Genomic DNA, 57671 nt, shown 5'->3' with positions numbered 1-57671 from the left:
ATGACCAACACCAATCGCCCCTTCGATAACTTTAGACTCGCTATCTCGAAGCCCGACTACTTTTTCGGACGCCAGGAACTCCTCGCCAACGTCATGCGATCGCCTTTTCAAGTGAGAATCATTCTCGGTGGACGCCGCTTGGGTAAAACTAGCACATTAAATGCCATTCAATGGACGCTATTTAACCAAAATAGCCGTGCTTTTCCCGTTCTCTTTAATTTACAACAAGAGCAACCCGAAAGTCTAGATAACTTCCGATATTTGCTCATTCTCCGACTACAAGAAGCGCTTATCCAAAAGCAAACCCAATCGTCAAACGCTGAGTCTCGATTAGGCTTGAGACGAACCTATCGCCGCTTACTCAGACAGTTTTATGGCGGCGAAATTGGCATATCTGGATTTAAATTAAATGTTACCAATCCCCATCAAGAACGGCGTTTAATTCACGAAGACTTCCGCCAAGATTTATTAAGAATTATTAAACACCTGCAAAAGCACAACCTTGAAGGCATTTGCTTTCTCTTAGATGGCGCATAATTTATTGTTCGCCAAGAGTGGGCAAATGATGCTTGGAGTTATCTGCGGGGATTAAAAGACACTGACACCGCTATCAACCCTTTCTTAGGATTCTGTTTCTCTGGCTATCGTGACTTGAAAGATTATCAGCAACGAGTCGGTTCTCCGCTGTTAAATATTGCTGATGTAGAATGGTTAGGGACATTAACTGAATCCGACACGCGATCGCTGATTGTTCAACGCAGTCAAAATGAAGGTGTTCCCCTCACAGAATCGGGAGTTAATACGATTCTAGATTGGGCTGGATATCATCCCTATCTCACTCAACAACTCATGAATGAAATTTTCGATGATTATCAGATGGGTAAATCCCGTTCGACTGAGAGTTTTATGCTGCATCAACAACGAAAACATGACCGCGATTTTTCCGCTTGGTGGGATGAAGATCAACGATCTTATGGTTTTAGTCAGGTAGAACAAACTGTTTATCGTACCCTCGTTCAACAGCGAGAGGGAACGGCTGAGACAGTAGCAGAACAAGCACAATTGAGTTTTGGACAAGTTGCGGATGCGCTGGAAGTTTTGACGGGAACGGGTGTGATTCGCCAACTAGATGATGAGCGATACAGGATGGGTTCAAAACTCTTTGAGGAATGGGTGGTACGGGAGAGAGGTTAAGAAGGATGAGATTACTTAACAATCCTTAATTATAACATAATTATTCGATAAAGTCAATTAAGGTTTGATCATCAAAAACACTCCCACAGCAATCATGATACAGCCTGCCATCATATTTATTCCTTTTCTGATTCTAGAACTAATCAGTAATCGCGCTTTATCCGCCATGAATGCATAACCAAGTTTAACACCGCCTACAGCTACGGTAGTAATCGCGATAATGATGAGAGTATCAAGATAAGAGATTTGGGACAGATCAATAAAAGCTGGGAAAAACCCCAGATAAAATAAGGTTGCTTTTTGATCGGCTAATGTAATAGATAGTCCTGCGATAAAACTAGACAGACAAGAAGATTCCATAACGGCGGCTGTCTCCACATTATTCAATTTTGCCCGACATAACCCTATTCCCAACCCGATAAGATAAGCGCCACCCAAGTACTTAATCAGGAAAAATAATCCTCCCATTTTTGCTGCCAGCAGTGATAAACCCCAAATAGCGATGATAATGAAGATAATGTCACCGACTACTATTCCTAGAGTGGTGAAAACACCATGAATAAATCCAGATGTAGCGGATCGGGTAGAGACAGTCAATACACTGACACTGGGAATAGAAGCCAGAACAACCATCGCACTGAATAATGCAACAATGGTGCTAAATGTCATACTGCTTTTCATAACAGTTGAATCGTTAATTGTGGGATAGGTTGTAGGTTGGGTTGAGGTACGAAACCCAACAAGGTGAAGGTGCAATGGGAGCATGGATTTGATAAAGGGCACGATAGTATCGTGCCCCTACCTGATCAATTTAATCAGTTACATCTAATTTAAGATGAATGGTACTGAATTAAGGCTGGTGGGCAATGCCCACCCTACGGTACATCAAATGTCTAACAGCGATGTTGGGAGCAACGCACCATAATCTTTGATTTGGTGTGGGAGGATGTCACGATGACTGATTGAGAAACGCCTCGATCGCGTCAGCAGCCAGATGGCTAATCGGTTTCCCTTGACTGGCGGCGGCGTCTTTGAGACGGCTGTACAGATCATCATTGAGGGAAATCCGATGGCGGGTTTTCTTGGTGGGTTTGGGGAATTCATAATTAGCCGAATAGTCTCGAATCGCATCAAATCCCACGCGATCGCAAAAATCACCGAAACTTTCCCCGAGTTCGCGCTGTTGCTTGAATTGCATGAACATGGGTTCGAGGAAGGATTCGAGTTCCTCAATCGGTAGTTTGTCGATATAGGCTTGTGCTAACCTCGTCTGATCCGGTGAACCGCCTAACCAAACCTGATATTTTCCAGGCGCACTGCCCACGAATCCTAATTCTGCCATGTAAGGTCTGGCACATCCATTGGGACATCCTGTCATCCGGATGACAAAATGGTCATCCTTTAATCCCAGCTTGTCCAACAATGTCCGAATCCGCACCGTAATTCCCGGAATTGCCCGTTCTGATTCAGTAATTGCTAACCCACAGGTGGGAAGGGCGGGACAAGCCATGGAATAGCGGACTAAGGGTTCGATTCCCTCTGGGGTAATTTGCACCCCGTGTTGGTTGAGAATCTGTTCAATGGATTGCTGCTGATCCTTTTCAATCTCATAAAGAATGGCATTGTGATTGGGTGTCATCCGCATGGGTAGGTCAAATTGCTTGACAATTTCCCGCAGGGCTGTTTTGAGTCGGAAATTGCCCTCATCTTTAACTCGCCCATTCTCAATGGAAATGCCTAAAAATAACTTACCGTCTCCTTGCTCGTTCCATCCCAGATAGTCTTTGTATTTAAAGGCGGGGAGGGGTTTGTAGGGGGCGATAGGCTTACCGAAGTAGTCTTCAACTTGAGCGCGGAACTTATCAACCCCCCAATCATTGATCAGGTACTTCATTCGCGCATGACGACGATTAACGCGATCGCCATAGTCTCGCTGAGTTGCCACAATCGCTTTGATCAAATCAAAGATATCATCTTTTGCCACATAGCCAATCGGATCAGCCATACGGGCAAAGGTTTCCTCTTTGTTATGGGTGCGCCCTAAACCACCACCCGCGAGAACATTAAATCCTTCCAATTCTCCCTGCTGATTCATCATCACCACTAAGCTGACGTCTTGGGTGTAGAGATCAACGGAGTTATCGCCGGGAACAGTAACACTACACTTAAACTTACGGGGCATATAATGTTCCCCGTAAATCGGTTCTTCTTTATCCGCAAATATCGTACCGTTGCCATTACGCTGACGCGCCGCTTTCACCTCTGGGGCTTCTTCAGCGCTAATTGCCTTTTCCCCATCCAGCCAAATTTCGTAATAAGCGCCCGTCTGAGGGGTTAATAAATCGGCAATTTTATTGGCATACTCCCAGGCATATTGGTACTCTGGACGAGTTTTGAACGGGGCGGGAGGCGCCATGACGTTGCGATTTAAGTCCCCGCAAGCGCCGAGGGTGGAACCGAGATTGCGGACAATCGCGGCAATGGTTGCCTTTAAGTTCTTTTTGAGAATACCGTGAAGCTGAAACCCTTGGCGAGTGGTGACTCGCATCGTATGGTTCCCGTATTCATCGGAGAGTTGATCCAGCGTCAGATAGAGTTGAGGGGGGATAAACCCGCCAGGAGAACGGGTTCGCAGCATGAACTGATAGTCTTTTTCTTGCCCTTTAACCCGGTTATCGCGGTTGTCTTGCTGGTAAGACCCGTGAAATTTCAGAATTTGTACGGCATCACCACTGAAGTGGGTGGTGTCTTCCAGCAACTCACTGGCGACGGGTTCGCGTAAGCAGTTACTGCGTTCTTTTATGCCTTCAAGTTTAGACGTTTTCTGTACGGAGGGATTCTGAGATACAACCATGGATGCTATAAGTCCGAACGGATCAGCTATATTACCGTAACTCTATGGGGATTACGTTGGATACTCTGATCGTAATACCTGGGTTATCGGTGTGGGCGACGACTTTGATATAAATTAAGATTGCTGTCTTTGCTGGCGGTGCCTGTGCGATCGCAAATCAGAGAGCTAGTCTAGCACAGGCTTGTCCGGAAGACCCACTTAAAGTTCAATGTCACGCTCCTGGTATGCTGGCGTTGCACAGCCCACCCTACGGTATATCAAGTTTCTCAATCTCTTTTCTACTCAGTCCGGTTATTTCTGTAATGGTGTCAAGATCAGTCCCTTTTTGTTTGAGTTTTCTGGCTACGTTAATCTTTTCTTGCTGTTTGCCTTTCTCAATTCCCTCCAATCTTCCCTCCTCAATTCCCTCCAATCTTCCCTCTGAACGCGAACCTTCGATCATGCTAACTTCATAGCGCCGATTCTCCATAAATCTCAGGTAGTTGGCTCTTTCGGCGTCACTCAAACTATCGACGAGTAAATTCTCCTTCGCTAAAGCTAGCCCTTGGGCGGTAAATTCTTCTTTGATTTGGCTCTTTTTCAGAAAATATATCCATTCATCTAATGGCATATTCACCACTTCGTTAAAGTTGTTGACTTTAATCACATAATACTCGGGAAAACCTCATATACCTCGTGAATATTAAACAACTTCTGCTGGTTTATTGATAACCCTAACCTGTCTTCTAGATGCAATCCTCGAAAATCTAATATCCCTTTATATATATAATCCTCCCCCTGTCCTAGCGAAAAGTAGACAACATTGACGGAATAGACTTTTTTGATTTTACCGTAAGTTTCTCCTTTTTCCAGAAAGTCGGTAATTAATCGGGATGTGTCATAGAGCATCCGATGAAAATAATCTTGCTCTGTATTATTTTGCACTTCAATCAGAATTAATTCTCCCTGGTCATTTTCCGCCAGAATATCGACTCGGTTGAGCTTGTCATCTTCGGTTTGTTGATTGCTTTCACCCTCGAGGATGGATTGGATCTTAATTTGTTTCCCCAATAACTCACTGAGAAACCCTGCCCAAACACCGTAATTGGCTTTATTTCTCAGTAATTTTTTTATCGCCCAATCAAATCGGATGTGTGTTTGAGACATAAGGGCATTTCCGGGAACGTCTACCTACTCTATTTTGACAGATTTTCGCCCTGATGAGTCAGGATAAGTGGTTCAACTTAATTCAGCCAGTTAGTGGACAAAGGGTATAATGGCAGAGCCTTAGTTATCTAGCCGTGCTACAGTTTCTCTATTTCTTCTCTACTCAGTCCGGTTATTTCTGTGATTATATCAAGCTCAGTCCCTTTTTGTTTTAAGGTTCTGGCTATGTTCATCTTTTCCTGCTGTTTGCCTTGCTCTATGCCTGCCTGAATTCCTTGCTCCATACCTGCCTGAATTCCTTTCTCCATCCCCTCTTCTAACCCTTCTAATCTTCCCTCTGAACGCGAACTTTCTATCAAGCTCACTTCATAGCGCCGATTCTCCATAAATCTCAGGTAGTTCGCTCTTTCTTCTTCACTCAAGCTATCGACCAGTAAATTCTCCTTCGCTAAAGCTAACCCTTGGGCGGTAAATTCCTCTTTGATTTGGCTCTTTTTCAGGAAATATATCCATTCATCTAAAGGCGTCTTCGCTACCTCGTTAAAGTTGTTGACTTTAATCACATAATACTCTGGAAAAATCTCATATACCTCGTGAATATTAAATAGCTTCTGCTGGTTGATTGATAACCCCAACCTGTCTTCTCTGTGCAACCCCCGAAAATCTAATATCCCTTTATAAATATAATCTTCCCCCTGCCCCAGCGAAAAGTAGACGACATTAACTGAATAGACTTTTTTGATTTTACCGTAAGGTTCTCCTTTTTCCAGAAAGTCGGTAATTAATCTCGACGTGCCGTAGAGCATCCGATGAAAATAATCTTGCTCTGTATTGTTTTGCACTTCAATCAGAATTAATTCCCCCTGGTCATTTTCCGCCAGAATATCGACTCGGTTGAGCTTGTCATCCTCGGTTTGTTGATTGCTTTCACCTTCGAGGATGGATTGAATCTTAATTTGTTTCCCCAATAACTCGCTCAAGAACCCGGCTAAAACACCATAATTCGCCTTGTTTCTCAGTAATTTTTTAATCGCCCAATCAAATCGGATGTGTGTTTGAGGCATAAGGGCATCAATGGGAACGTCTACCTACTCTATTGTGACAGATTTTCGCCCTCATGATTCAAGATAAGCTGATCAATTCCTTCTGCGTGTTGACGTTGGAGTAGTTCACCTAAATACCCTTTTCAACTAAGCTGCAATGTAAGTGCGATCGCGTAATCGTTTAAGGATACCTGTTCACCACACTCTATCTTGATGCTAAATCTTAAACAATAGAAATCAAGCGGCATCTTTGAAAATGCCGCTCACTCACAATAAATCTGGGCTTCTTTTGGTTCAGTTGATAAGCTGTTCGGCATTTAAACCTTAATGTCAAAAACTGCCTAATCGAAGTAATGCGTTTAGCGAAGCCATGCCGCAGGCTTTGCATCTTGCTCGCTACCCATTCCCAATTTAAAGGCATGACAGCTTACCCCTACTCCTAAATCCAAATATCGGATGTAGCATCCCCACCGGGATAGCGCATTTCATGGGCGCGGGCAGGTCCGTTAGGTTCTTGACCAAAATCGACGTAAAAGTCTGGATTAATTGAGAGTCCACCTTTTTGGGTATCGCAATAAATTTGAATTAAGTAGGAACCCTTTTGGGCGATATCCGGATAAAACTGATTATCCCAACTGCTAAATAGAGAATTCGTGGCATAGAGACGTTTGCCATCTAAACTTAATTGCAGCATTTGCGGTCCTCCCACCCATTGATGTCCGTTGACAGGGGCAGCTTTACCCAAAACTCCACCACACCAAACTTGTCCAGTTAGCTTCGGTTTAGACGGATTACGGATATCGTATTGGCGAATATCACCGTGCAACCAGTTGGCAAAATAAAGATACTGATCATCCAGGGACAGGAGTATATCACTAATCAACGAAGGTACAGGAAAAGACCATCCTTCGACCTCCACAGGCGGCACATCAACCACCTTACTCACCTGCCACTCGCCCTTTTGTTTCTGCCAATGCCAAATATTACTACTCAGCGCCGCCCCGACATATCCGTGAGTGCTACCGGGATTGTGGTGAAAGCGGACTTCGAGGGGAATTAAACCCTCTTCACCGAGGTCTACCGATTGAATAATATCGTGGGTTTCCCAATTCCAGAAGTTAAGCTGTTGACCATATTTGCCCGCCGCCACATCATTCAAGTCAAACCCTGGATAAAAGGTGTTTGGGGCAGCCCATTCACTGCTGACCATAACATTATGGCGGGGTTGATACCAGAAGTCATAATTGTACTTCATCCCCTCCGCTTTATTTTCCCAGCGTCCGGCAATGTCAAAGTTTTCATCCAATAGCAGAAAACCCCCCGGAGCATTTCCTTCGCCGTCACCCAGCATCGAGATCATTACTTGACTATTTGCCAGACAATGAACGGTATGCGGCGCACTCAGATTGGTTTTGGTTTTGATTTCTTCGGGTTCGATAACCTTGTGCAGTTTGGGGGCTTTGGCTTCAGCCGTATCCACAATATAAATCCGACTGGAACGGATACCAGGGATAACCAGAAAGCGGCGGGATTTGCTACTATCCCCGTGGCAAGAACTGCAAGCATTCCAGCCGAAGTGGTGCAATTCATCCCCGATGTAAGGCATGGGTAGGCGATGAATCACCTGGGAGTACGTCGGGGAGGTGGGGTCTACATCAATCGTGGCTAAGTAGTCGGGTGCTTCAACTCCCGTCCCCGTATAGAGGGCGATGGTATAGAGAACTTTTTCCCGGTCTGCTTTCATTGCCGCTTCAGGGGAAGCGTAACCGGGTCCACAACAAGCATGGCTCATAGGAAAGATTATAAGGATTGATTTTTGATTTTATCCGGTATTGGGCGGCAATTTCCCCAATTAACCCAGATGAAATCGATGGAAATAATTTAAGTTCGTGGCAGGGAGTATCATTTGTTACGTTTTGCAAACCTTCACGTTCAGCAAGGCTCGTTGACTTGTTCACAGGCGCCAATACTCACCCAGGTGCTGGCTCCATCTTGATAGTGTTCTTTTTTCCAGATAGGAGCGTTATGTTTTAAAGTATCAATGGCATATTTACAGGCAGCAAAGGCTTCTGAACGATGGGGACAGCCGACGGCAACTAAGACGCTAATTTCACCAATTTGTAGGCGTCCGATGCGATGGTGAATGACGACGCGCTTAACATCCGCCCACTTCTCTCGAATGTCTTGGGCAATGGTGGCAAAGACGCGCAATGCCATGGGTTCGTAGGCTTGATATTCCAGTGACACAACGGGTTTGCCTTCGGTTTGGTTACGCACAGTGCCACTCATGACGACAACGGCACCATTGGCGGGATCATCGGCGAGGGTATAGACATCGGCGAGGGATAGGGGAGCAAAGGTTATGGCGAAGCTATCATTAGTTTGCGGTTTTTGGGGAGAGGCTATAGACATGGCGACTTTGTGGGTAGATGGAGAATAAGTAGGTGGACACAATAAAAGCTAACGGTGGAAATGATCATTCGTCATTTGTCATACTCGCTTCCCTTGAGAAGCAAGCTACGTCCTTGGTAAGGGTTTGAGGCTTGTTTACAAAACAAGCGTGAGCGTGCCGTTTTCTTTTGTCCGACCTACTTAATTTTCTTTTTAGCGCACAGGTGCAGGGAGATTCCAATATTGCTACGATGCTCTAATTGAACAATTCCCCCCTACCCCCCTCGTTCCTTGTCTACGGTCGCTGAGCGAAGTCGAAGTGATGGTCTACCTGTCTCCCTTGTCTTACCTAAACCCCCATCTTAAAAAACCTACTGGACTGACACAGCTAAAATTGTGGATTAGATTTGACCATTGAATCGGGCGCAAGTCTTTGCGCCCCTACGGTTTCCGGGCGTAATTCTAATCCACCAAATAAGGTGTGCCACGCCACTACCCTTGTGAGGGGGGAAAGGGGAGGGGTCTAACCCCTCAGTTAATGACCAGCAGTATCCTGAGCTGGCAAAGGATTTGCTGAGGGAGAGGTTTCACGCGAAATTACGATGACCAGAGGATGCCTTAAGCGATGCTAAGCGTGATATAACGTTTTGAGGATAGTAGCACTCTGAAGGGCTGTGGTAAGTTTGGGGCAATCAATAATAACGCTGTAAACTAATTTAGCTGATCTCTTGCTGACCTATTGATAATTGTGTTTAACAATGACTAACCTATACGGCATCTCTTCCCATACTTATGCTCTTATGTCCAATCTGTTGTCTAACAGGTCTATTGCAGGGTTTTAATGGAAACCTATCTAAATCATCCCACCTTTGGTTTACTTTTTCGCGTTTGCATGGTTGAAGAGAACCAGGAACTGTTCACCACGCTTTACGCCCAACGTCTATTTTTTTTGGTGACGACAGGCTCGAGTGGTTTGGCGTTTGAACCGATTAGTCGTTCAGATGCTCGCCATTTAGTGGAAAATCGTCTCCGTATTCTCCGTCGTATGGGTGCATCCAAAGATTTTGAGCAGCTTCAGAAAATTCATAAGCAAACGTTCCAATGAGCAGTAGCGGTTGATTTTTGGATGATTCACTCTCTCTCGTGACTCCCTTATTGCTCATCTCAAATTATGACAGGCTCAATTCCAGAACGTATTGCTCAGATTCGCCAACAGCTACCGCCCGACGTGCGGTTAATTGCTGTGACTAAACGAGTATCGGTAGAGGCGATACGCGAAGCCTATCAAGCTGGCGTGCGAGATTTTGGCGAGAGTCAAGTTCAAGAGGCGGCGGCTAAACAGGATGAACTGCAAGATTTGCCTGACATTACCTGGCATTTGATCGGACATCTTCAGAGCAATAAGGCAAAAAAAGCTTTAACTCAATTTCAGTGGATTCATTCCTGTGACAGCCTCAAGTTAGCCCAGCGACTGAATCAATTAGCTTGTGAGTTGGCTGTCACTCCCCAAATCTGTCTGCAAGTCAAAATTATGCCTGATCCCCATAAATACGGTTGGACGATACCGGAATTGCTGGAGGCTCTACCTGAACTGGATCAGTGTAAAGCTTTGCAAATTCAGGGATTAATGACGATTCCACCGTTGGGATTGTCCCCCCAGGAAACTCTGGGTGTCTTTGAGCGGACTCGTGATCTGGCTGATGAAATTGGACGGCAAAATTGGTCGAATTTGGGGATGCAGCAGCTTTCTATGGGAATGTCAGAGGATTATGCCCTTGCCATCCAAGCGGGGGCAACGATGGTACGACTAGGGCGGATTATTTTTGGTGAACGCGGGGATTAAGTCGGCGAGGAATGGAGCGATTAATTAGCATTATGAGTAAGCAACTGCTGTATAGTGCCAAAATAACTCTTATGATATGTATTGTCTTGTAAGTAATCCCTGAGTGTGTTCGCCGCTATGGGCATCGAACTACCCGTTTGACTAAAAGCGGGTGTATACTAAGGGCTTACTTTTGACAAGCTCCGGTGGTAGGAAATGTTAGGCGATCGCGGGGTAAGCTAGCCGTTTGCTTGGGGTTTCGGTCTCAACCCGCAAGAGTTAAGAACCGATACCTCAACGAGGGTCGATTCTAGCGTTTCCCCAACAAACCCTAAAGTTGTGATGGAGAGTAGTTCCAATGAACAATATTTTTAACAAGCTGCGAGATTTTGTGGTCGGTCCCAATGATCCCGAATATGAGTATGAATACGAGGACGTGGATGGTGAGACCTATCAAAATCTATATCAGCAAGAACCACCTATGCCAGCGCCTGCGGAGGAAGAACGTCCTCCTCGACGTCGGGTTCGGGAACGTCCTGTTGTAGGATCGGATTCAGGAATGGGAGCGGTAAACATGAATAATGTGATTGGTATGCCGGGAGCGGTCAACGGGATTTCGGAAGTCGCCGTGATTGAGCCGCGTTCGTTTGAAGAAATGCCCCAGGTGATTCAAGCCCTGCGAGAACGCAAGTCTGTGGTTTTAAATCTAACCATGATGGACCCTGATCAAGCTCAACGAGCTGTGGATTTTGTGGCGGGCGGAACTTATGCGATCGACGGTCATCAAGAGCGCATTGGTGAAAGTATTTTCTTGTTTACACCAAGCTGTGTACAGGTAAGTACTCAATCGGGTGTCATTCACGAAGTTGCTGAACAAACTCGTGGGTCACGTTCAGCGCCTCCTCCCAGTTGGACGTCTGAGCCGGAACGTATGGCTCAGTAATTCAATTGAGATTGTCGAACATCGAATGTCCGTTCACTAAAGGAAGGGTGGGTGTCTATCAAACTTGGCATAATCGGCGGCGGGGTAATGGGAGAAGCGATCTTATCCCGCCTGATCGTACAGCAAGTTTATCGCCCTGATCAGGTGCTGGTTAGTGATCCCCAAGCCCAGCGACGAGAGGATTTAAGCCAGCGCTATGGGGTTAATGTCACCTCGGATAACGGGGTGACGGCTAAAGCTGGCGAGGTTTTACTTTTGGCAATTAAACCTCAAGTGTTTAAGGCGGTGGCGAGTGACTTGTCACAGGATGACCATAATCCCTCAGCTTCCGAAACCCTGCCTCTGGTGATTTCGATTTTAGCGGGTGTATCTTTAGGGAAACTCGAAGCCGTATTTGAGCATCAGCCAGTCATTCGGGCGATGCCCAATACCCCAGCCACGGTAGGAGCAGGAATAACCGCGATCGCACCCGGAAAAACTGTCACCGCTAAGCATCTACAGGTGGCAAAAACCCTTTTGGGTGCAGTGGGTGAAGTGGTGGAGGTGTCGGAATCCTTAATGGATGCTGTTACTGGATTATCAGGATCGGGACCGGCTTATGTGGCAGTGATGATTGAAGCCTTAGCCGATGGGGGTGTAGCTGCCGGACTACCCAGAGCGATCGCGTCTAAATTAGCACTTTCCACGGTATTGGGAACAGCACAACTGTTACAGGATAAACAAATCCATCCCGCTCAACTTAAAGATCAAGTGACAAGTCCAGGGGGCACTACAATTGCTGGAATTGCTAAATTGGAGCGTTCTGGTTTCCGTTCGGCGCTGATAGAAGCTGTACAAGCCGCTTATCAGCGCTCTCAACAACTGGGTAAGTAGGATCGTCATTCGTCTTATGTCATACTCGCTCTTCGAGAAGTAAGCTACGTCTTATGTCAGGGTTTGCCTGTTCCTAGTGTCCCATCCCCTATTTCATAGACAATAGACGATGCCGCCTCAGTATTCTTGGATCATTCCCATCTATAACGAAGAAGAAACCCTCCGGGAAATGTATCGTCGGATCAGCGCTGTTGCTGATCGCATGGATGGTCTTGTAGAATTCATTTTGATTAATGATGGCAGTCGCGATCGCTCTCTCCAGATTATCCGAGAACTGCACCAGCAAGACAAGCGAGTCTGTTATCTTAGTTTGGCACGTAACTTTGGGCATCAGATGGCGGTAACGGCAGGTCTGAATTTTGCCCGAGGTCAGGTTATTGTCGTCCTAGATGCGGATTTGCAAGATCCACCGGAGTTGATCCCCGATATGGTGGAAAAATGGCGGCAAGGTTATCAAGTGGTTTATGCACAACGCCTTAAACGCCGAAAGGAAACTGTGTTTAAGCGCTTCACTGCTTATGTATTTTATCGTTTACTCAAGTCTCTAGCCGAGGTGGATATTCCCACAGATACGGGTGATTTTTGTTTAATGGATCGGCAAGTTGTAGATTTGCTCAATGCCATGCCCGAACAAAACCGCTACATTCGAGGCTTGCGATCGTGGGTAGGTTTTCAGCAGACTGCCATTCGGTTTGAACGTAATCCCCGTTTTGCTGGGGATGTCAAATACACATTTCGTAAATCCCTAGGGTTAGCCGTGAACAGTTTAGTCTCGTTCTCTAAAGTACCGTTACGACTATCCACGTATCTGGGATTGCTGTCGGCGGCGTTAGCTTTATTCATGTCAGTGTTAGTCCTGTACTGGCGTTTAACCTCACCCGATTCTCCTTTAACAGGATTTGCCACGATCGCGATCGCTATTTTCTTTCTGGGATCAGTTCAGCTTATCAGTATTGGCATATTAGGCGAATATATTGGGCGAATTTATGAAGAGGTCAAAGCCAGACCCCTATACACCCTAGCTGAAGTTGGTGGATTTGCCAGTCAAAATAGTAACTCAAATAAACGCCAAAAATAACTGTTTAATTGACATGCATGACATGAATAAGTATATTTTAAATCTATCGATACCAATTCTATTTGTAGGGTTTGTCCTTTACACAATCCCTATTCAGCAAGTTTTTTCATTTGATCCCGATGAAGGACTACAGTTGATGAAAGCCTTACTCTATTCCCAAGGCTTTTCTCTTTACACAGAAATCTGGAGTGATCAACCACCAGTTTTCACTATTTTACTGTCAATTTGGTTCAGTTTATTTGGACGTTCAGTCTTTGCATCAAGAATTTTAGTTTTATTTTTTTCTACAGTATTAGTTTACTGTTTCTATCAATTATTGCGCTATTTTATTGGAATATTTCCGGCTATTGCGGGAACCCTGCTATTAGTGTTTTCAAGCAATTTTATTCAACTTAGCGTTTCGGTGATGGTTGGTATTCCGTGTTTATCAATGAGCCTGTTGTCTATTTATACATTGCTTATTTATCACAAAAAACAGGAAAAAAAGTTTTTGATTATATCAGGGATTTTATGGGCATTGTCTTTACAAATCAAGCTAATATCTGTAGTTTTGATTCCACCAATTGTTGTTTTAATATCCTATTTAAAGTTAAAAAACAACCCAGTAAAATTATCCTACAATAAATTATTATTTGATGTTATTTTTTGGCTAGTCACTATTGGATTGTCTTTTTTAATTTCAAGCATTTTGTTAAACTCTCTGAACTATGAACAACTATGGCAAGCTCACAATATAGGAAATACGAATAGCTACAGCAAAGATTATAATATCAATTTAGTGATGAATCAGGTAATTGGAAATCGCCGTGTATTTTCGCTTTTAGCTTTTTTAGGAATACTGGCAATTTTTTCTCAAAGGCGATGGGAAGGAATTATTCCCTTAGCTTGGCTGGGGAGTACTCTAGTGTTTATGCTGAACCACAGACCAATTTGGTATCATCACTACCTCTTGATTTTTATGCCGATGGCATGGTTATCTGCTTATACAATTCTCGTAGTGGTTAATTTATGCCAACAGAAGAATGGGTACTTTTATTTAAGATTGCGGCAAATAAAGAAACTAATTATACCTAGCTTGACCGTGATTTTATTAATAAAATTTATGGCGAATTCTACCAACGAACTTGCTAACTTAAAGCCAGTAGAAAAAAACTTAAGAGTTAAAGCCGTAGAACTTCTTATAGAAAATAAAAAATCTACACAGTGGGTGTTTACGGATAGTCCAATCATTGCATTTTACGCTGATTTACCCGTTCCTCCCCAAGTAGCAGTATTGTCATCCAAGCGATTTTCATCAAACCATATTACCCTGGATGATATTCAATCAGTTTTGCAAAATTATCGACCCGAGCAAATAGTTTTGGCACGATGGAAATACAAGTTTACATCTCATCAAGGGATCAAAAATTATCTGGATAAAAACTATAGGAAAATTTATCCAAGTAAAAATACAGATAAAGAAGTTCCCTTTGAACAGTATGTCTTAAATCGATAAACGAAAGAGATGATAAATAAATTATGACTGGCTCGATACTCTAGGACATAGTAGTATCAAGATGAGTGTTTCCCTATCTTTTCCAGATATCCCGTGATGACCAACTCCGTTGACGCAATTCTGAACCACGCCTTAGCTGGTAAAGACATTTCTCCAGAGGAAGGCGTTATTCTCCTGGAACAAACTGAACCGACTGCTGTGGCGGCGATTCAGGAAACGGCTGATCAATTGCGCCATGACCAAGCAGGCGATCGCGTCACCTACGTGATTAACCGTAATATCAACTTTACCAATATTTGTACTCAGCACTGTAGTTTCTGTGCTTTTCGCCGCGATGGGGATACAGAGGGGGCTTATTGGCTAGATTGGGGGCAAATTCTGGAAAAGACAGGGGATGCGGTACAACGGGGGGCGACGGAAATTTGTATGCAGGGGGGATTAAACCCGGAAGCCACTATTAATGGTGCGGCTTTACCCTATTATCTGGAATTGGTGAAAACGATTAAGCAAGCCTTTCCCCAATTACATCTCCATGCGTTCTCTCCCCAGGAAGTCCAATTTATCGCTGAACAAGATGGATTGAGTTACGCTGAGGTCATTGCCGCACTGCAAAAGGCTGGGGTTGGTTCAATGCCTGGAACGGCGGCTGAGGTATTAGATGATGAGGTTCGCCGCATCCTTTGTCCGGAAAAGACAAATACGACAACCTGGTTAGACATTGTGGGAACGGCGCATCGATTGGGAATGCCAACAACTAGCACAATGCTTTCCGGTCATATTGAAACGAACCAACAGCAGATGGGGCATTTAGCCAAGCTGCGATCGCTTCAGCAACGAACTCGTACTCAAGGCTATCAGGGCTATATCACAGAGTTTATTCTACTGCCATTTGTTGGTCAAGATGCCCCTAAACCGTTGCGTCAGCGTGTGGGGCAAGATCAACCGATTCTCAAAGATGCCCTATTATTAACGGCGGTGGCGCGAATTTTCCTGGGTAATTGGATTCCTAATCATCAACCAAGCTGGGTGAAATTGGGTCTGGCTGGTGCGAAGGAAGCTCTCAGATGGGGCTGTAATGACATTGGCGGCACGTTAATGGAAGAACATATCACAACCATGGCAGGCGCTCAAGGGGGAACCTGTATGGAAGTCGAGACTCTTCAGAAAGCGATTCATTCGCTAGGGCGTCCCTACCAGCAACGCGATACACTTTATCAACCGATACTACAGCAGGTTTCAGATACTATAGGGGCGCACGTCTTTCATTGATGTCAACTTAAGCTGAAACGCAGGGGACAAAATCAAGACCATAATACTTATTCAGCAGACCCTAATTAAACGATTTCAATATGTTACCTACAGAAAAATCCCCCATTTATCAACTACGTTTGCGGGATTTAATCTTTGGCATTCAAATCCTGTGTGTTGCATTTGGGGCTTTAGTTCTAGTCCCAATAATTGCTGGTTTAGATCCCAATGTAGCCCTTTTCAGCGCAGGTATAGGAACCTTGATATTTCAGGTCATAACCGGAGGTAAAGTTCCGGCATTTTTAGCATCTTCTTTTGCTTTTATTGCACCGATGCAATTAGGGATTAGTCAATATGGTTTAGCCGAAACTCTTTCTGGTTTATTAGCAACAGGAATGGTTTACGTATTTCTAAGCTTGTTGATTTTTTGGGGAGGTGAAAAGATTATTAATCGCATTTTACCCCCCTATGTCACTGCACCCGTAATTATGGTAATTGGTTTATCTTTAGCCCCCACGGCAGTAAAAATGGCTTCCGAAGCTGGAAATTCCTATTCCGTTGGTATGGCGATGGCTGTTTCTTTAACGACTTTAACCGTTACTATTCTTACCACCGTCTTTGCCAAGGGAATATGGCGTTTACTACCCATTTTTACAGGTTTAGTTGCTGGTTATTTAGTGGCTTTACCATTAGGAATGGTGGATTTTTCTGTAATTGCACAATCAAATTGGTTTACTCTCCCCCCTTTTACCTTTCCTAAATTTCATTTACCATCTATTATTTTTATTTTACCCATTGCGATCGCTCCAGCTATTGAGCATATTGGAGACATTCTAGCCATTAAGTCAGTTACAGGAGAAGACTATGTTCGAGATCCGGGGTTACATCGAACTTTATTAGGTGATGGTATTGCCACTTCGGTAGCAGCTTGCTTAGGTGGTCCCCCCAATACCACTTATTCTGAGGTAACCGGGGCAGTAGCAATTACCAAAATTAAGAATCCTGCAATTATGACATGGACATCAATTTCTGCAATTATATTATCTTTTTGTGGGAAATTAGGTGCTGTTTTACAAACTATACCTGCACCAGTCATGGGGGGATTTTAGTAATTTTGTTTGGGACTATTGTAGTGGTAGGGATGCAAAGTCTGCTTAATTACGGTGAAAATTTAATGAAACCTCGCTATTTAGCAATTATTTCGGTAATTTTAGTTTTTGGAGTTGGCGGGATGAGTTTTCAAACCGGATATTTTGCTCTCGAAGGAATCGGTTTATGCAGTATTGTGGGAATTTTATTAAATTTGTTATTACCTCAAAATATCAATGATTGAACTGGATTACTGGGAAATCGCTACTGATTCAGGTTGCTTGGATAAGCGCCCATCTTCCATATAAATAATCCGATCCGCAATATCCAAAATGCGATTATCGTGGGTTACAAGCAAGATTGTACACCCCTGTTGCTTGGCTAAATCATGCATAATATCAACCACATCCCGTCCAGATTTTTTATCTAAAGCGGCGGTGGGTTCATCAGCCAGCACGATTTGGGGACGGCTGACAAGAGCGCGGGCGATCGCGACTCGCTGTTTTTGTCCACCTGATAGATCGGCTGGATAATAATTGATTCGCTCTTCTAAACCCACCTGCTTGAGCATTTCCGCCGCCCGATAGTGGCGTTCTGGCTTGGAAAAAATGCCATGAACTTCTAACCCCATTTGCACATTCTCAAGCGCGGTTAAGCTGCTATGTAAATTGTGTGCTTGGAAAATATAACCATTGTGTCGTCTTGCCTGTACCAAAATATTCTGGCTAGCTTGACAAAGTTCTTGTCCTAACACATTTAAACTGCCTGACTGAGCCGATCGCAAGCCGCCTAATAAAGTCAGTAGCGTGGTTTTTCCCGATCCAGAAGGACCTGTCATAATCACAATCTCGCCAGCAAAAATCTCTAAATTGATGTCGAATAACACCTGCTTTTGCAGTTTCCCTGTGCCAAAGTAGTGGTTAAGTTGATGAATAGAAATTACGGGTTGATTAGTCATTTGTCATTTGTCATTCGTCATTCGTCATTCGTCATTTGTGCCAAAAGTTGGTAACGATTCACTCTTCCTTCCCCATCTCTCCCTGCTCCCCCTGCTCCCCCTGCTCCCCCTGCTCCCTCTGCTCCCCCATCTTCCCCAGCTTTAGAAAATATCAGCCGGATCAGCCGCTTGGAGTCGGCGAGTCGCGATCGCACCTGATGCGCCACACATGATAAATGTCAGCAAAAGCACAAAAATAGCCCGACTCAACGGCATCGCCAAAGGTAGCGCGGTTGCAGCCCCTGTAACTTGATAAGCTGCTAATGCGATCGCTAAACCGGGTATAAACCCTAACACCGATAGAATCAGTGCTTCTTCAAAAATCACTCCTAACAAGTAAGCATTCCGATAACCCATAGCCTTAAACGTGGCATACTCTTCCAAGTGGCTATTCACATCCGTCGAAAGCACTTGGTAAACAATCACCGTACCGACAATCAATCCCATAATTGTGCCTAAGCCAAAAACAAACCCAATCGGTGATCTCGATTGAATATAAGCGATCTCAAAATCTACATAACCCTGACTCGTCAGCACCTGCACATCTTCCGGTAACCGCGCCGCTAAAGCGTCTCTCACCTGTTCTGGCTCATACCCCGGATGCAGACGAATTAACCCCAAGCTTACCGATCCAGCATCCCGTTTGGGAAATAGCCGCAGAAAGTTTTGATCGCTGGTAATCAGTGCGCCATCATCAGCAAAAGATGCACCAACTTGAAATAATCCAGCAACAGTTACGGTTCGCTGTCCAATTTCAGTCGTGGCTGTCTCTCCCCGTTGGATTTGGGTAATCAAATCCTGGTATTCCCCCCGCGAAGCTTGGTCAAATAAAACCGTATCCGGTAGCTGAATCGCGTCGAGTTGCTGGTTAACTTCAGGTAAATTAAAAGCAGGGCGATCCGGGTTTTGTCCAATCAGGAGCATGGATGTCTTTTCGCGGGTTTGGGGATTTCGCCATTGGACTGAACCCAGGTACAATTCATCAGCAGAGGCGACTCCTGGCACGTCTTGAGCTTGATAAAGTCGCCGTCGGGTAAAGGTTCGTAATTGTCCAAAGTTCTGAGCTTGCGTGCTAATTAAGACCAAATCGGCTTGTAGGGTGCGAGGATATTGGGTATTTGTTCTGTAGAGAGCATCAGCAAACCCCAGTTGCATAAAAATCAGCACATCGGCAAAGGTAATTCCTGCGATCGCGGTTAACAGCCGCATTCGGTCATGTTTAAGCTGCAATAGCCCTAGGGGAGTGCGCTGTTGTAACGTTTTAAGTAAGCCAAGCATGGTTTCTGATTCGGGGTTGGTGAAGTTATCAGTTATCAGTTATCAGTTATCAGTTATCAGTTGTCAGTTATCGGGAGATGGGGAAATTTTGTAGGGGCGGGTTTCACAACTATCTTTGTGGTTATACCCAGATGTAACTAAACCCGCCCCTTTACAAATGACAAATGACGAATGACAAATGACGAATGACAAATGACAAATGACAAATGACAAATTACTCGGTTTGAATGGTGACTGTAACTTGTAAGTTGCTTAATCCTGCCACGTTCTGACTTGAGTTGGGATCGAGACGAATGTGAACTTCAACGACTTTGGCATCAATGTTGGCGGCGGGATCTTCATCGACAACCTGTTGTTGCTCAATTTGTAAGCCAATCCGCTCGACTGTACCTTGGAGTGAGTCAGGAATGACGGGTGATGTAATCGTGGCAGGTTGACCTTCCTGAATCTTGAGAATGTCGCTTTGGTAAACTTCCGCGATCGCTTTCATCTGCTGGGTTTGTCCTAAGGTAACAATGCCCTGATCCGCTATTTTTTCACCTGGATAGGTGTGAATCTTAATAATTTGACCCGCACGGGGCGATCGCACTTCGGCTTGCTCTAAATTGGCTTGGGCTTCGACAACGGCGGCTTTTGCTGATTGGACTTCTGCCTCGGCTGCTTCTACGTCTACGGGACGCACCTCGGCGAGTCGATCCAGGGTGGCTTGTGCCTGTTGAATTTGTTCTTGACTGGTTGTCTCAATCCGCCCTAACTCCGCTTGCGCCTGCTGAACCTGTTGTTGAGCCGTGATGTAAGCCAGCCGCTTGGCATCCCGTTGAGAGGCGGAGACAGCACCCTGCTGATACAAGGATTCGTATCGCTCATATTCCAAGCGGGCATTTTGTACTTCTGCCTCCAGCCGATCCACCGCCGCCCGTTGAGCCGCTAAACTTCCAGCTCGATCTGCCTGAAGTCGGGCAATTTCAGCACGCTGGGCTTGCAGTTCACCCGTTTTGGCTCCAGCTTTTACCTGTGCCAGTTTTGCCTGAGCGACGCGAACCTGATTCTCGGCTTTTTGGAGGGATGCCTGTAAGCGATCGCGGTTATCTAAAATGGCAATAATCTGTCCGGTTTGGACGCGATCGCCCTCCTCAACCAACAGTTCCTCAATTCGGCTTTGCTGAGTTGAGGTTGACGCCGTGAGGTTAATCATTTCTCCGGCTGGCTCCAACCGCCCCAATGCAGTCACCGTTTTAATTTCAGGCACAACTGAGACTTCCGTTAGAGCCTCCCTCATCTGAGCCGCTCGAAATTGCCAGACTCCCCATCCTGTTCCAGCCAGCCCCAAAATTGCTACGCCGACAAACGCTAGCCAACGACGCGGTGATTTTGCCGATGCTGCCTGATGGTTCAACAGGTCTAAGGTCATGGACTTTCTCCCTCTCAGAGAAAAGCTTTATCTATATCTAGATTTTACTAAACGGTTTAGTAATGTCAACTACACGGTTTAGTAAAATAACATGGATTGGGGCGGATTTAGTTACCTCTGGGTCAGTGAAAAAATGATAGTCGTAAACCCCGCCCCTACAGACGTAGCTCAAAACTCAAATGGTGAATCGTTCAACTCAACCCAAGTCATCCAACTCATCCAACAAAGAAAAACCCGATAAAGCCCAAGCGATTTTGGCAGGTGCTTTGCAAGTGTTTACCAAGCATGGATACACAGCAGCGAGCATGGATCGGATTGCATCAGCGGCAGGAGTATCCAAACCCACGCTGTATAACTACTTTCAAGATAAACAGGGATTATTTGTCGCCTTAATCCACCAACTCACCCAAAACAACAGTCAGCTCATCCTCAATTTGCCCACTGAGCCGGACTTGCAAACGCCTCCTGAGCAGGTTCTGCGTCAAATGGCAATGGCGGTACTCGACGAGTTTGCGAACAATCCAGCGCTGTTAACCTTAATGCGGTTAATCATTGGCGAGTCTGAGCGGTTTCCGGAATTAGCTCAAACCCATGTGCGCGAAATTATCAAACCCTTAATGGAACGGCTGTCCTTGTACTTAGCCTCTCAACCCCAACTCAACTTGCCCGATCCCGTCGTCGCCGCCCGAATTTTTACAGGCTCTCTGGTTCATTACCTGATCATTCAAAACATCCTACAGGGGGGTGAAATTCTGCCCTTAGACCGCGATCGCATGGTCAATGGTCTAATTCAGCTAATGGCGGCTGGGGAAGCAATGTAGAGACGTAGCATGCTACGTCTGGGAGCTAGGGGAGCTGGTTAGTTATTTCTGCCGGGATGCACTAGATGCTGGTGATTGCTTGTGTCAAGCTTGATTGAGATACTCTAATCTTGACCCAGTTTGCCAACCTCACAGATAAGCGATTATTCTGCCTATGGTGACTCTACTCAATGTAAGCAAAATAATTTTTTTTAGACTAAAGACCCAACTTTAAACTTATGCCAACGTTTCGTGATTTTGTAGCTCTAGGTGTGGGGACTGCGATCGCTCTGATCTATACAAAACCAAGCGCCTCTCAAGATTTATCGTCGCCGCTTAGCTTTCAACGTCAAGCCCCGACTCATCAACGTGATCGGGTAACCCAGAGAGGATTGACAGACGTGGCTCCCCCATCGACTGAGGAAAACTTACTCGTTGATGCGGCTGATGACCGAACAAAGGTAGAGGGCAGATGGCAGATGGCAGAAGGGATTGATCCTGATGCCCTCAGCACGAGCTTAGACGCGATTGAAAGGGAGCAAGGGCTTCATTCCCCCCGGAATACGACAGAGGAACCAACCCATGCTCAGACAAGTGAGTCCTTGAACTCTACAAGTGAACCCGTAACCTCTGAGACTGAACATTCCCCTAATTCCACAGAACTGGCTCAAGACTCTAAGCAACTCGTTACCCAACAGCCAGAGAATTCGATTGGTCAAACCCCTGAATCTATTCCCTCCCTTCCCACGTTAGAGGAACCCGAAACACCTTCACCCGACTTTCTCACACCAGAGATCGAATCTGTGCCGATACCGTCTACCACTCCTGATCTACCGATATCAGAATTGCTCAATCCCAGTGCTAATCCATTGCTGTTTCCCACCGAAGTTGAAGAAGTCCAAGTGCAAACGACTCAGCCAATTACCCTAGAACAGGCAATAGAATTGGCACGACGTAACAATCAACAGTTACAAGTTGCTAGACTCGAGTTAGAACGAGCGGAGTTTGCGCTGCAAGAACAGCTAGCTGCCGAGTTTCCATCGATTAGTGCCATTGCCGAATTTATCCGAACCGAGTCGGAAACAGGAGGTCAGCAAGGTTTTTTACAAGAGCTACTGGGTCAGACGAATCGGACAATCACATCGACAAACTTTGATACCCGGCTGGAATTAAACTATGCCGCTTATACGGCTGGGCGTCGTCCTGCGGCTATTCAAGCTGCCGAACAACGGGTACGCTTCCAACAACTGGGTTTAGAAAGCATCCTGGCAGATTTACGACTAAATGTCACGAGGACTTACTACGATTTACAACAGGCAGATGCCGAAGTCGAAATTAGCCAAGCGGCGGTTAATGATGCGGCTCGCAGTCTACGGGATGCCCAGTTACTCGAACAAGCTGGCTTAGGAACTCGATTTGAAGTGTTGCAGGCGCAGGTGGAACTCGCCAATAATAATCAAGCGTTAACCAACGCCATCAGTGAGCAACGCATTGCCCGCCGCCAAATTGCACAATTGTTAAGTTTGGATCAGCAGGTGGGAATTTCTGCAGCTGATCCCATCGATGTGGCAGGGGACTGGGAACTTTCCCTAGAAGAAAGTATTATTTTAGCACTGAAAAACCGGGCGGAGTTAGAACAGCAACTGGCACAACGCAATATCAATGAACAACAACGGCGCATTGCTCTAGCGGACAATAAACCCCAGGTGAATCTGTTTGCCCAATATAATATTTCCACCCAGTTGGATGATAGTGATGGTCCGACCGATGGCTTAACGTTAGGAGCGCGGCTCCAGTGGAATTTCTTTGATGGGGGAGCCGCGAAAGCCAGAGCCAGACAAGCCGAAGCGGATGTGGCGATCGCGGAATCTAATTTTGCCAATGAGCGTGACCAAATTCGCCTTGAGGTTGAACAAGCTTTTTTCCAGTTAACAGCTAGCCAGGAGAATATTCAAACGGCATCCTTTGCCCTAGAACAAGCACAAGAAAGCTTACGACTGGCACGATTACGATTTGGTGCTGGGGTGGGTACTCAAACCGATGTAATTAATCAGCAAACAGCCTTAACTCGTTCCAGAGTCAACTTATTGACGGCAATACTAGACTACAACCGAGCGCTAGCCACCCTGCAACGTGCTATTAGTAATCTGCCCAATAGTATTCTCTTTGATGTGCCTTAGTCGTCATTCGTCATTCGTCATTCGTCATTTGTCATTCGTCATTCGTCATTTGTAAATTTTATTCCCTATCTTCCCCAGCTTCCCCAGCTCCCCCAGCGCCCCCAGCTCCCCCAGCTCCCCCAGCTTCCCCAGCTCCCCCAGCGCCCCCATCTTCCCCAGCTCCCCCATCTCCCTCTAGGGGACAATTTCGGTGACGACGCGATCGCTCGATCCACTCCTGACGATCATGCTTTGATCCTGTAATTTACCCACGGCGGTGGCTCCGGTGACATTAAAGGGGGGATCAACTTGTTTATAAATCACATTACCCGACGCCTGCATATTCTGAGTGGGAATGTCCCACCTGACTTGATTGGCGTAGAGTTCGGCTTGATTGCGACTACCCACACCTTGGACACCCCCCTTTAAATTGGCGACTTCGCTCTCTAAATCTACCTGTCCCTGATTCGCCGTAATCACTACCTTCTCGTCCTGATAGACAATTTGAACAGGCTGATTTGAGCGGACTGTTTCCGCCTTGACATCCCAGATTGCTTCATTGCTGGATATTAAAACCGGGGGATCAATAGATGTAAGCTGAACATCTTTTTTTAGGATCGCGACTTTGGTTTTAAGGTTATAGTCCGTCTGGTTAGCGACTACGCGATCAGTCACAGTGTTATCCTTGTACCGTTCCGTTTGAGTCCGTTGATCCCCAATTAACTTTTGCCCTTTGATTTGCCAAAGTAACTGCTCTGTTTTCAGTTGCACATTGGGATCTTTCGAGATTGCTTGAACCGAGCCTTTCAGTTCCATTTGCTCTTGGCGGGTTAAATACTGTCCTTCATTAGCCGTGACCTCGATTTGTTCAGGATGGCGTCCCTCTAAGTTTCGGCGTACCACTAACAACTCATCCTGGGGTAACCACTCCAATTCCTCACCCTTAAAAACCGCGCCATTGCGGGTATCGGTAGCCGTAATATCTCCTCGCAGAAAAATTTGTTTCCCATCTTCCCGAACTTCCCCACTCTTGGCTGATACTTTTAAAATAACCTTTCCATCCTGAAATAAATCACCGATGGGCTGTTCAACTTTAGCTATTTTTTTGTCTTTAGTATAGGTTGCTTGGTTCGCTTTTACCCGCCACAAAGGACGCCCTTGTTCATCGGCTTGCTCTAAGGTGACATTATTGAAGACGAGAGAGCCTTCAATATCGGTAGATTCTGTATCTTGTTGAATTTTCTTGACCGTTTGGCTTTCAGTCTGACAGCCAAAAAGCGGAGCCAATGCCAATAGACAGAGGCTCATTGCTAAACATTGTTTCCAACTCAAAATCATTGGAGCCAGCTTATTTTAAATTTGGATGGTTAGTCATTAGTCCTTAACCGTAAAACAGCCAGGACTAATGACTCATAACTCATGAGTAAGCTGTCATGAATTCAAATTCGGGTATTCGTAGCGAGCAAGGTACTCGCATTACCAGAATTTCGCCATTGCCATCATTGACAATAACGTTTCAATGACGAACAGCTTAATGACCCATGGAAGGATCTCCGGGATCATCCATCATACCAATACCGGATAAAGGACGATAGGTATAGTTTTGTCGTGGGGATTTGCGGATACTTTCTTGAATCTGATCCAGATCAATATACCGATCCGCGACGTTAATCAGACTATCGCTAGTCATTGAACGTAAACTAACCACCTCAACCCGTACTCCTCGATAACTGACGGCATCTACAGCATACGCCAGATCACCGTCGCCACTGACGAGAATGGCAGTATCATAAGATCCCACTAATGCCATCATATCGACAGCAATTTCCACATCTAGATTCGCCTTTTTCGATCCATCAGGTAACTGCACTAAATCCTTAGCAATGACCCGGTATCCATTGCGGCGCATCCACAGCAAAAACCCTTGCTGCTTTTCATTGGTGCGATCAACACCCGTGTAAAAGAAGGAGCGCAGCAGTCGTGAACCAGCCGTTAAACGAACCAACAGTTTGGTGTAATCAATTTCAATGCCTAATTGCAGGGCTGCATAAAACAGATTTGATCCATCAATGAATATGGCAACCCGACCGCGATTTTCTAAAACTTGCTCAGGTGTAAAAATGGGATCGGTACTAAAATTATTCAACATGATTTTTATGCCTCAGTTTTTTATGAAAGAAATAGATGCTCCCTTCCCAACCATCTTCTCGTTTAGTCAGCCGTAAGTGTGATTTTGGCTGAAAACGACGGAACACTATCAGGCTTCCATCGCCCAAAAACAGGCGTAAATGCCCTTTAGCGATCATTCGCTAAGGTTACCCAATGCCAATGAATGACTGATGTTGCATGATCTTAAATGGAATGTCACTGAATTTAGAGTTTGTAGTAAGCGCTTTAACACTGCTGGCACTAAAGTGTCTACTACGAACCCAGCTTAAGTCAGCGATATTCATCTTAAATGAGAGTTTTTTGGTTAAAGTCACTAGGGTAGCCAGGTTTTTGGTAGATATCGATGTTGATTGGGAATAGTCAGCGCGAGTAGACAAGCTGTTAGTCTAGCTGATTCCCCGATACTGTACAAGACCTGCACAGTTAGAGTAGTGTTTCCGTATCTTGGACGAACTGCCAAACTCTTGTTTGACAAGGAATTGGTTAAATGAGTTAAGGAAATTAATTTCCCAAATGATGGTTTTGCCGACTTGCCTCAAAGGGAGGACAGTTTCTATATTAGCCGTGCGATCGCTTAACCGTTGCTCGATAGATTCTAAACCATGATCTGTCCTCCTGTATTTGTGGATACTCTCTACCCTAGCCTCTTGGTAATCGGGACTCCTCTTACCTAGGCTTCGGCACAGGAAGTCCCTGAGTTTGTGGGCTACGTTACTTTTAACGGTCAATGTGTTTCTTTGAGTCCGATTAGAAGTCATCGATTGTTTACAAAAACACCCTCCCTATACTTGGTTGTTATGGTATATCCAGTTGGCTTTACTTTGCATTTTGACAAAACAAAGTATTAAATACTACAAAACATTAACAAACTTTACTAAATTTTGTTTAAAAATGCTTGAACTAACTAAAACAAAGGAGTTATTTCTCAATATAAAGAATTATTTCGTTAAATTTAGGAGAGTTCAAGCTCATCTCTAGGTTGAGTGACAGGTCAACGGAACTGAGATGAAGTCAAGGCAGCAGCAGAGGTAAGTCTTGGCAATTTGCCGTCTATCCATATAATAGCGATTTTGTCAACTCCTGTTGTTGAATTGGGGCTAAGACTACTGCGATAAGCTGCGCCAGCTCCCTAATTGTTCCCATATTTCCCAGCATTTCAATCATCCCCACTTTCAGAATATTTGCCAGTCAGCCGTATTACCGCTTATTGTAAAGAAAGATTAAATAACTATCCCTAAGGGTTGTGTCAAGACTAATCGATACAGATCTCAGCTTTAGCCGAGAAAGCCCCTAGGGGGGAAATTGTCTAGTATAAGCGAAGGCTACCTAAAGTCAATGATGCCAGAGCTAAAAAGTCATCCTTATTTTCTGACACCGCGATCGCCCAATCCGGATTATCCCTTGTTCGTCTATTTACCGGGGATGGATGGAACCGGTCAACTCTTGCGATCGCAGATACCCAACTTAGCCGCAGCGTTTGATGTTCGGTGTTTGGTCATTCCGCCCCACTATTTGAGTGACTGGCAAGACTTAGCCAATCAGGTGGCTAGCTTAATTGCCACAGAACTCAGCCAAAGAAACAGCCAAAGCGTTTATCTCTGTGGCGAGTCCTTTGGTGGCTGTTTAGCCCTAAAGGTCGCCCTCACCGCCCCCCATCTGTTGCACCGAATCATTTTATGTAACCCAGCCACCTCCGTGAGTCAACCCTCATGGTTACTGTGGGGATCACAATGGTTAGGCGTATTACCGGAGAATATTTATCACCTCTCAACTCTGACATTATTGCCCGTCTTATCATCTCTCAATCGGATGATTCCCAGAAATCGCCGCGCCCTCTTAGAAGCAATGCGATCATTACCTGCCAAAACCATGCATTGGCGAGTATCCATGCTGAGAAATTTTCAAGTTTCTCCAGAACAACTCGAACAATTGACCCAACCCACCCTCATCCTCGCCAGCGCGTTGGATCGCTTGTGGTCTTCCGTCTCAGAAGCCAAAGCCTTAGTCAACTATCTGCCAAACGCTACGATGTCGGTATTGCCGAAGTCAGGTCATGCCTGTTTACTGGAAACCGATGTCAACCTATTTGAAATATTAAAACACCAAAATTTCTTAGATCTCAGTGTGCCTCAACCCCAAATTGAACCTGATTCATCGGAAATTATCAGGGTTTAGACGGGGAGTGGATCGTCCTGGTGTCTCCTGGCGCAATTGAGTTCCTGTTCCACCATCAGCCGGATCAAGAAAAGGTCGCAAATTGATCGACTCAGAACTCGGTCTAGACGGTTTACCCATTCCCAAGACTGATAATCCTTCATTTAACACCCGATCAAGCAGATCTGAACGGTTCTCATCTTCAATAAAGGTGGTCACAGCATCCGTCGCTTGACCACTATCAGCAACCGTCAAATTTTCAAATACGCGATCGCGAGTGAGTTGAGGATCTTGACCGGGCGGTACAGTCAGGACAATTTGACAATCTGGGTTCTTCTGCGTGGTGACACAAATAATGTTGTAGTTATTTTCCGTCGCTGTCCGCATTTCCAATAACCCATCCGGTCGATAAAACTCCAAACGGCGGCTAATTTCATTACATCGGCGTTCTGGAGTCCAACCCCCACCCATCAAACTAGGAGTCGCCCAAGCATAAGCCTGTTCAGGTTGACTTTCGGGATGATACATCACCGTATACTCCCCCTCAAAGAATTGGCAGGTGAATCGCGGGTCATCAGTGTTATTCTGAGCAACGGTAGCATCACGCTGAAGCTGATTTTGAACAGGGAGGTTTTGGTTGACAGGGTTGACGGCTAAACCATTGGTACTAGCGAGGACAATAGCTAAACTCGCTGACCAACCCGTAGTTTTTAACCCCACAGACACCCTATTGGCTAACCGATTGCGGGTCATCTGAGTCGAGGGAACAGGGAATCGGGAAGAAGCTTTCATGGTCTGGATACGTTGTGGATAATCGACGACTTATGAGGTTAAGACCATAGCAGTACGATAAGAGTTTCCCTGAATGCTTCAGTCATTGGTCATTCGTCATTGGTCATTTGTCATTGGTCATTTGTCATTGGTCATTTGTCATTCGTCATTCGTCATTCGTTTACTCCCTCATCTTCCCCAGCTTCCCCAGCTTCCCCAGCTCCCTCAGCTCCCCCAGCTCCCCCATCTCCTGAGCGAAGCCGCCAAAACGTGTTAAGCTTATCAGTCGGTCAATTTTGATTAAATGACCTGATGTCAACAAAACTTTATAATTCTGTTAAGACATCTTATACTACCAAAGGATAGTTAATAAGGAGTACAAACAACGATGTCGGAGGCAATCAAGCCACTGACCGTACCCAGAGAATTCTTGGGTGCCCCCGAAGATTTTAATCTCACGTTACTAATGTTCATAGTAGCGATGGCTCTGATAGTCTTCTCGACCTGCGGTTACTGGCTGTGGGAGTTACCCGCACCCTTGTGCTTTGGGATTAATGTCCTAGCATTGCATATGGCGGGTACAGTAATCCATGATGCCTCTCACAATGTCGCCCACAAAAATCCGATCGCGAATGCGTTGATGGGTCATGGGAGTGCGTTGATGTTGGGGTTTGCGTTCCCAGTGTTTACCCGGGTACACATGCAGCATCATGCCAATGTGAATGATCCAGAAAACGATCCCGATCATTTTGTCTCAACCGGGGGTCCTCTGTGGCTAATTGCGGCACGCTTCTTTTACCATGAGGTCTTTTTCTTTAAGCGTCGCTTGTGGCGTAAGTATGAACTGCTGGAATGGTTCTTGAGCCGAGCGTTTGTGGCGGGGGTGATTTACCTGGCGTGTCACTATGGCTTTTTGGGCTATATCATGAACTTTTGGTTTACCCCAGCCCTGGTTGTGGGGTTGGCATTGGGCTTGTTTTTTGACTATTTACCCCATCGCCCCTTCAAAGAACGCGATCGCTGGAAAAATGCCAGGGTTTATCCTAGCCCCATCCTGAATATTATGATTATGGGTCAGAATTACCATTTGATTCATCATCTGTGGCCCTCTATTCCCTGGTACAAATATCAAGGAGCCTATCGAGCCACTCAGCCTTTATTAGAACAAAAGGGCTGTCATCAGTCGTTGGGACTACTACAAGGCAAAGATTTCTTAAGTTTCGTCTATGATGTTTTCCTGGGAATTCGTTTTCACCATAAAGGATCTGAGCAAACCCATGATACCAAATCCCTATGACCCGCATTTCTCACAAGTTTTGCCATCTTAATCCTTGAAACCTTTACCTAGAGTAGATTCTGAGGACAAAAACTATTGCCTATTGCCTATTCCCTATTGCCTCTCCCCACCACAAGACTTATTCAGCAGACTCTAATTATCCTATTGAAAAATTGGCTCAAAGGAATTGAAAAACTGAGCCGCTTGATAATCAGTCTCCCCTGGATGCTGTTGACTGGCTCTCAAAACATATAGGCGATTGTCCACCCAATACAACCTGTACGTCATCACTTGATTGGGGGTTCTCAGTTGAAAAGATCGACCGGGATAACCATCCAGGGAAATTGGGCGATCGCGTCGTAATTGAGCGTCAGTTTCGGCTAAAATTTGGTCGCGGACTTGGCGTAACTTGGCTTCTGGTTCAGCTAACGCAGTTTCTTCAGAATAAGCGATGACGAATTTTTGGGGAGGTTGGTTTAGTCGATACGCTTCTAGATCAAGATTAGTTGCTTGATTGGCTGGAACGGCTGTGACATCTGTAGGTTTTTTGGGTAGAGAAACCGCAAATTCTCCTTGGGGGGAAACCACTCTCGTCCATCCCGTTTCTGGATCACGCAGCGTCAGCAGACTATCTGGATGGTCTCGATTTTGCCAGTAGGCTTGCTCTTCAATCGTGAGTACATCCTCTTCAGATTCGTCTTCATCGCGTCTTTCTCTGAGCCTGTCAATGCGTCGTTCTAGTTTTTCTTCGCCTTCCTCAAAGAAGTCGGGATGCTCATAGATACCATGCGGGGGTAAGGGTTGCGGCGGTTCGGCGTCAGGGAGGTCTATATTCGGCGTTTGATCGGATGGTAAGGGTTGTGGCGTTTGCGAGTTAGGATTCCTGGGAATTTGAGTTTGAGCAAACGCTGAATGGGTCAAGCCTAGATTCGTTATAACTAGGGCGATGGCTAGAGTCCCTAGTTTGGCAACGGTAGAACCCACGCCTAGTCTAGACTCTGACGCTTGAGAATCGGGGGCGCGATCGGGTAAACGTGGTAATTTTGAATACTTGTTGCGTTGAGTAGTCATAATTTAACCTCCGTTTTTATTGGATTTACGTTCATTCTAAAAAAAATAGAAGGGTTTACCTTCTATCAATGGGCTTATTTCTAGCGACAAATTAACACATCTCTATACCTGAGTTCGTAGTAGCCACTTTAGTGGCAGAAGCGCTTAAGCGCTGATTACCAACAGTTAATTTAGGTCAAGGTGGGATTTGTTCGTCAATCAACTCTCTCCATGGTCTTGATTTTCCCAGTACGCTGACTCTTCAATTGTGAGTACCTCGTCTTCGGAAGAATCTGGCGTATTCTGGAGTCTTAACTGGTCAATTTTTTCCTCGAAATCTTCGTGTCCTTCCTCAAAGAAATCAGGATGTTCATAGAGAGCGGGAATTGGTGCAGGTCGCACAGGTTCTACGTTGAGCTCACGCCTAGGCAATCGAGGAGAGGGGAAAGACTGCGGTGTTGGCGAGTTTATCGTACTATTTCCCGGAACTTGAGCTAACGTTGCTCCCAGATTGGTCAAGCCAACAGCAATGGCTAGGGTTAGGACTTGGGTTAACGTTGAGCCTGCTAATCGTTTTGCCCCTATCCTCTGAAGCGGAAAATAGCGATGGAGGAAACGAGGCAACTTTGAATAGTTCTCGTTTCTAAGTTGCATGGTTGCACCTATGTATCTTTTTAATTCTATTTTATTTTGGCAACAAATCAACTTTGTATTTTATTTACAAAATGATACGACCTTGGTTGACTAGTTTGTATAAAAATATCACTTTTTGAAGTTAATAAATACACCCGAATGGGTGAAAGTGATACCCGCATGGGTGAAATTTTAAACCTTAATATCAATAATGACGAAATCCTTGTTGTAGTGTGAGCATCTTGCTCACTGCATTGAGCATCTTGCTCGCTAGCCATTCCCAATTTAAAGGCGTGACAGCTTATGAGAGGCAGAAGCGACTGAAAAAAGACCAGGTGATAAAAATGGGACACCCATTGCATAAGCCCCTGAAGTTGGAGAGATATAGTCCAGTAACCTCATCTCAACGAAGTCAATGAGAAGTCGATGAGTTCTCGAATAACTCCGATGGGATCTCAAAGACGGGACTGATTAGATGGGACATAACACGAGTTGCTGGAGAATACCAATGACACAGAAGCCAAGCCTGGATTTAACCCTGCTTCCTCTGACACCTGCTCCCTTGGTTCCTTTCCGGGGTATCCCTGTTAAGCCGCAGTCGCCGAGACTATCTTGGCTCAAGGTGACAGGAGGTACAGTCTCCTTACTGCTAATGCTGACATTACCCGCCTTGGCTTGTGGTGGATTGAATAGAGGATGGTTATTTGGCTCTAGTCTAATTACACTTCCGGCTATGTCATTGATGTATGGGTATGGATTACCCTTATTGGCTACGGTTTTAATTGAATCTTTTATCCTGTGCAAACGAGAGTTAATTCCTTTCCGAAAAGCTTTTGTGATAGCAGGGTTGGCGAATGGGTTTTATCTGTTGGCTAGTTTGGTTAGTTGGGTTTCTTTAAGTGTAATGTTTCCTCTGGCTCTCATTGGCTCGATTTTATCGGCGGCGATGTGTCTTTCATTCTGTCAGCGTCGGGGGTATTTGAAAAATATCAGTCAAGGGATGTTTAAGTTTTGTGTTTATCTTTTCTTCATGGCTTTGGGCTTTGCTACGTTAGTTCTGATTAGCGCTATGGATAGTTCGGCAAACCTAGCTTTTCTGTATGCTGTGACAGCCGGGTTACTGCTGATTGGCTTTATTTTGGGTTTTGTAACGAAGGGGTTTGCGATCGCAGGTTTATTAAAGCAGAAGCATCCTAATCTGGCAATGACGGTTATGTCGATGCAAGTGGGTTCCTTTGGAATTATTCCCATGGCTTATTATTTGATGCAGCTTCAAGGGTAGTTGAAGGGGCTAATGTTAGTTTTTTTGAAACGCAGAGGTTCGCAGAGGTTCGCGCAGAGGTACGCAGAGGGAGAGAGAGGTGAAAGGGGCAATGATTAATTTTTGGCTTTAAGTTGGGTGGTTTTGTGCGGTTTACTTCGTAGGAGAGAGAGTTCAATGACTGCTGATACAAATGATACAAATAGTGGCTATGGTTGTGGCTGCTTGGCTTTGTTGGGATTAATTGGCTTGTTAGGACTATATTATCTATTAGTTGAATTTACTAATATCGCTCGTGAAACACAGCAATACGAACCTAAACACTATATTGGCTCAATAAATCGCGCCCAGCAAGATTATGTTTTAGAGGAAGGTAATTTTACCGATAATATTGCTGAACTGGGACTAGGTATTAGCACTGAAACCACAGACTATACCTATTCAAGTCATGCCACTCCTTTGAGCGTCATTAACTATAGCGTTTCCCGAACATCCGATTTAGAGAGCCATGTTGGCGGTGTGTTTTTTGGTAACATTGAACAAACAGGAGAATCGACAACATTTGCAATTCTATGTCAGGCAAAATCTCCCGGTACTAATCGCCCTCCAGCACCAATTGTAGAAGATGGTACGCTTCAATGCGCTCCGGGTACAGAAAGTATTGATAGAGGGAATAATCAGGGAATTTTTATCGGAGAAGATGGGAAGTTAGCATATATTTCAGCTAATTACGCGAAAGCTGGTGAATACAATCAAGCCATTGATACTGCGGAAACGATTACAGAGAGCTGGGTTAAAGCTAAAGCGCTTGAGGTTATTGCCACGGAATTAGCGGCTGCTGGTAAGTCTAAGCAAGCTTTGACAATTATTGAAAAGATACAAGCGATCGCACTCAACTTAACTGATGCTGGTGAGTCTGAGCAAGCCTTGAGAGTAACTCACAGTATCACCGATGACTCGATTAAGAGTAAGACTATCCAAGCGATCGCACCTTATTTAACCACAGTGACTGAGCATGAGCAAGCGATTCAGGTGGCTAAAACGATGACAGATTATCAACCAAAAACCAAAGCCTTGGATGCCATTGTACGTCGATTAATTGCTACAGGGAACCCTAAACGAGCGGTTCAGATTGCTCAAACTATCCAATCTTACTATGGCGGTCAAGATAACGCAATGGCAGTAATTGAGCGTTATCAATATTCCCAGTGAGGCGTAAACAAGCGCCAATATGATACATCTCATCCGAACTATTTTTGCCCATTCAGATTTTTTATTACGTTGAACAGTTACAGCAATAGAGGCGGTCAATCCTTATGAAAACTAATCTCTTGTTTAATCCCAAGCAACGTTTACAGGAACGCTACCAACTGCAACAGCAATTGGGGAATAATGCAGGGCGTCAAACCTGGTTAGCTCAAGATTTACAGTCTGGCGAACAGGTGACAGTTAAGTTACTGGCGTTTAATCCCCAGATGGAGTGGGATGAGTTTAAGCTGTTTGAACGAGAAGCGGCTGTGCTAAAGCAACTGAATCATCCCCGAATTCCTCAATATCGGGATTATTTTTCCTTGGATCAAAAAATTGGGGCGGGGTTATGTTGGTTTGGCTTAGTGCAGGATTATATTCCCGGCAAATCCTTACAGCAGTTACTGAATGAGGGAAAGCGCTTTACGGAGTCACAGGTTCGTTCAATTGCTAAACAAGTGCTGGAGATTCTTATCTATTTACATGGGTTAAATTCACCTGTATTGCACCGAGATATTAAGCCGAGTAATCTGATTTTAGGAGAGGATAAGCAGATTTATTTAGTTGATTTTGGTGCGGTGCAAGATAGTGCGGCGGTAGAAGGAGTGACGTTTACTGTGGTGGGAACGAGTGGATATGCACCCTTAGAACAGTTCTGGGGACAAGCGGTTCCGGCTTCGGATCTCTATGCTTTGGGCGCGACGTTAATTCATCTATTAACAGGTGTTTCTCCGGCTGATTTACCGCAACGAAATTTACGCATACAATTTCGGGATCAGGTGAGTATTAATTCTCAGTTGATCAGTTGGATTGAAGCCTTGACGGAACCTGACCTAGATTGGCGCTTGAGTTGTGCGAGTCAAGCTCTTGATGCATTGGAAACCGGGCGATCGATTCGTTCTATGGGTTATCCATTGGGAACTGTACATCCGCCTTTTTCAACACGAATTAAGCTTAAAAAAAGTCAAAATAAACTTGTCATTGATTTGCCTACAAGCCGACTCTTGGTTCCCCTAGAAGCTTACTTTTTTATGTTGAAACTAATTCCTTTTGTCGCTTTGATTATACTTTTAATAATTATAGTTTTAGTTCTAATATTTAGTATTTTTGGAGCTTTGGTGAATTTGATGAATATATTTGTATTGATGACAAATATATTTTGGATAACTTTAACTATAAAATTACTACAAGAAGGAGTATCTCATTTAAAGGCAATGTACAGAGATATTAGCAGTTTAAAAATTGTTTTTTGGGGATACTCTATAGTGTTTGATGCAGAAAAATCTATTTGTCAGAGATTTGATCGTTATTTACGCCTTGCGGAGATTCGAGAAGTAGGTAGTAATCATTCGGGTAATGCTATCTATCTCAAGACAAGAACAGGAAACTACTGTTTAGTCAATCGACTAAAACCATCTGAATCAAAATGGTTAGTTGGTGAAATCACAGATTGGCTAGCAAATTGTCAATAACGGACGTAACTCATAAATTATTATTTCAAGGAGTAACTCATGTTAAGCGCAGGAAAAGTTTTATGCGATCGCTATCAGCTACAAAAACAATTAGGACATAATGCAGGGCGGCAAACTTGGTTAGCGATGGATACACAAGCCTCACCGCCAACAGCCGTTGTGGTTAAATTGCTGGCGTTTAATCCCCAGATGCAATGGGATGAGTTGAAGCTGTTTCAACGAGAGGCTCAAGTTCTAAAGAATCTAAACCATCTTCGCATTCCGAAGTATCTGGATTATTTCTCAGTGGATGATGTTGAAGCGGGTTTAGAAGACTCTTCTATCGATAATAAAAATAGTGATCAGTCTAACGTAAACGGATTACCCTGGTTTGCTTTAGTGCAAGAGTATATTCCCGGTAGTTCTCTCAAACAGTTATTAGATCAAGGGAAACGGTTTAAGGAGAATCAGGTGCGTCATTTTGCCGAGGACTTGCTCAATATTTTAATCTATTTACACGAATTGAGTCCGCCTGTTCTTCACCGTGATATTAAGCCCAGCAATCTAATTTTAGGAAAAAATAACCAAATTTATTTGGTAGACTTTGGTGCTGTGCAAGACAAAGCCAAAGCTGAAGGGGTTACATTTACAGTAGTGGGAACCAGTGGTTATGCGCCCCCTGAACAGTTATGGGGAAAAGCTGTACCTGCATCAGATTTATATGCCTTGGGTGCGACTTTAATTCATTTATTAACAGGGATTCCGCCATCTCAATTGCCTCAGCAGCGAATGCAGATTAAGTTTCAAGATAAAGTCAAGGTTGAGCCAAATTTTGCTAACTGGATTGATCAGTTAATTCAACCTGCACCGGAAAAACGGTTGAGTACGGCACGTCAAGCTTTTTCTGCACTGCAATCCTCTTTGATTCCTCACCACAATCAAATCCCTGCTCAACACTCAAGACGCTATGTAGATGATCGCTATTTTGATAATGATAGTGGCTACGGTTGTGGCTGCTTGGCTTTGCTCGGACTAATTGGAATTGGCTTTATTTTCCTATTAACTCCTTCATTTCTTAGTAGCGCTGATAAAGCAATGCAATCCGAAGCAAAACAGTATATTGGTTCAATGAATCGCGCCCAGCAAGCTTATTTTTTAGAGAAGGCTAATTTTACGAATGAATTTGACGAGCTAGGACTTGGTGTAAAAAGTGAAACCACAAACTATACCTATTCAACTTATGCCACTCTTTTGAGTTCGATCAACTATAGTGTTTCCCGCCAATCCGATTTAAAGAGTTATGTGGGCGGTGTGTTTTTTGGTAGGGTTGAAGCAACAGGAGAATTAACAACATTAGCTATCTTGTGTGAGACAAAAGATAAGGGTACTAATCGCCCCCCAGCACCAATTGTAGAAAATGGTATGCTTCAATGCGCTCCGGGTACAGAAAATCTTGATGGAGAAAATGATCGGGGCATTTTTCTGGGGGAAGATTGGAAGTTAGTAGATGTTTCAGCTAATTACGCGAAAGCTGGTGAGTATACCCAAGCCCTTGATACTGCGGAAACGATTACAAATGACTTGATTCAGGTAAAAGCACTGGACTTAATTACAACGGAGTTAATGGTGGTAGGTAAGTCTAAGCAAGCTTTGACAATTATTGAAAGGATACAAGCGATCGCACTCCAGTTAACTGATGCTGGTGAGTATACCCAAGCTCTGAGAGTGACTCGTCATATCACCGATGACTCGATTCAGAGTAAGACGATTCAAGCGATCACATCCTACTTAACCACGTCTGCTGAGTATAAACAAGCCTTGCGAGTAATTCGTAGTATCACAGATGAGTCGATTAAGAGTAAGACTATCCAAGCGATCGCACCCTATTTAACCACGTCTGCTGAGTATGAACAAGGGATTCAGGTGGCTAAAACGATTACAGACTACGAACTAAAAGCCAAAGCCTTGGATGCCATTGTACGCCGATTAGTCGCTACGGGAAACCCTGAACGAGCGGTTCAGATTGCTCAAACTATCCAATCTTACTATGGTGGTAAAGATAAAGCGATGGCAGCACTTGAGCGTTATAAAAATTACCGATGAGGCATAAACATCATGAATCTGATACATCTTAATAAGAACTATTTTGGTGGCGATAGCCCAGAGGATTTATTCGTTGCATGATTACAGAGAAAGGGTATTATGAGAGATAATTTTTTGTTTCATCCCAACCAATGCTTAAAGGAACGTTACCAACTGCAACAGCAATTAGGGAACAATGCAGGGCGTCAAACCTGGTTAGCTCAAGATTTACAGTCTGGTGAACAGATGACGGTGAAGTTACTGGCGTTTAATCCCCAGATGGAGTGGGATGAGTTTAAGTTGTTTGAACGGGAAGCAGCGGTGCTAAAGCAACTGAATCATCCTCGAATTCCTCAGTATCGGGATTATTTTTCCTTGGATCAAAAAATTGGGGCGGGGTTATGTTGGTTTGGCTTAGTGCAGGATTATATTCCAGGCAAATCTTTACAGCAGTTACTGAATGAGGGAAAGCGTTTTACGGAGTCACAGGTTCGTTCGATTGCTAAACAAGTGCTGGATATTCTCATCTATTTACATGGGTTAAATTCTCCAGTATTACACCGAGATATTAAGCCGAGTAATCTGATTTTAGGAGAGGATAAGCAGATTTATTTAGTTGATTTTGGTGCGGTGCAAGATAGTGCGGCGGTAGAAGGAGTGACGTTTACCGTGGTGGGAACGAGTGGATATGCACCATTGGAACAGTTCTGGGGACAAGCGGTTCCGGCTTCGGATCTCTATGCTTTGGGCGCGACGTTAATTCATTTATTAACAGGTGTTTCTCCGGCTGATTTGCCGCAACGAAATTTACGCATACAATTTCGGGAGCAGGTGAGTATTAACCCTCAGTTGATAAGTTGGATTGAAGCCTTGACGGAACCTGACCTAGATTTGCGCTTGAGTTGTGCTAGTCAAGCTCTTGATGCATTGGAAACAGGGCAATCTATTCGTTATCCGTTAGAAACTGTATGTCCGCCTTTTTCAACACGAATTAAGCTTGAGAAAAACAAAAATAAACTTATTGTTTATTTTGCTGCAAAAGGAATAATGTGCTTTGTGAATATTCCCGTATTTTTATTCATGAAATTAATTCTATTCTTTAGTTTAATTTTATCATTGTTATTTGTAGATTTATGCCTAACCTTAATTGGGTTTAATATATTAAAGAATTTATTCTTTATGCCATTTTTAACAATAATAGCAAGTCTTTATATATTTGGGCTTTGGATTCTTTTGAATAAAGAAGGGCTGATTCATTTAAAAAAAATGTACAGAGATATCCGTAATCTTATACGTGCTAATTTCTGGGGATACTCTGTAGTATTTGACATGGAGGAATTGACTTGTCAGAGATTTGATTTCCATCTACTCCTTTCAGAGATTCAAGGAGTAGGTAGTAACCATTCAGGTAAAGCCATCTATCTCAAGACAAGAAAGGAAGACTATTGTTTGGCAAATCGACTAACACTATCTGAATCAAGTTGGCTGGTTTGTGAAATTAAAAATTGGCTGGCAAATTGTTAACAACGGATGTAATTAATAAATTATAATTCCCAGGAGTAACTCATGTTAAGTTCAGGACAAGTTTTACGCGATCGCTATCAGCTACAAAAACAGTTGGGACATAATGCAGGGCGGCAAACTTGGTTAGCGATGGATACTCAAGCCTCACCGCCAAAAACCGTTGTGGTTAAATTTTTGATGTTTAATCCCCAGATGCAATGGGATGAGTTGAAGCTGTTTAAACGAGAGGCTCAAGTTCTTAATAATCTCAATTATCCTCGCATTCCGAAGTATCTTGATTATTTTTCAATGGATGATATCGAGGCGGGTTTAGAAGAATATGCTGCCGATAATAATGATAAGTCTAATGTAACTGACTTACCTTGGTTTGCTTTAGTACAAGAGTATATTCCCGGTGAATCTCTCAAACAGCTATTGGATCAGGGGAAACGATTTAGCGAAAATCAGGTGCGTCATTTTGCTGAGGATTTGCTCAAGATTTTAATCGAGCTACACGAATTAAGTCCGCCTGTTCTCCATCGTGATATTAAGCCGAGTAATCTTATTTTGGGGGAGGATAACCAAATTTATTTGGTAGACTTTGGTGCTGTGCAAGACAAAGCCAAAGCTGAAGGGGTTACATTTACAGTAGTGGGAACCAGTGGTTATGTACCCCCTGAACAGTTATGGGGAAAAGCTGTACCTGCATCAGATTTATATGCTTTGGGTGCGACTTTGATTCATTTATTAACAGGGATTCCGCCGTCTCAATTGCCCCAGCAGCGAATGCGGATTAAGTTTCGAGATAAAGTCAAGATTGAGCCGAGTTTTGCTAACTGGATTGAGCAGTTAATTCAACCTGCACCGGAAAAACGGTTGAGTACGGCACGTCAGGCTTTTTCTTTGCTGCAATCCTGTTTTATTTATCACCAGAATCAAATTCCTGTGCAACAATCAATAAACCGTTCATCGGATACGAAAAGTGGTTACGGTTGTGGCTGCTTGGCTTGGCTAGGACTAATGGGAATTGGCTTTATTATCATAGTAATTCCTTCATTTCTTAATAGCGCTGGTAAAGCCAGAGAGTCAGAAGCAAAACTATATATTAGTTCAATGAATCGCGCCCAGCAAGCTTATTTTTTAGAGGAAAGTAATTTTACTGATGCTATTGCTGAACTGGGACTGGGATTTAACACTGAAACAGAAAACTATACCTATTCAATGCATACAAATTACTTGAGCGTTATTAACTATGCCGTTTCCAAAAAATCAAAGATGAAAGGCTATGTGGGCGCTGTATTTTTGGGTGACGCTGCAGCAACAGGAGAGATGACAACATTTGCAATTCTGTGTGAGGCAGAATCTCCCGGTACTCATCGCCCTCCAGCACCAATTGTAGAAGATGGTGTGATTCAATGCGCCCCGGAGACAGTAAAGCTCAAGTCTTATGGAGAGGATGAAAAAGGAATTTTTCTGGGGGAAGATTGGAAGTTAGCTTATCGTTCGGCTAATTACGCGAAAGCTGGTAAGTACAATCAAGCCCTTGATACTGCGGAAATGATTACAGAGCGTTGGGTTAAAGTCAAAGCACTTGAGGTTATTGCCACGGAGTTAGTGGCGATGGGTAAGTCTAAGCAAGCTTTGACAATCATTGAAAAGATACAAGCGATCGCACTCAAGTTAACTGATGCTGGTGAGTCTGAGCAAGCCTTGAAAGTAACTCGTCATATCACCGATGATTCGATTAAGAGTAAAACTATCCAAGCGATCGCACCCTATTTAACCACGTCTGCTGAGTATGAACAAGCCATTCAGGTAGCTAAAACGATTACGGACTATGAACCAAAAGCCAAAGCCTTGGATGCCATTGTACGCCGATTAGTCGCTACAGGGAACCATAAACGAGCGGTTCAGATTGCTGAAATCATCCAATCTTATTATGGTGGTAAAGGAAAAGCGATGGCGGCAATTGAGCGTTATAAAACTTCACAGTGATGCGTCATCATGAATATTATAGACGAATTTTGCCGATTCGGATAGTTCACCTGATTGAGCCGTTATCACAATAGAGGTGGTAATCCGTTATGAGAGATAATCTATAGAGCCATAGAATTGTTAGCCAGGGATGTGACGGATGAAGCAGGAAGGAGTCAATTATGTTAAGTGCAGGACAAGTTTTACGCGATCGCTATCAGCTACAACAAAAATTGGGGCAAAATGCGGGGCGACAAACTTGGTTAGCCACGGATATGCAAGCCTCACCACCAGCAGATGTTGTGGTTAAATTGCTGGCATTTAATCCTCAGATGCAGTGGGATGATTTAAAGTTGTTTCAACGAGAAGCTCAAGTTCTCAAAAATCTTAATCATCCTCGCATTCCTAAATATCTGGATTATTTTTCTGTGGATGGTGTTGGAGCGAGTTTAGAAGCATCTTCTGCTGATAATAATAGTGATACCTCCCATGTCACCGGATTACCGTGGTTTGGTTTGGTGCAAGACTATATTCCCGGTGACTCTCTCAAACAGTTATTAGAGCAAGGGAAACCGTTTAGCGAAAATCAGGTGCGTCAGTTTGCTGAGGATTTGCTCAAGATTTTAATCGAGCTACACGAATTAAGTCCGCCTGTTCTCCACCGCGATATTAAGCCAAGTAATCTGATTTTGGGGGAAAATAACCAAATCTATCTGGTAGATTTTGGTGCTGTGCAAGACAAAGCCAAAGCTGAAGGTGCTACGTTTACAGTGGTGGGAACCAGTGGTTATGCACCACCAGAACAGTTATGGGGAAAGGCTGTACCTGCCTCTGATTTTTATGCCTTGGGTGCAACGCTAATTCATTTATTAACAGGGATTCCGCCGGCGGAATTGCCCCAGCAGCAAATGCGGATCAAGTTTCAAGATAAAGTCCGAATTAATCCGAATTTTGCCAACTGGATTAACCAGTTAATTCAACCTGCACCGGAAAAACGGTTGAGTACAGCACGTCAAGCGTTGTCTTCGTTGCAATCTTGTTTTATTTCTCACCCCAGTAAATTCTCCGCCCAAAAATCAATTAGCCCTTTATCTGACACAGATGGTGGGTATGGTTGTGGTTGTTTAGCGTTGCTCGGACTAATTGGTTTGGGGGGACTAATTTCTCTATTCTTTTCAAATGCGGCTCATCAAGCTAAGCAGTCAGAAGCTAAACAATATGTTGGTGCAATGAATCGCGCCCAGCAAGCCTACTTCCTCGATAAAAATGCATTTACTGATAATGTAAAAAATCTGGAATTAGGTATTATCTCTGAAACAAAAAACTATAGCTATTCCAGTCATACCACGCCCCTGAGTTCCATTAACTATGGTGTTTCCCGTAAATCCAATTAAAAGAGCTATGTTGGCGGTGTTTTTTGGGGTAGCGTTGAAAGAACAAGAGGATCGACATTTACAATTCTGTGTAAGGCAAAATCTTTGGGTACTAATCGCCCCCCAGCACCAATTGTGCAAGAGGGGGTGATTCAATGCGCCCCGAATACAGTAAAAATTAATGGAGGCTCTTTTATCGGGAACGATTGGAATTTAGCAGAGCGTGCGGCTAATTATGCCAGTGCTGGTGAGTATAATCAAGCCCTTGATACGGCGGAAACGATTACAGACGAATGGTTTAAGGCAAAGGCATTGGAGATTATTGCCACTAATTTAACGGTTACAGGTAAGACTGAGCAAGCGGTTCAGATTGCGGAAACGATTACAGACGAATGGCTAAAGGCAAAGGTATTAGCCGTCATTGCCTTGGAGTTAGCGGCGGCTAGTGAATATGATCCAGCCTTGCCCATCATCGAAAGGGTACAAGCGATCGCACTCAACTTAACAGATGCTGGTGAGTATACCCAAGCCCTGACAGTGACTCGTACTATCCCCCATGACTCGATTCGCAGTAATACCATAGCAGCGATCGCACCGTATTTAACCACGGCGACTGAGTATGAACAAGCAATTCAGGTGGCTAACACAATCACCAACTACGAACAAAAAGCTAAAGCCTTAGATGCGATGGTGCGTCGGTTAGTGGCTATAGGTGAGCAGAAACGAGCGGTTCAGATTACTGAAACCATTCAATTATACTATGGCGGTAAAGATAAAGCAATGACGGCAATTGAGCGTTATAAACCTTCACCGTGATGCGTCAAAAATTATGAATCTGAGCCATTTTATAGGGAGTAGTTTTGCCGATTTTGATGTTTCAGCACGTTGAGCCGTTATAGCAACAGAGAGTTATGATAGATCATCATTTATTTAATCCCAATCAATCGTTAAAGGAACGTTATCAACTGCAACATCAGTTAGGGAATAACGCAGGGCGACAAACCTGGTTAGCTCACGATTTACAGTCTGGCGAACAGGTGACAGTTAAGTTACTGGCGTTTAATCCCCAGATGGAGTGGGATGAGTTTAAGTTATTTGAACGGGAAGCGGCGGTGCTGAAGCAACTGAATCATCCCCGGATTCCTAAATACCGTGATTACTTTTCGTTGGATCAACAAATAGGCGCGGGGTTGTGTTGGTTTGGCTTGGTACAGGATTATATTCCCGGAAAATCCTTACAGCAGTTACTGAATGAGGGAAAGCGGTTTACGGAGTCACAAGTTCGTTCAGTTGCTAAACAAGTGCTGGAAATTCTCGCCTATTTACATGGGTTAAATTCCCCTGTATTGCATCGGGATATTAAGCCGAGTAACCTGATTTTAGGAGACGAGAAGCAGGTTTATTTAGTGGATTTTGGTGCAGTGCAAAACAGTGCGGCGGTAGAAGGAGTGACGTTTACTGTGGTGGGGACAAGCGGATATGCCCCCTTGGAACAGTTTTGGGGACAAGCGGTTCCTGCGTCTGATCTCTATGCTTTGGGCGCGACGTTAATTCATTTGTTAACGGGTATTCCGCCGGCGGATTTACCCCAACGGAATTTACGGATACAGTTTCGGAATCAGGTGAGTATTAATTCTCAGTTGATCAGCTGGATTGAAGCCTTGACGGAACCTGACTTAGGCTTACGCTTGAGTTGTGCAAATCAAGCACTTGATGCATTAGAAACGGGGCGATCGATTCCTGAGCAATTGGAAACTATTCAGCCTCCTTTTTTGAGTCGAATTCAAGTTCATAAATCGCCGCGAGAAATTATTTTGCAAATCCATCAAGACAGACTACTATTTTGGGAAATAGTGTTTAAAAATGGATTAAAGTGCGCCTTGTATTTTAGCTTATTCATTGTCTGGGCATTGCTGACATTACTTTTAGTATCTGCTGCTGGTGGAGTTGTATTTGCGACACTTGGTATAGTGGTAAGCATAGTCTTAAAAGAATTCTCATCAACTAGCCTGCTCATGTTTTTTTTGATTGCGTTTGTTAGCGGGATATTGATTTTATGCTTATCTCATTTGGTGTCACTAGGTTACAATACACTAGGAAAGTATTTGCAGGACATAAAAAAAACAAGCATTGCTAACCTGGGGGGATATTCAATAAAAATTAATTTTAATCAATTCGTTATTGAGCATTTACATTGCCGGGGAAATACTTCAGACATTAAAAACGTATTTATAGGAAACAATGGGCGTGCTATCTATCTCCAAACTAGAACCAATAACTATTATAGTAGCCAACGTTTAGGTCAATCAGTTTCTGGGCAGGCTGAAGTTAATACCTATCCCTTGGCAAACTACTTAACTCAATCTGAAGCGAACTGGCTGCGTCAAGAAATTCAAGATTGGCTAGCGGACTATGGGTAACAGATGTAACCTATAAATAAGCGGTTAAAGACATCAAACTTAATCGGCAATGTACACAACCCTCTACAACCTGAAACGAAAAGGAGGTAACGCACCAGACTCTTTCGCTGTACCCAGGAAGATAGGAACGTTATGATCGAGAAAAACGAGGTAATCTTGTGTTCAATCGTGATCAATGTTTAAAAGAACAATACCAGCTCCATCAAAGATTAGGGCGCACAGCAGCAGGGCGACAAACTTGGTTAGCGACGGATTTACAATCTAATGAACAAGTGACGGTTAAGCTATTAGCCTTTAGCCCGGAAATGCAGTGGGAGGAACTTAAACTATTTGAACGCGAGGCACAAGTTTTACAAGCCCTGAATCATCCCCGAATTCCCCGCTATCGTGATTATTTTTCCTTAGACAAAGAAGCGGGGTTACAGTTGCCGTGGTTTGGACTGGTGCAAGACTATATTCCGGGAGATTCGCTTCAAGAATTATTAGATAAAAATAAACGGTTTAGTGAGACACAGGTTCGTGCGATTGCGACTCAAGTTCTAGATATTCTGATTTATTTACACGAATTGAGTCCGCCCGTATTGCACCGAGATATTAAACCCAGTAATCTGATTTTAGGTGAAGACAAGCAAGTTTATCTGGTGGATTTTGGGGCAGTACAAGCGCAAGCGGCTGTTACCGGAGTGACGTTTACTGTGGTGGGGACGAGTGGTTATGCGCCCTTAGAACAGTTTTTGGGACGGGCGGTGGCGGCTTCCGATTTATATGCGTTGGGCGCAACTTTAATTCACCTACTAACGGGTACAGCCCCGGCTGATTTACCTCAAAAAGAAGGGCGGATTTATTTTCGCGATCGCATAAGTATTAACTCCCATTTTATCCCTTGGATTGAGCAGATGACGGAAATTGGGTTAGAAAAGCGCTTTAGCACCGCCAAACAAGCTATGAAATCGCTAATATCAGGACATGTTAATCTCTCTACTGCCGCGCCTAATCCGACTCGAATCAAAACTTATAAACCGTCAGGGAGTCTGATTAAAATCAATATTAATAAATCCATGAAACAACTCGTGATTACAATTCCTGCACCGGGACTTCGTAAAATAATCCAATATAGCTGGCTGGGAGCTATCATTTTCGGCTACTTTACTTTAGCTTTATTTTTTGCCTTGATAAATCAAGTTATTTTGCTAATAGATAAACCAGCATTAATGGGGCTGTTGATAGTCTTAGCATTATTAACAGCATTTGTTGCTTTACTGGCTAATTTTTTTGGTCAAAAAACTCACGTTTTATTGGATCGCCATCGTAACCTATTCCAGCTAGAGCGACAGACAGGGTTCTTCAAATATGGTCGCCAGCAGCAATCCATTACAAATATTGGGAATCCCTTCCTAGTGAATCGGGGGTCTATTTATGAAGTCAGAATTCCATCAACACGGGGTACGTATAAACTGGGCGGTGCTTTGGGTGAACAGGAAAGTACCTGGTTAATTCAAGAACTATTAGATTGGCTGAAGTTATGACTAATTTTCCTTACCAAATCGGTGGTAGTCTACCTGAAGATGCCCCCACCTATATTATCCGACAAGCAGACACGGAACTCTATAAAGGACTCAAAGCTGGAGAATTTTGTTATGTCCTTAATTCCCGACAAATGGGTAAATCTAGCTTACTGGTTCGCACCATGCAAAAGCTATCTGCGGAAGGATTTGCCTGTGCTGCAATTGATTTATCGGATATTGGTAGCCAATCCCTGGATCAGTGGTATGGCGGTGTAGCCTATCAGTTATTGAATAGCTTTAATCTATTCAATCCCCTGGAATTTATGGATTGGTGGCAAGGGCGAGATTGGATGTCTCCGGTGCAGCGATTGAGTGAACTTCTTTCAACGGTACTGCTGAAAGAGTTATTTCAACCTATTGTTATTTTTATCGATGAAATCGATAGTATTCTCAGCTTGCAGGAAGCTGCCGATGACTTTTTTGCCTTGATTCGCGCCTGCTATAATAAACGCGCCCAAAATAGTGATTATCAACGCCTGACGTTTGTCCTAGTCGGAGTTGCTACACCCTCGGATTTAATTAGTGACCCCACTCGCACCCCTTTTAATATTGGTCGGGCGATAGAATTGCAGGGGTTTCAATTCCAAGATTGCCAACCGTTGATTCAGGGATTAGCGGGAAATGTTAATCATCCTGAAACTGTATTGCAAGAGATTTTAACCTGGACAGGTGGACAACCTTTCTTAACCCAAAAACTCTGTAAAGTAGTGGTGCAACATTCAAGCCTAGTCGGGGTGCATCACTCGACTATTAATGATTCAATCAACGATTTAAATTCACCCTTAATTGGGCAAATTGTCCAATCTCAACTCCTGGAAAACTGGGAATCTCAGGATGAACCTGCCCATATCCGGACTATCCGCGATCGCATTCTCAAAAATGAGCAATTGGCGGGTCGATTATTGGGACTTTATCAGCGAATTTTACACCAAGGAGAACTGATTGCTGATGAGAGTCCAGAACAAGCTCAATTATGCCTGAGTGGATTAGTGGTTTGTCAAAGGGGAAAACTCAGAGTCAAAAACCGAATTTATCAGTCGATTTTTACCGCCAATTGGGTAGAAAATGCCCTGGCTGAATTACGCCCATACAGTGAAGCGTTAACCGCTTGGTTTGCCTCAGATTGTCAAGATGAATCCCGATTATTGCGCGGACAGGCTTTACAAGATGCTCAAGATTGGGCGACAGGGAAAAGTTTAAGCGATCGCGACTATCATTTCCTCGCGGCGTCTCAAGAAGCAACCCTAACCCAGTTACGGCAAATCGAAAGCCAAAATCAAGCGGAAATTAAGCAACTGCGTCGCGAAAAAGAATTACTGGAAGAATTGACGAAAGAACAACAGCAGCGAAAATTAATCCAAGCGAAATTAAATCGGGAACAGCAGTTAAGATTTCAATATCTCACGGGGGCAGCGGCGGTAATTATAACAGTATTAATAAGTGTCTTTTGGGTTAAACCCTCTATCGAAGAACGGAATATTAAAATCAATACCCTGAGTTTATTATCCGAATCCCTTTTAGCCACTAATAAACCGCGAGATGCACTCATCGAAAGTATTCGCGCCACCAAAGAACTGAAACAGTCTCTCGGCGTGACAGCGGATACCAAAATGCGGGTAATTATGGCATTCAATCAAGTGATTTCGAGTTTCAGTCAGCCGAATACTTTACCCGGACATTCTTCCCCAGTGACTCAGTTTCAGTTTAGTCCTGATAGTCAGATGGTGGCTGTCGCTTATCAGGATGGTACAGTAAAGCTGTGGCATCATCGGAGTGATCCCGATAAATCTAACCGAGTTTATACCTTACAGGAAGCAGGCGATCGCATTCTTAATCTTAGCTTTAGTTCCGATAGCCAAACCCTCGCCAGTGCTAGCGCTGATGGTACAATTCAAGTTTGGGATCAAAAGGGTCAACGACAGGCAACTGTAAACGTTGATGCTGATACGATAACCAGTATCAGTTTTAATCCCAACCGCCAACAAATTGCCATTAGTACCGATAAGGAGATTCAACTGTGGCAATATCTGGAGAATCAATTAGCGCAAACGTTAACTCGTCCCCATATTTCCCATGTCCGTTTTTCTGCCAACGGTGATAAACTAGCAACTGTAGATCACCAAGGCGCGATCGCACTGTGGCGGTGTCGGGATGGTCAATTACTCCACACCTTTGATGCAAGCACTGATGCGATTATTGATATCCAATTTAGTCCCAATAGTCAACTCATTGCCTCTAGCAGTACAGAGGGTACAGTGAAACTCTGGCGTAAAAATGGCACATTGCAGAACATCTTACACCATACTAAGCCAGTCACCAGCTTTAGCTTTAGTGCAGATAACCAAATGTTAGCCACGACAAGTACCGATAACCGCGTCAGACTCTGGCATCAAAATGGTACATTACTTAAAGCCTTACCGAGTCATAAAAATCCAGTCGCCAAGGTTAGCTTTTCCCCGGATGGTGAACAATTAGCATTAGCGAATTCGGATGGAACAATTCGCTTGTGGAATTTGAATCTGAACAAGCTGTTGCAGCAAGGGTGTGTCAGCCTAATCGGAAACGACAATCCTGTTCACGCCAAGACTCATTCTGATGCATTCCACCTTTGTCAAAAGTACACTCCTGTAAATATAGATAGATAAACCTTAATCTGTAGGGTGGGTTAGGCGGTGTTCAATTTAGGAAACAAATCATTTAATGATCACTCCGCCGTAACCCACCACCTTATCCTTTATTCAGGGTTAACAAAAAATAAGGGGGAGTCAACAAAATTAATGGATTTCTCCTTAACGATAATGAGGTTAAAAGGGGTACGCATGATGGAAAGCACGTAATGTTCAGGAAGCGCGAGGGCGTTAGGTTACTCAAAAACAAGGCTCCGTCTAGGTTCCAAAGACCCAAACTCTCGTTGACCTGCACCCGATACAACCAGTGTGGGTGAGTGCGATCGCGGCGAAAGTAGTATACCATCTATACTGAAAGGGATAAATTGCTCAAGAATTAAGTATTTAGGAGATTTTTGCTCCTAAAATGCCGTTTTATCGTACTATAGATAGAATAAGTAGTGGGATACAGATAGGTGAAGAATCATGCTAATTCAACTAACTTTACAAAACTTTTTATCTTTTAGAGATGAAGTTACGTTCAGTATGCTAGGCGTTAACAGTGACCAAAAACATTTAGAACATCTGGCTAACAATGCAGCCGGGAAAGATCGCTCACTGCTACCACTCGCCGCAATTTATGGGGCAAATGCAGCAGGTAAATCAAATCTTATAGAGGCTGTAAAGTTTGCCAAAGATTTAGTTGTAGAAGGAACTAGAAGCACTCAATCAATTCCAGTTATCCCATTTAAACTGGGGAATTATAGTCAAAAACCCAGTAAATTTGAATGTATATTTACGTATCAAGGCATCCAGTACTCTTATGGATTTAGATTGAATAGAGAACAAATTTTTGAGGAATGGCTTTATGGTATTCCTCATGACAAAAAACAAGAAGTAATGTATTTTGAACGCATCACTTCTTCAAAAAAAGAAACAAATTTAGACTATGGCACGCCTCTTAAAGGTAGAAGTAATAAACGCAAACAATTCCTTGATTTCGTGGCTGAAGGGACTCGCCCTAACCAACTTTTTTTAACAGAAGCGATTGACCGCAATGTTGATGTATTAGTTCCGGTGGCTAACTGGTTTAGAGAAGCACTGACTATTATTCCAGCCGAGGCTGACTATCCGGGATTAGAAATTGGCATCCTTGGTGATGAATCATATATCAATTTTATCAGTGAATTTCTTCGATTTGCCGGAACAGGGATTGATTCGATCAGCACTGAGGAAATTGAACTCGACATTGATTATCATTTTCCAAATATGCCTAAACTTGTCATAGATGATTTAATACAAGAACTTAATCAGGCGGATGAAGAAGCACTAGCATTAATAGGGAGTAATATTCGAGGTAAACGGTATCTAATCCGCAAAAATAAAGAGGGTAAAGTAAGGTTAATTCAATTGAAAACTAAACATCGCAATGACAACGGAAATCTGATTGATTTCACAATTGAAGAAGAGTCAGAAGGCACTCAACGTTTACTTAATCTTATCCCGATTCTCTTTCTTTTGAAGCAAGAACCTGAAAAAGTCATTTTTTTAGATGAACTTGATAGACGATTACATCCGCTACTGTCTCATTGTTTTGTGCAAACAGCAATAAACTGTAGAAAAAAAAGTAATCAATTAATCTTTACAACTCATGACACTAACCTACTCGATTTAGATTTACTGCGACGGGATGAGATTTGGTTTGTTGAAAAGAATCAGCAAGGTGCATCAAGTCTTTATTCTTTAGCCGAATTCAAAATCAGACCTGACTTGAAAGTTGAAAAAGGTTACTTAAACGGTCGTTTTGGTGCTATTCCTTTCTTTGGAGATCCACAACGTTTAGGATGGTTGAATTGTGAAACTGATTTGTCTGTTTAAATCAGCTATAACTAATGAGCAGAATCAATCGAACCAAGCTACTAGATCGTCAGCATGATCGAAGAGATGCAAAGCTTTTCATCATTGCTACTGAAGGAGAAGCCACCGAAAAGCAATATTTTGGTCTGTTTCAGAGTACCAAAATTAAAGTAGAAGTCCTAGCTACAGGAGATGATCATAAATCTGCTCCTCAGTATGTTTTAGCCCGTTTAAATGACTTTAAGGAGATGTATGATCTAAATGACGATGATATGCTTTGGCTGGTTTTTGATGTAGATCGTTGGACGTCTCAAAATTTAAGCTCAGTTTGTCGTGAAGCTAAACAAAAAAATTATTATTTAGCTATCAGCAATCCCTGTTTTGAAGTTTGGTTGTGTCTACACTTTTCCGATTTAAATCCCCAGGATACAAGTTGCAAAAATTTCAAAGCAAGACTAAGAATGCTTTTAGGAAGTTACAATAGTAGTAAACTTGATCTATCTTTATATGATGAACCCAAGATCGCAGATGCGGTAGCTCGTGCCAAGCAGCTACATCCAACAGCGACACAAAATTGGCCTCCTACACCAGGAACACACGTATATCGGCTCGTTGAAATTCTTCTACAAAGCTTGAATAAGTGACAGTCCTGATGACACCACATTGCCCTGTCCCTACCGCCAAACCTTACTAAATTCACCCCCTACGATGAAGACAATGACGATTGGAAATAGAGTTCCTTCAACTCGTCCAAAGACACATCATTTTCAGGTCGCGGGTCACGGAAGTAGGGATGAATCGGCAACAATTCATCCGGACGACGGGCGTTAGGTGAGGCGACAATTTCCTCGATTAAGTTCAGATAATCTATCGCCGTTGTCTTCCAAGTGTAATAGTTCCATACATGCTGGCGACAGGCGTTGTGCAACCTCTCCCACCGTTGAGAATCACTAAGAACTTCTTCTAAACCCTGGGCAATTGCTGTTGGATTCTCTGGATCAATGAGAATACCATAAACCTCATCTCCCTCTCGCAAACTCTCCCTTAAACCACTGTTCTGAGTCACGACTAATGGTAACCCAGCTAACGCGGCTTCTATTGGACCTAATCCAAAAGGTTCGTGGTGAGAAGTGAGGGCAAATACAGAACGACGTTGGACAAAAAATCGATAAGCAGCAGCGAGGGCGGGTTGATCTGGGAGGCTAAAGCCACTGATTTTACCCCATAAGTTATTATTGTTCACCACGTCGCGTATGGGAATAAGTACCTCCTTTTCTGCTGTATGATTGCTAACAGGTTCCCGCAGTGGGTTGTCTTCCCCCTGGGTGAAAATAACCAGATTTGCTTTTTCTTGCAGCGTTTCACTCTCAGCAAAGGCTTGAACTAAACCCAGATGATTCTTTTTCGGCGCTAATCGACTAGCTGCAATAATTGCTGGCAAATCTCGTCGCTCTTCTTCAATATCCCGCGCTAATCGTTCTTGAATTAACTGATAGGTTTCTTCCTCGTTTGGAGAACGGGATTCAAGATCGAACAATGAAGGGTCAACTCCCGGTGGAATTTCGGCAAAACGAGCATCATTGTTGACATCAACTGCCCCTCGATAGGCAGGATGAGCGTATTGTTTAAACCGTTCTTGATCCGTTGTACTGGTAATATTTACAGCCGAGCGATTCATACTCAACCGTTCAGCCATGATGCGGCGTCCGAAGTGATAATACTCATCCATTTCTGGGAGATTTTCAGGTGTGACTTCCAGTTTATCCATCTTCAACGCCCCCAGAGAATGGGCGGTAAAGGTGAAAGGAATACCCACTTCGGCTTCAATTAAAACCCCCGATATGCCACCATCAGCATAATGACTGGTCATCACATCAGGAAAATTCCCTTCTTCTTGATAAAATTGTAGGATATTGGGTATCCAGTCTCTTACTAGATGTGACCAGAGTAATTCTTTGCGGAGAAATTCTTTGGGTCCAGCCGGTAAGCGGATAATCCGAACATTGGGTGCATCGGGATAGTGATCAAATTTCTCGGAAAATTCAGACCACTCTGGGTCAATAATCTGGCGCGTGAGAATGTCTACGTTGTGACCATGCTTTGCCATTTCTACCGCCACATTTTTCACATAGATGAGCTGACCCCCGAAATCTTGATGTTCTGTCCAGTAACTATCATGGCGGTCAAAGTTACCTTGTGGGTTAAGAAATCCAATATGCATAATAAAAACTCGCTAAAATTAAATTAATTCGTCGATCATAGTCGTAATGATTTGGACACAAGCATTACCCTTTTACCCCCTCCCTTATAAGCAATGACAATGCTACCGAGATTGAGAGAACCGGGATAATAGCTAGCCAAAAAGCCTCCTCTCATGCAGAAAGGAAGCTTAACTTCTTTATTTTATTCCAATAGCGCTGGTTGGCGGCTATTTAATTCGCTGCGCCAGTAACTCTTGGGCTTTATTAGCGCACTCGGCATTCTGCTTTTTAACATTTTGTAAAAACTGAGCCAGTTCCTGATCGCCAGATTGCTCGGCATCCTGGATATACTCATCGTAAGTAGCGGCACCATTGAGCATGTGATACAACACACTAACCAGGTTATAGTTGGTGTTCTGTACTCCTGTAACTTGTTCGCTTTGAGTCGGCATTTTAATTCTCCTTATTTTTTTATCGTTCAATTTTTCTAATTGAGGCTTTGGCTGATCAAGGCAAGCCCTTTAACTTAACCCGACTGTACCAGCGAAGCCTTCACTAGGCTAAAACTCCTCAGCGAGGATATTCGTCACTCCTAAGATAGATAAGATATCAATGCTATTTTTATGCCATAAGGCAGACGTAAAGCAGGCTTCAAATTTATTAAGGTTATGGTTGCCCTAGTCAGGGATTGGATATTAGAACTTGGCTTAGTAGCAATTACTTATGTAGCTATCGATTGATGACATTTCCTCTAGATTTGGGCATGATCTAATTTTTGCAATATCCCTAATCTAAGCCTTACTCCTCTAAGGCTTATATCCTGAATTTCAAGGGGTTAGAGAACTTTCCCCCTTTGGTTGACGTTCAATAAGAAGAATAATTATGACAACCCAGAATCAATGGCACGAACTCGCTCAACAACTGCGCGTGGATAGTATTCGCTCCACAACGGCAGCGGGTTCTGGTCATCCTACCTCCTCCATGTCGGCGGCGGATTTAATGGCTGTCTTCATGTCCAAGTATTTCCGCTATGACTTTGACCATCCCGATAACCCGAATAACGATCGCTTTATCCTATCAAAAGGACACGCTTGTCCCTTACTCTATGCGATGCATAAAGCGGCGGGGGTGATGTCAGATGAGGAGATGATGTCGCTGCGTCAGTTTGGCAGTCCGGTTCAAGGTCATCCAGTTCCCCTGATCCCTGGAATTGAGGTGGCTACAGGTTCTCTGGGACAAGGCTTATCCGTTGGTGTCGGTATGGCTTTGGCTGGAAAATACCTGGATCAACTTCCCTATCGGGTTTGGGTACTTCAAGGCGATAGTGAAACGGCTGAAGGATCAGTTTGGGAAGCCTTTGATCACGCTTCCTACTATAATCTGGATAATCTGATTCTAATTATTGATGTGAATCGCTTAGGTCAACGGGGTCAAACTGAACTGGGCTGGAATACCCAAGCCTATGCTACCCGGGCGAGAGCGTTTGGTTGGCATGCGATTGAAATCGATGGTCATGATTTTAAGGACATTGAGCAAGCCTACGGTGAAGCACTGTCCATCCATAACCAACCTGTCGTCATTATTGCCCGCACCGTGAAAGGAAAAGGTGCCTCTGTGGTAGAAAATCAGAGTGGTTGGCATGGTAAGAATTTGGATGAGGAGAAGGCAAACGCGGCAATTGAGGAATTAGGCGGTCAACGCAATATTCAGATTTCCGTGCCTAAACCAGAAGACGAGGGAGAACCTGCCATCATTGGCGAGACGCAACCCTTGGAACTCCCCAGCTACGACGAAGGAGAGAACGTTGCTACCCGTACCGCCTACGGTAAAGCATTAGCCGCCATCGGCGCATCGCGATCCGATGTGGTTGCACTTGACGGGGAGGTAAGTAACTCCACCCGCGCCAAATTCTTCGCCAAAACCCATAGCGATCGCTTTTTTGAAATGTTCATTGCTGAACAGCAGATGGTGGGTGCAGCGATGGGATTACAAGCACGGCATTATAAGCCGTTTGTCTCTAGCTTTGGTGCATTCCTGAGTCGCGCTTATGACTTCGTGCGAATGGCAGCGATTTCTCGCGCCAATATTAAGTTATCGGGGTCTCACGCCGGAATTTCCATTGGTCAAGATGGACCCTCGCAAATGGCATTAGAAGACTTGGCATCCATGCGAGCCGTTTGGAGTAGTACGGTGCTGTATCCCTGTGATGGTAACCAAACCGCTAAACTGGTGAGTCAAATGGTTGACCGGGATGGGATCGTTTATCTGCGGACAACGCGGATGAAAACGCCTGTTATTTATGAAAAAGAGGAAGAATTTCCCATTGGTGGTAGCAAAACTCTCCGCAGTAGCGATCGCGACCAAGTGACGGTGATTGGTGCCGGGGTAACCTTGCACGAAGCATTGAAGGCGTATGATCGGCTCAAACAAGAGGGTATCACTGCCCGGATTATTGATGCCTATTCAGTTAAACCCATTGATACAGAAACCCTGCATCAAGCGGCACAAGATACCGAGGGCAACTTGATTGTCGTTGAAGATCATTGGTTAGAAGGGGGCTTAGGTGCCGCCGTACAGGACGCCTTTGCTGGTGTTGATACCGCACCCACCTATCAAGGTTCTCAACTCCAGTTAATTAAGTTAGCGGTACAAACTATGCCCGGTTCTGGCAAACCTCAAGAACTGATGCACGAGGCAAAAATTGACGCCGATGCCATCGTTGAAGCCGCGCGATCGCTAGTTAAGCAACCCGTTGGCGCATAAGCCCAATAATATCCCCTAGGGCATCGGTTAATAACCGTTGACAGTCAAAATCTGTAGAGACGCCCCGGTGGGGTGTCTTTATCTATGATCAAGTCTCCAAACAAGCCACCGAGATAAATTTCACCAAATTATATGCTTGTTTAAAGAGAAATCAGCAGGCAAAGGTTGTAAATTTTTACAGACCTTTAAAAGGTAAGATTGCGCTGCATTGTCCCCGTTAACTATTATTTTTTCTAAGGCAGGCATTAATAAATTAGAATTGACGAGTTTCTTAAGGACAACGCCAGCGATCTGGCAATCCACTAAGTTTGGATAAACCTCTTTGAATACTTGATCTGCCCAATTATCATTAAATAATTCGACAAATACAAAAATTGTTTGTCTCGCATCGAAAAAATAACAAATTGGTACAGACTTAGGGTCTGTCTCTATGTAAAAGCGCTTTTTAGTTCGATGTAATGAACTTTTTAACAAAATATTTCCCATATTCTGTCTGCACACTACTAGAATGGAAGGCTGGCGTTCTTCATATACACCTGCAACAAAACCTCGAAACAAGTCCCAAGCGTCTCTAGGGATTGTCTTTCCCTCGCTGCACGTAGACATCACTGAAGGAAAGAGAGGCTGACTTGTGAGTTTGAGTAAGCGTCGCAATTCTGAAAACCGAGGACTTGTTTTGGGGAGATATTCCTTGACTTTGCTATCATTCAGTAGAGGTTTAAGCTGCTCGATATACTCTCGCTCTAACTTATCCAGTTCAGAAACGGAAGTCAGAATATATCTAAGAATGATTTTATCTAATCCTTTCCTGGCAAATTGCTTGTATCGGTGATGAGTTGTTCCTGCCCAGCGATCGCGCAGGCTTTTAGCTTGACCAATATAAAGTAATTGTTCGCGTTCATCAAGGACAAAATAAATGCCTGCTTGCTCGGGAAGCTGATGACGTTGGCGTAAAGTAAACTGTCCGAAAAAAATAGGAAAATTTGTCATTTTTATATATAATAGATTTATGGCAAAAATTCTATAGCAGTATCCTCTCGCGTAGTTACAGGACAAATGTTCTAAAACACTCCTGATAAAGCTTCCATTTCTAATGTGTAAATACGCCAGCGCGTAGCGCTATAGTTTAGAAATACTGCAATAATTGGGCAAAGACAAGTTGCTCTACCTATTGTATAGCAATCCTAAATAGGATGCAACAAGTGAACGGCTTGAAACCCAGGTATAGCAAGGTTTCTAGTTTTAAAAATTGCCACAACCTAAATAGGATTGCTATATAATAATAGAGAATTGCTGAATGGGTCAATTTCCCAATATTTATGGCGTTTTAGTTGCCATATTCATTTTTTTCTTGGCTCTCTTAGACTGGTTATGGCAAATTAGCAATTTAAATGAGCTTAAACTCTTAAGTAGCAAAGGCTCCAACAGAATCAAAAGCTTGTTTTATTAGAATTGCTTTTTTTAATCTCCATGATTCTTGCGTAGCAAGGATT

44 protein-coding genes and 4 pseudogenes are annotated in these 57671 nt (G+C 43.9%); 30 read left to right on the top strand and 18 right to left on the bottom strand.

The window, feature by feature from the left end; genetic code table 11:
• Both RID53_RS20975 and RID53_RS20970 read left to right on the top strand, forming a co-directional pair.
• Complete coding sequence (locus RID53_RS20975; protein ID WP_446389933.1) at positions 1–537, top strand: hypothetical protein; 537 nt, start codon at positions 1–3, stop codon at positions 535–537.
• A 114-nt stretch (positions 538–651) separates the two neighbouring features.
• Entirely contained in the window at positions 652–1194 is a 543-nt protein-coding gene (locus tag RID53_RS20970) for a helix-turn-helix domain-containing protein (RefSeq protein ID WP_446389932.1), read from the top strand.
• 57 nt (positions 1195–1251) lie between these two features.
• On the opposite strand, the gene RID53_RS20965 is transcribed toward RID53_RS20970, so the two are convergent.
• The 6 genes and pseudogenes from RID53_RS20965 to RID53_RS20940 all read right to left on the bottom strand — a co-directional run bounded on the left by RID53_RS20965 (position 1252) and on the right by RID53_RS20940 (position 8649).
• Positions 1252–1875 (bottom strand): LysE family translocator, encoded by a 624-nt coding sequence (locus RID53_RS20965; RefSeq protein WP_446389931.1) that lies wholly within the window; start codon positions 1873–1875, stop codon positions 1252–1254.
• 268 nt (positions 1876–2143) lie between these two features.
• The gene (sir, locus tag RID53_RS20960; protein WP_446389930.1) at positions 2144–4048 is read right to left on the bottom strand and encodes a sulfite reductase, ferredoxin dependent; all 1905 of its coding nucleotides are present in this window, start codon (positions 4046–4048) and stop codon (positions 2144–2146) included.
• 247 nt (positions 4049–4295) lie between these two features.
• Positions 4296–5194, bottom strand: a pseudogene (locus tag RID53_RS20955) (Rpn family recombination-promoting nuclease/putative transposase).
• A gap of 137 nt (positions 5195–5331) precedes the next feature.
• Positions 5332–6258 carry an Rpn family recombination-promoting nuclease/putative transposase gene (locus RID53_RS20950; RefSeq protein ID WP_446389929.1) on the bottom strand — a complete coding sequence of 309 codons (927 nt, stop codon included), beginning with the start codon at positions 6256–6258 and terminating at the stop codon, positions 5332–5334.
• 418 nt (positions 6259–6676) lie between these two features.
• Positions 6677–8029 carry a selenium-binding family protein gene (locus RID53_RS20945; protein WP_446389928.1) on the bottom strand — a complete coding sequence of 451 codons (1353 nt, stop codon included), beginning with the start codon at positions 8027–8029 and terminating at the stop codon, positions 6677–6679.
• 140 nt (positions 8030–8169) lie between these two features.
• The gene (locus RID53_RS20940; protein ID WP_446389927.1) at positions 8170–8649 is read right to left on the bottom strand and encodes a molybdenum cofactor biosynthesis protein MoaE; all 480 of its coding nucleotides are present in this window, start codon (positions 8647–8649) and stop codon (positions 8170–8172) included.
• A gap of 820 nt (positions 8650–9469) precedes the next feature.
• Here RID53_RS20940 and pipX point away from each other — a divergent pair.
• From pipX to RID53_RS20900, 8 genes and pseudogenes are all read left to right on the top strand, one after another.
• Positions 9470–9733 (top strand): transcriptional coactivator PipX, encoded by a 264-nt coding sequence (gene pipX, locus RID53_RS20935; RefSeq protein ID WP_446389926.1) that lies wholly within the window; start codon positions 9470–9472, stop codon positions 9731–9733.
• 66 nt (positions 9734–9799) lie between these two features.
• Positions 9800–10471 (top strand): YggS family pyridoxal phosphate-dependent enzyme, encoded by a 672-nt coding sequence (locus RID53_RS20930; protein WP_446389925.1) that lies wholly within the window; start codon positions 9800–9802, stop codon positions 10469–10471.
• 337 nt (positions 10472–10808) lie between these two features.
• Positions 10809–11393 carry a cell division protein SepF gene (locus RID53_RS20925; protein ID WP_446346916.1) on the top strand — a complete coding sequence of 195 codons (585 nt, stop codon included), beginning with the start codon at positions 10809–10811 and terminating at the stop codon, positions 11391–11393.
• A 51-nt stretch (positions 11394–11444) separates the two neighbouring features.
• Positions 11445–12266 carry a pyrroline-5-carboxylate reductase gene (gene proC, locus RID53_RS20920; protein WP_446389924.1) on the top strand — a complete coding sequence of 274 codons (822 nt, stop codon included), beginning with the start codon at positions 11445–11447 and terminating at the stop codon, positions 12264–12266.
• Between the two features lie 109 nt (positions 12267–12375).
• Positions 12376–13344: a glycosyltransferase family 2 protein gene (locus tag RID53_RS20915; protein ID WP_446389923.1), complete on the top strand. Its 969-nt coding sequence runs from the start codon at positions 12376–12378 to the stop codon at positions 13342–13344.
• A gap of 22 nt (positions 13345–13366) precedes the next feature.
• Positions 13367–14839 (top strand): ArnT family glycosyltransferase, encoded by a 1473-nt coding sequence (locus tag RID53_RS20910; RefSeq protein ID WP_446389922.1) that lies wholly within the window; start codon positions 13367–13369, stop codon positions 14837–14839.
• Positions 14840–14935: 96 nt separating this feature from the next.
• Positions 14936–16108 (top strand): 7,8-didemethyl-8-hydroxy-5-deazariboflavin synthase subunit CofH, encoded by a 1173-nt coding sequence (cofH, locus tag RID53_RS20905; protein ID WP_446389921.1) that lies wholly within the window; start codon positions 14936–14938, stop codon positions 16106–16108.
• An 80-nt stretch (positions 16109–16188) separates the two neighbouring features.
• Positions 16189–17420: pseudogene (locus RID53_RS20900) on the top strand (uracil-xanthine permease family protein).
• A 6-nt stretch (positions 17421–17426) separates the two neighbouring features.
• On the opposite strand, the gene RID53_RS20895 reads toward RID53_RS20900, so the two are convergent.
• The 4 genes from RID53_RS20895 to RID53_RS20880 all read right to left on the bottom strand — a co-directional run bounded on the left by RID53_RS20895 (position 17427) and on the right by RID53_RS20880 (position 20862).
• Positions 17427–18134: an ATP-binding cassette domain-containing protein gene (locus tag RID53_RS20895; RefSeq protein WP_446389920.1), complete on the bottom strand. Its 708-nt coding sequence runs from the start codon at positions 18132–18134 to the stop codon at positions 17427–17429.
• 17 nt (positions 18135–18151) lie between these two features.
• The gene (locus RID53_RS20890; RefSeq protein WP_446389919.1) at positions 18152–18328 is read right to left on the bottom strand and encodes a hypothetical protein; all 177 of its coding nucleotides are present in this window, start codon (positions 18326–18328) and stop codon (positions 18152–18154) included.
• A complete protein-coding gene (devC, locus tag RID53_RS20885; protein ID WP_446389918.1) occupies positions 18276–19451 on the bottom strand; it encodes an ABC transporter permease DevC in 1176 nt (391 codons plus the stop codon). Before devC ends, RID53_RS20890 begins: the two co-directional genes overlap by 53 nt.
• A 214-nt stretch (positions 19452–19665) precedes the next feature.
• Positions 19666–20862, bottom strand: coding sequence for an ABC exporter membrane fusion protein (locus tag RID53_RS20880; RefSeq protein ID WP_446389917.1), 1197 nt, complete (start codon positions 20860–20862; stop codon positions 19666–19668).
• Between the two features lie 179 nt (positions 20863–21041).
• On the opposite strand from RID53_RS20880, the gene RID53_RS20875 reads away from it, so the two are divergent.
• Both RID53_RS20875 and RID53_RS20870 read left to right on the top strand, forming a co-directional pair.
• On the top strand, positions 21042–21683 hold the full coding sequence (locus RID53_RS20875; RefSeq protein ID WP_446389916.1) for a TetR/AcrR family transcriptional regulator: 642 nt from the start codon (positions 21042–21044) through the stop codon (positions 21681–21683).
• A gap of 218 nt (positions 21684–21901) precedes the next feature.
• A complete protein-coding gene (locus RID53_RS20870; RefSeq protein ID WP_446389915.1) occupies positions 21902–23842 on the top strand; it encodes a TolC family protein in 1941 nt (646 codons plus the stop codon).
• 174 nt (positions 23843–24016) lie between these two features.
• On the opposite strand, the gene lptC is transcribed toward RID53_RS20870, so the two are convergent.
• Entirely contained in the window at positions 24017–25129 is a 1113-nt protein-coding gene (gene lptC, locus RID53_RS20865; protein WP_446389914.1) for an LPS export ABC transporter periplasmic protein LptC, read from the bottom strand.
• A 223-nt stretch (positions 25130–25352) separates the two neighbouring features.
• The gene (locus tag RID53_RS20860; protein WP_446354357.1) at positions 25353–25970 is read right to left on the bottom strand and encodes a LabA-like NYN domain-containing protein; all 618 of its coding nucleotides are present in this window, start codon (positions 25968–25970) and stop codon (positions 25353–25355) included.
• A gap of 1355 nt (positions 25971–27325) precedes the next feature.
• On the opposite strand from RID53_RS20860, the gene RID53_RS20855 reads away from it, so the two are divergent.
• A complete protein-coding gene (locus RID53_RS20855) occupies positions 27326–28165 on the top strand; it encodes an alpha/beta fold hydrolase (protein WP_446389913.1) in 840 nt (279 codons plus the stop codon).
• On the opposite strand, the gene RID53_RS20850 is transcribed toward RID53_RS20855, so the two are convergent.
• Entirely contained in the window at positions 28142–28936 is a 795-nt protein-coding gene (locus tag RID53_RS20850; protein ID WP_446389912.1) for a COP23 domain-containing protein, read from the bottom strand. The genes RID53_RS20855 and RID53_RS20850 overlap by 24 nt on opposite strands.
• Before the next feature lie 367 nt (positions 28937–29303).
• Here RID53_RS20850 and crtR point away from each other — a divergent pair, with 367 nt between their 5' ends.
• Entirely contained in the window at positions 29304–30212 is a 909-nt protein-coding gene (crtR, locus tag RID53_RS20845) for a beta-carotene hydroxylase (RefSeq protein WP_446389911.1), read from the top strand.
• A gap of 141 nt (positions 30213–30353) precedes the next feature.
• On the opposite strand, the gene RID53_RS20840 is transcribed toward crtR, so the two are convergent.
• Together RID53_RS20840 and RID53_RS20835 are read right to left on the bottom strand one after the other, a co-directional pair.
• Positions 30354–31262, bottom strand: a complete 909-nt coding sequence (locus RID53_RS20840; RefSeq protein ID WP_446389910.1) for a hypothetical protein — start codon at positions 31260–31262, stop codon at positions 30354–30356.
• A gap of 198 nt (positions 31263–31460) precedes the next feature.
• Positions 31461–31895 (bottom strand): hypothetical protein, encoded by a 435-nt coding sequence (locus RID53_RS20835; RefSeq protein WP_446389909.1) that lies wholly within the window; start codon positions 31893–31895, stop codon positions 31461–31463.
• A 487-nt stretch (positions 31896–32382) separates the two neighbouring features.
• Here RID53_RS20835 and RID53_RS20830 point away from each other — a divergent pair, with 487 nt between their 5' ends.
• The 15 genes and pseudogenes from RID53_RS20830 (at position 32383) to RID53_RS20760 (ending at position 51858) form a co-directional block, all read left to right on the top strand.
• A complete protein-coding gene (locus tag RID53_RS20830) occupies positions 32383–33156 on the top strand; it encodes a hypothetical protein (protein WP_446389908.1) in 774 nt (257 codons plus the stop codon).
• 156 nt (positions 33157–33312) lie between these two features.
• The gene (locus tag RID53_RS20825; RefSeq protein ID WP_446389907.1) at positions 33313–34347 is read left to right on the top strand and encodes a type IV pilin-like G/H family protein; all 1035 of its coding nucleotides are present in this window, start codon (positions 33313–33315) and stop codon (positions 34345–34347) included.
• Between the two features lie 104 nt (positions 34348–34451).
• Positions 34452–35855 carry a serine/threonine protein kinase gene (locus tag RID53_RS20820; protein ID WP_446389906.1) on the top strand — a complete coding sequence of 468 codons (1404 nt, stop codon included), beginning with the start codon at positions 34452–34454 and terminating at the stop codon, positions 35853–35855.
• A gap of 39 nt (positions 35856–35894) precedes the next feature.
• Positions 35895–36776: pseudogene (locus RID53_RS20815) on the top strand (serine/threonine protein kinase); the annotation flags it as partial.
• Positions 36777–36929: 153 nt separating this feature from the next.
• Complete coding sequence (locus tag RID53_RS20810) at positions 36930–37937, top strand: type IV pilin-like G/H family protein (RefSeq protein WP_446389958.1); 1008 nt, start codon at positions 36930–36932, stop codon at positions 37935–37937.
• A gap of 99 nt (positions 37938–38036) precedes the next feature.
• Positions 38037–39440, top strand: coding sequence for a serine/threonine protein kinase (locus tag RID53_RS20805; protein ID WP_446389905.1), 1404 nt, complete (start codon positions 38037–38039; stop codon positions 39438–39440).
• Between the two features lie 42 nt (positions 39441–39482).
• Positions 39483–40334: pseudogene (locus RID53_RS20800) on the top strand (serine/threonine protein kinase); the annotation flags it as partial.
• 105 nt (positions 40335–40439) lie between these two features.
• Positions 40440–41414, top strand: a complete 975-nt coding sequence (locus tag RID53_RS20795) for a type IV pilin-like G/H family protein (RefSeq protein WP_446389957.1) — start codon at positions 40440–40442, stop codon at positions 41412–41414.
• Positions 41415–41575: 161 nt separating this feature from the next.
• Positions 41576–42787 carry a protein kinase domain-containing protein gene (locus RID53_RS20790; protein ID WP_446389904.1) on the top strand — a complete coding sequence of 404 codons (1212 nt, stop codon included), beginning with the start codon at positions 41576–41578 and terminating at the stop codon, positions 42785–42787.
• Between the two features lie 84 nt (positions 42788–42871).
• Positions 42872–43582 (top strand): hypothetical protein, encoded by a 711-nt coding sequence (locus RID53_RS20785; protein WP_446389903.1) that lies wholly within the window; start codon positions 42872–42874, stop codon positions 43580–43582.
• A 95-nt stretch (positions 43583–43677) separates the two neighbouring features.
• The gene (locus tag RID53_RS20780) at positions 43678–45186 is read left to right on the top strand and encodes a protein kinase domain-containing protein (RefSeq protein WP_446389902.1); all 1509 of its coding nucleotides are present in this window, start codon (positions 43678–43680) and stop codon (positions 45184–45186) included.
• A gap of 158 nt (positions 45187–45344) precedes the next feature.
• On the top strand, positions 45345–46712 hold the full coding sequence (locus RID53_RS20775) for a serine/threonine protein kinase (protein ID WP_446389901.1): 1368 nt from the start codon (positions 45345–45347) through the stop codon (positions 46710–46712).
• Positions 46709–49396, top strand: coding sequence for an AAA-like domain-containing protein (locus tag RID53_RS20770; protein ID WP_446389900.1), 2688 nt, complete (start codon positions 46709–46711; stop codon positions 49394–49396). Before RID53_RS20775 ends, RID53_RS20770 begins: the two co-directional genes overlap by 4 nt.
• Before the next feature lie 447 nt (positions 49397–49843).
• Positions 49844–51235: an AAA family ATPase gene (locus RID53_RS20765; RefSeq protein WP_446389899.1), complete on the top strand. Its 1392-nt coding sequence runs from the start codon at positions 49844–49846 to the stop codon at positions 51233–51235.
• Between the two features lie 14 nt (positions 51236–51249).
• Positions 51250–51858, top strand: coding sequence for an RloB family protein (locus tag RID53_RS20760; protein WP_446389898.1), 609 nt, complete (start codon positions 51250–51252; stop codon positions 51856–51858).
• A gap of 59 nt (positions 51859–51917) precedes the next feature.
• Here the strand turns inward: RID53_RS20760 and RID53_RS20755 are convergent, their stop codons facing one another.
• Positions 51918–53435 carry a glycosyltransferase gene (locus RID53_RS20755; protein ID WP_446389897.1) on the bottom strand — a complete coding sequence of 506 codons (1518 nt, stop codon included), beginning with the start codon at positions 53433–53435 and terminating at the stop codon, positions 51918–51920.
• A 207-nt stretch (positions 53436–53642) separates the two neighbouring features.
• Complete coding sequence (locus RID53_RS20750; RefSeq protein ID WP_446389896.1) at positions 53643–53867, bottom strand: hypothetical protein; 225 nt, start codon at positions 53865–53867, stop codon at positions 53643–53645.
• Positions 53868–54297: 430 nt separating this feature from the next.
• Here RID53_RS20750 and RID53_RS20745 point away from each other — a divergent pair, with 430 nt between their 5' ends.
• Positions 54298–56178, top strand: coding sequence for a transketolase (locus tag RID53_RS20745; protein WP_446389895.1), 1881 nt, complete (start codon positions 54298–54300; stop codon positions 56176–56178).
• A gap of 120 nt (positions 56179–56298) precedes the next feature.
• On the opposite strand, the gene RID53_RS20740 is transcribed toward RID53_RS20745, so the two are convergent.
• Complete coding sequence (locus tag RID53_RS20740) at positions 56299–57168, bottom strand: GIY-YIG nuclease family protein (RefSeq protein ID WP_446389894.1); 870 nt, start codon at positions 57166–57168, stop codon at positions 56299–56301.
• Positions 57169–57671: the final 503 nt, after the last annotated feature.

This window comes from Coleofasciculus sp. B1-GNL1-01, from assembly GCF_040220235.1.
In the GTDB taxonomy this organism is placed as follows: Bacteria; Cyanobacteriota; Cyanobacteriia; order Cyanobacteriales; family Coleofasciculaceae; genus Coleofasciculus.
This window is presented reverse-complemented; position numbering and strand designations above follow the sequence as displayed.

What these genes read in the sequence shown, in the direction of transcription:
- RID53_RS20770 (WP_446389900.1), top strand. Translation starts at nt 46,709, where the DNA reads ATGACTAATTTTCCTTACCAAATCGGTGGTAGTCTACCTGAAGATGCC.
- RID53_RS20810 (WP_446389958.1), top strand. Translation starts at nt 36,930, where the DNA reads ATGCAATCCGAAGCAAAACAGTATATTGGTTCAATGAATCGCGCCCAG.
- RID53_RS20835 (WP_446389909.1), bottom strand. Translation starts at nt 31,895, where the DNA reads ATGCAACTTAGAAACGAGAACTATTCAAAGTTGCCTCGTTTCCTCCAT.
- RID53_RS20755 (WP_446389897.1), bottom strand. Translation starts at nt 53,435, where the DNA reads ATGCATATTGGATTTCTTAACCCACAAGGTAACTTTGACCGCCATGAT.
- RID53_RS20780 (WP_446389902.1), top strand. Translation starts at nt 43,678, where the DNA reads ATGATAGATCATCATTTATTTAATCCCAATCAATCGTTAAAGGAACGT.
- RID53_RS20855 (WP_446389913.1), top strand. Translation starts at nt 27,326, where the DNA reads ATGATGCCAGAGCTAAAAAGTCATCCTTATTTTCTGACACCGCGATCG.
- RID53_RS20880 (WP_446389917.1), bottom strand. Translation starts at nt 20,862, where the DNA reads ATGACCTTAGACCTGTTGAACCATCAGGCAGCATCGGCAAAATCACCG.
- RID53_RS20940 (WP_446389927.1), bottom strand. Translation starts at nt 8,649, where the DNA reads ATGTCTATAGCCTCTCCCCAAAAACCGCAAACTAATGATAGCTTCGCC.
- RID53_RS20895 (WP_446389920.1), bottom strand. Translation starts at nt 18,134, where the DNA reads ATGACTAATCAACCCGTAATTTCTATTCATCAACTTAACCACTACTTT.
- RID53_RS20925 (WP_446346916.1), top strand. Translation starts at nt 10,809, where the DNA reads ATGAACAATATTTTTAACAAGCTGCGAGATTTTGTGGTCGGTCCCAAT.
- RID53_RS20795 (WP_446389957.1), top strand. Translation starts at nt 40,440, where the DNA reads ATGGGAATTGGCTTTATTATCATAGTAATTCCTTCATTTCTTAATAGC.
- crtR (WP_446389911.1), top strand. Translation starts at nt 29,304, where the DNA reads ATGTCGGAGGCAATCAAGCCACTGACCGTACCCAGAGAATTCTTGGGT.
- RID53_RS20805 (WP_446389905.1), top strand. Translation starts at nt 38,037, where the DNA reads ATGAGAGATAATTTTTTGTTTCATCCCAACCAATGCTTAAAGGAACGT.
- RID53_RS20765 (WP_446389899.1), top strand. Translation starts at nt 49,844, where the DNA reads ATGCTAATTCAACTAACTTTACAAAACTTTTTATCTTTTAGAGATGAA.
- RID53_RS20945 (WP_446389928.1), bottom strand. Translation starts at nt 8,029, where the DNA reads ATGAGCCATGCTTGTTGTGGACCCGGTTACGCTTCCCCTGAAGCGGCA.
- RID53_RS20910 (WP_446389922.1), top strand. Translation starts at nt 13,367, where the DNA reads ATGAATAAGTATATTTTAAATCTATCGATACCAATTCTATTTGTAGGG.
- RID53_RS20745 (WP_446389895.1), top strand. Translation starts at nt 54,298, where the DNA reads ATGACAACCCAGAATCAATGGCACGAACTCGCTCAACAACTGCGCGTG.
- RID53_RS20790 (WP_446389904.1), top strand. Translation starts at nt 41,576, where the DNA reads ATGTTAAGTGCAGGACAAGTTTTACGCGATCGCTATCAGCTACAACAA.
- RID53_RS20950 (WP_446389929.1), bottom strand. Translation starts at nt 6,258, where the DNA reads ATGCCTCAAACACACATCCGATTTGATTGGGCGATTAAAAAATTACTG.
- RID53_RS20930 (WP_446389925.1), top strand. Translation starts at nt 9,800, where the DNA reads ATGACAGGCTCAATTCCAGAACGTATTGCTCAGATTCGCCAACAGCTA.
- RID53_RS20830 (WP_446389908.1), top strand. Translation starts at nt 32,383, where the DNA reads ATGACACAGAAGCCAAGCCTGGATTTAACCCTGCTTCCTCTGACACCT.
- RID53_RS20915 (WP_446389923.1), top strand. Translation starts at nt 12,376, where the DNA reads ATGCCGCCTCAGTATTCTTGGATCATTCCCATCTATAACGAAGAAGAA.
- RID53_RS20825 (WP_446389907.1), top strand. Translation starts at nt 33,313, where the DNA reads ATGACTGCTGATACAAATGATACAAATAGTGGCTATGGTTGTGGCTGC.
- RID53_RS20820 (WP_446389906.1), top strand. Translation starts at nt 34,452, where the DNA reads ATGAAAACTAATCTCTTGTTTAATCCCAAGCAACGTTTACAGGAACGC.
- pipX (WP_446389926.1), top strand. Translation starts at nt 9,470, where the DNA reads ATGGAAACCTATCTAAATCATCCCACCTTTGGTTTACTTTTTCGCGTT.
- RID53_RS20860 (WP_446354357.1), bottom strand. Translation starts at nt 25,970, where the DNA reads ATGTTGAATAATTTTAGTACCGATCCCATTTTTACACCTGAGCAAGTT.
- RID53_RS20840 (WP_446389910.1), bottom strand. Translation starts at nt 31,262, where the DNA reads ATGACTACTCAACGCAACAAGTATTCAAAATTACCACGTTTACCCGAT.
- RID53_RS20760 (WP_446389898.1), top strand. Translation starts at nt 51,250, where the DNA reads ATGAGCAGAATCAATCGAACCAAGCTACTAGATCGTCAGCATGATCGA.
- RID53_RS20740 (WP_446389894.1), bottom strand. Translation starts at nt 57,168, where the DNA reads ATGACAAATTTTCCTATTTTTTTCGGACAGTTTACTTTACGCCAACGT.
- cofH (WP_446389921.1), top strand. Translation starts at nt 14,936, where the DNA reads ATGACCAACTCCGTTGACGCAATTCTGAACCACGCCTTAGCTGGTAAA.
- devC (WP_446389918.1), bottom strand. Translation starts at nt 19,451, where the DNA reads ATGCTTGGCTTACTTAAAACGTTACAACAGCGCACTCCCCTAGGGCTA.
- RID53_RS20850 (WP_446389912.1), bottom strand. Translation starts at nt 28,936, where the DNA reads ATGAAAGCTTCTTCCCGATTCCCTGTTCCCTCGACTCAGATGACCCGC.
- RID53_RS20870 (WP_446389915.1), top strand. Translation starts at nt 21,902, where the DNA reads ATGCCAACGTTTCGTGATTTTGTAGCTCTAGGTGTGGGGACTGCGATC.
- sir (WP_446389930.1), bottom strand. Translation starts at nt 4,048, where the DNA reads ATGGTTGTATCTCAGAATCCCTCCGTACAGAAAACGTCTAAACTTGAA.
- lptC (WP_446389914.1), bottom strand. Translation starts at nt 25,129, where the DNA reads ATGAGCCTCTGTCTATTGGCATTGGCTCCGCTTTTTGGCTGTCAGACT.
- RID53_RS20750 (WP_446389896.1), bottom strand. Translation starts at nt 53,867, where the DNA reads ATGCCGACTCAAAGCGAACAAGTTACAGGAGTACAGAACACCAACTAT.
- RID53_RS20975 (WP_446389933.1), top strand. Translation starts at nt 1, where the DNA reads ATGACCAACACCAATCGCCCCTTCGATAACTTTAGACTCGCTATCTCG.
- RID53_RS20875 (WP_446389916.1), top strand. Translation starts at nt 21,042, where the DNA reads ATGGTGAATCGTTCAACTCAACCCAAGTCATCCAACTCATCCAACAAA.
- RID53_RS20965 (WP_446389931.1), bottom strand. Translation starts at nt 1,875, where the DNA reads ATGAAAAGCAGTATGACATTTAGCACCATTGTTGCATTATTCAGTGCG.